43 protein-coding genes (2 of these 43 only partly in view) are annotated in these 57,671 nt (G+C 67.6%); 25 read left to right on the top strand and 18 right to left on the bottom strand.

Annotated features, from left to right (window positions below; all coding sequences use genetic code 11):
* From QP457_RS02970 to QP457_RS02980, 3 genes are all read right to left on the bottom strand, one after another.
* Positions 1 to 375, bottom strand: the 5' portion of a protein-coding gene (locus QP457_RS02970) for a mannose-1-phosphate guanylyltransferase/mannose-6-phosphate isomerase (protein ID WP_180166696.1). The gene continues 1,029 nt to the left of window position 1, outside the view; the window shows 375 of its 1,404 coding nt (coding positions 1-375); the start codon lies at positions 373 to 375; its stop codon lies beyond the left edge, outside the window.
* Between the two features lie 14 nt (positions 376 to 389).
* Entirely contained in the window at positions 390 to 1,736 is a 1,347-nt protein-coding gene (locus tag QP457_RS02975; protein ID WP_180166697.1) for a phosphomannomutase, read from the bottom strand.
* Positions 1,737 to 1,833: 97 nt separating this feature from the next.
* Positions 1,834 to 4,458: a DEAD/DEAH box helicase gene (locus QP457_RS02980; RefSeq protein WP_205405335.1), complete on the bottom strand. Its 2,625-nt coding sequence runs from the start codon at positions 4,456 to 4,458 to the stop codon at positions 1,834 to 1,836.
* Between the two features lie 173 nt (positions 4,459 to 4,631).
* Between QP457_RS02980 and QP457_RS02985 the strand changes: the two genes are divergently transcribed.
* Both QP457_RS02985 and QP457_RS02990 read left to right on the top strand, forming a co-directional pair.
* Positions 4,632 to 5,363, top strand: a complete 732-nt coding sequence (locus tag QP457_RS02985) for a CoA transferase subunit A (protein ID WP_100551502.1) — start codon at positions 4,632 to 4,634, stop codon at positions 5,361 to 5,363.
* A gap of 1 nt (position 5,364) precedes the next feature.
* Entirely contained in the window at positions 5,365 to 5,997 is a 633-nt protein-coding gene (locus QP457_RS02990) for a CoA transferase subunit B (RefSeq protein WP_205405334.1), read from the top strand.
* Between the two features lie 38 nt (positions 5,998 to 6,035).
* Here QP457_RS02990 and QP457_RS02995 read toward each other — a convergent pair whose 3' ends face one another.
* Complete coding sequence (locus QP457_RS02995; RefSeq protein WP_205405333.1) at positions 6,036 to 8,090, bottom strand: glycoside hydrolase family 99-like domain-containing protein; 2,055 nt, start codon at positions 8,088 to 8,090, stop codon at positions 6,036 to 6,038.
* 118 nt (positions 8,091 to 8,208) lie between these two features.
* Here QP457_RS02995 and QP457_RS03000 point away from each other — a divergent pair, with 118 nt between their 5' ends.
* Positions 8,209 to 8,799: an alpha-ketoglutarate-dependent dioxygenase AlkB gene (locus QP457_RS03000; protein ID WP_205405332.1), complete on the top strand. Its 591-nt coding sequence runs from the start codon at positions 8,209 to 8,211 to the stop codon at positions 8,797 to 8,799.
* An 84-nt stretch (positions 8,800 to 8,883) separates the two neighbouring features.
* Here QP457_RS03000 and QP457_RS03005 read toward each other — a convergent pair whose 3' ends face one another.
* From QP457_RS03005 to QP457_RS03020, 4 genes are read right to left on the bottom strand one after another with little or no spacing between them, the layout of a single operon-like run.
* Positions 8,884 to 9,525, bottom strand: coding sequence for an ABC-type transport auxiliary lipoprotein family protein (locus tag QP457_RS03005; RefSeq protein ID WP_205405331.1), 642 nt, complete (start codon positions 9,523 to 9,525; stop codon positions 8,884 to 8,886).
* A complete protein-coding gene (locus tag QP457_RS03010; RefSeq protein WP_025878489.1) occupies positions 9,522 to 10,448 on the bottom strand; it encodes an MlaD family protein in 927 nt (308 codons plus the stop codon). The genes QP457_RS03005 and QP457_RS03010 overlap by 4 nt, the downstream gene beginning before the upstream one ends.
* A 3-nt stretch (positions 10,449 to 10,451) precedes the next feature.
* A complete protein-coding gene (locus tag QP457_RS03015; RefSeq protein ID WP_180166702.1) occupies positions 10,452 to 11,279 on the bottom strand; it encodes an ABC transporter ATP-binding protein in 828 nt (275 codons plus the stop codon).
* A 1-nt stretch (position 11,280) separates the two neighbouring features.
* Complete coding sequence (locus tag QP457_RS03020; protein ID WP_205405330.1) at positions 11,281 to 12,402, bottom strand: ABC transporter permease; 1,122 nt, start codon at positions 12,400 to 12,402, stop codon at positions 11,281 to 11,283.
* A gap of 92 nt (positions 12,403 to 12,494) precedes the next feature.
* Here QP457_RS03020 and QP457_RS03025 point away from each other — a divergent pair, with 92 nt between their 5' ends.
* On the top strand, positions 12,495 to 13,754 hold the full coding sequence (locus QP457_RS03025) for a threonine/serine exporter family protein (protein WP_025878492.1): 1,260 nt from the start codon (positions 12,495 to 12,497) through the stop codon (positions 13,752 to 13,754).
* A 133-nt stretch (positions 13,755 to 13,887) separates the two neighbouring features.
* Here QP457_RS03025 and QP457_RS03030 read toward each other — a convergent pair whose 3' ends face one another.
* From QP457_RS03030 to QP457_RS03040, 3 genes are all read right to left on the bottom strand, one after another.
* A complete protein-coding gene (locus QP457_RS03030; protein WP_089238647.1) occupies positions 13,888 to 14,271 on the bottom strand; it encodes an H-NS histone family protein in 384 nt (127 codons plus the stop codon).
* A 221-nt stretch (positions 14,272 to 14,492) separates the two neighbouring features.
* Positions 14,493 to 16,196 carry a proline--tRNA ligase gene (locus QP457_RS03035; RefSeq protein WP_180166705.1) on the bottom strand — a complete coding sequence of 568 codons (1,704 nt, stop codon included), beginning with the start codon at positions 16,194 to 16,196 and terminating at the stop codon, positions 14,493 to 14,495.
* 599 nt (positions 16,197 to 16,795) lie between these two features.
* Positions 16,796 to 17,173 carry a DUF4124 domain-containing protein gene (locus QP457_RS03040; RefSeq protein ID WP_205405329.1) on the bottom strand — a complete coding sequence of 126 codons (378 nt, stop codon included), beginning with the start codon at positions 17,171 to 17,173 and terminating at the stop codon, positions 16,796 to 16,798.
* Between the two features lie 80 nt (positions 17,174 to 17,253).
* On the opposite strand from QP457_RS03040, the gene pssA reads away from it, so the two are divergent.
* The 3 genes from pssA to rimI are packed head-to-tail and all read left to right on the top strand — an operon-like array spanning position 17,254 to position 19,045.
* Positions 17,254 to 18,033, top strand: coding sequence for a CDP-diacylglycerol--serine O-phosphatidyltransferase (pssA, locus tag QP457_RS03045; RefSeq protein ID WP_099820368.1), 780 nt, complete (start codon positions 17,254 to 17,256; stop codon positions 18,031 to 18,033).
* Entirely contained in the window at positions 18,030 to 18,551 is a 522-nt protein-coding gene (locus QP457_RS03050; protein ID WP_205405328.1) for a hypothetical protein, read from the top strand. Before pssA ends, QP457_RS03050 begins: the two co-directional genes overlap by 4 nt.
* Complete coding sequence (gene rimI / locus QP457_RS03055) at positions 18,548 to 19,045, top strand: ribosomal protein S18-alanine N-acetyltransferase (protein ID WP_180166708.1); 498 nt, start codon at positions 18,548 to 18,550, stop codon at positions 19,043 to 19,045. Before QP457_RS03050 ends, rimI begins: the two co-directional genes overlap by 4 nt.
* 58 nt (positions 19,046 to 19,103) lie before the next feature.
* On the opposite strand, the gene QP457_RS03060 is transcribed toward rimI, so the two are convergent.
* From QP457_RS03060 to QP457_RS03080, 5 genes are all read right to left on the bottom strand, one after another.
* Positions 19,104 to 19,925, bottom strand: a complete 822-nt coding sequence (locus tag QP457_RS03060; RefSeq protein WP_205405327.1) for an EamA family transporter — start codon at positions 19,923 to 19,925, stop codon at positions 19,104 to 19,106.
* 129 nt (positions 19,926 to 20,054) lie between these two features.
* Complete coding sequence (locus QP457_RS03065; RefSeq protein ID WP_180166710.1) at positions 20,055 to 22,898, bottom strand: valine--tRNA ligase; 2,844 nt, start codon at positions 22,896 to 22,898, stop codon at positions 20,055 to 20,057.
* Positions 22,899 to 22,932: 34 nt separating this feature from the next.
* Complete coding sequence (locus tag QP457_RS03070) at positions 22,933 to 23,124, bottom strand: YqaE/Pmp3 family membrane protein (RefSeq protein ID WP_205405326.1); 192 nt, start codon at positions 23,122 to 23,124, stop codon at positions 22,933 to 22,935.
* A gap of 19 nt (positions 23,125 to 23,143) precedes the next feature.
* Positions 23,144 to 23,569 carry a DNA polymerase III subunit chi gene (locus QP457_RS03075; protein WP_025879359.1) on the bottom strand — a complete coding sequence of 142 codons (426 nt, stop codon included), beginning with the start codon at positions 23,567 to 23,569 and terminating at the stop codon, positions 23,144 to 23,146.
* Between the two features lie 97 nt (positions 23,570 to 23,666).
* Positions 23,667 to 25,145 (bottom strand): leucyl aminopeptidase, encoded by a 1,479-nt coding sequence (locus tag QP457_RS03080; RefSeq protein ID WP_205405325.1) that lies wholly within the window; start codon positions 25,143 to 25,145, stop codon positions 23,667 to 23,669.
* A gap of 104 nt (positions 25,146 to 25,249) precedes the next feature.
* Here QP457_RS03080 and lptF point away from each other — a divergent pair, with 104 nt between their 5' ends.
* Together lptF and lptG are read left to right on the top strand one after the other, a co-directional pair.
* Positions 25,250 to 26,332 (top strand): LPS export ABC transporter permease LptF, encoded by a 1,083-nt coding sequence (gene lptF, locus QP457_RS03085; RefSeq protein WP_100551516.1) that lies wholly within the window; start codon positions 25,250 to 25,252, stop codon positions 26,330 to 26,332.
* Entirely contained in the window at positions 26,329 to 27,435 is a 1,107-nt protein-coding gene (gene lptG, locus QP457_RS03090; protein WP_205405324.1) for an LPS export ABC transporter permease LptG, read from the top strand. Before lptF ends, lptG begins: the two co-directional genes overlap by 4 nt.
* Positions 27,436 to 27,517: 82 nt before the next feature.
* Here lptG and QP457_RS03095 read toward each other — a convergent pair whose 3' ends face one another.
* Complete coding sequence (locus tag QP457_RS03095) at positions 27,518 to 28,006, bottom strand: RDD family protein (RefSeq protein ID WP_205405323.1); 489 nt, start codon at positions 28,004 to 28,006, stop codon at positions 27,518 to 27,520.
* 56 nt (positions 28,007 to 28,062) lie between these two features.
* Between QP457_RS03095 and xerD the strand changes: the two genes are divergently transcribed.
* Positions 28,063 to 29,040, top strand: a complete 978-nt coding sequence (gene xerD, locus QP457_RS03100) for a site-specific tyrosine recombinase XerD (RefSeq protein WP_205405322.1) — start codon at positions 28,063 to 28,065, stop codon at positions 29,038 to 29,040.
* Positions 29,041 to 29,139: 99 nt separating this feature from the next.
* Positions 29,140 to 29,931, top strand: coding sequence for a DsbC family protein (locus QP457_RS03105; RefSeq protein ID WP_180166714.1), 792 nt, complete (start codon positions 29,140 to 29,142; stop codon positions 29,929 to 29,931).
* Positions 29,932 to 30,052: 121 nt separating this feature from the next.
* On the opposite strand, the gene QP457_RS03110 is transcribed toward QP457_RS03105, so the two are convergent.
* Positions 30,053 to 32,164, bottom strand: coding sequence for a glycosyl hydrolase family 18 protein (locus QP457_RS03110; RefSeq protein WP_205405321.1), 2,112 nt, complete (start codon positions 32,162 to 32,164; stop codon positions 30,053 to 30,055).
* A gap of 821 nt (positions 32,165 to 32,985) precedes the next feature.
* Between QP457_RS03110 and purL the strand changes: the two genes are divergently transcribed.
* From purL to gspD, 14 genes are all read left to right on the top strand, one after another.
* Positions 32,986 to 36,870: a phosphoribosylformylglycinamidine synthase gene (purL, locus tag QP457_RS03115; RefSeq protein WP_205405320.1), complete on the top strand. Its 3,885-nt coding sequence runs from the start codon at positions 32,986 to 32,988 to the stop codon at positions 36,868 to 36,870.
* A gap of 439 nt (positions 36,871 to 37,309) precedes the next feature.
* Positions 37,310 to 45,427 carry an ESPR-type extended signal peptide-containing protein gene (locus tag QP457_RS03120; protein WP_205405319.1) on the top strand — a complete coding sequence of 2,706 codons (8,118 nt, stop codon included), beginning with the start codon at positions 37,310 to 37,312 and terminating at the stop codon, positions 45,425 to 45,427.
* A 162-nt stretch (positions 45,428 to 45,589) separates the two neighbouring features.
* A complete protein-coding gene (locus QP457_RS03125) occupies positions 45,590 to 47,476 on the top strand; it encodes a S8 family peptidase (RefSeq protein WP_180166718.1) in 1,887 nt (628 codons plus the stop codon).
* Between the two features lie 135 nt (positions 47,477 to 47,611).
* The gene (gene gspE, locus QP457_RS03130) at positions 47,612 to 49,333 is read left to right on the top strand and encodes a type II secretion system ATPase GspE (protein WP_100462854.1); all 1,722 of its coding nucleotides are present in this window, start codon (positions 47,612 to 47,614) and stop codon (positions 49,331 to 49,333) included.
* Positions 49,334 to 49,357: 24 nt separating this feature from the next.
* Positions 49,358 to 50,578 carry a type II secretion system F family protein gene (locus QP457_RS03135; RefSeq protein WP_100551522.1) on the top strand — a complete coding sequence of 407 codons (1,221 nt, stop codon included), beginning with the start codon at positions 49,358 to 49,360 and terminating at the stop codon, positions 50,576 to 50,578.
* A 49-nt stretch (positions 50,579 to 50,627) separates the two neighbouring features.
* Entirely contained in the window at positions 50,628 to 51,071 is a 444-nt protein-coding gene (gspG, locus tag QP457_RS03140; protein ID WP_032951922.1) for a type II secretion system major pseudopilin GspG, read from the top strand.
* A gap of 6 nt (positions 51,072 to 51,077) precedes the next feature.
* The gene (locus QP457_RS03145) at positions 51,078 to 51,572 is read left to right on the top strand and encodes a GspH/FimT family pseudopilin (protein WP_180166719.1); all 495 of its coding nucleotides are present in this window, start codon (positions 51,078 to 51,080) and stop codon (positions 51,570 to 51,572) included.
* Positions 51,569 to 51,988, top strand: a complete 420-nt coding sequence (locus tag QP457_RS03150) for a prepilin-type N-terminal cleavage/methylation domain-containing protein (RefSeq protein ID WP_025876704.1) — start codon at positions 51,569 to 51,571, stop codon at positions 51,986 to 51,988. Before QP457_RS03145 ends, QP457_RS03150 begins: the two co-directional genes overlap by 4 nt.
* On the top strand, positions 51,985 to 52,617 hold the full coding sequence (locus QP457_RS03155) for a type II secretion system protein J (RefSeq protein ID WP_180166721.1): 633 nt from the start codon (positions 51,985 to 51,987) through the stop codon (positions 52,615 to 52,617). Before QP457_RS03150 ends, QP457_RS03155 begins: the two co-directional genes overlap by 4 nt.
* Positions 52,614 to 53,477 carry a type II secretion system protein GspK gene (locus QP457_RS03160; RefSeq protein ID WP_205405318.1) on the top strand — a complete coding sequence of 288 codons (864 nt, stop codon included), beginning with the start codon at positions 52,614 to 52,616 and terminating at the stop codon, positions 53,475 to 53,477. Before QP457_RS03155 ends, QP457_RS03160 begins: the two co-directional genes overlap by 4 nt.
* Positions 53,474 to 54,643 (top strand): PilN domain-containing protein, encoded by a 1,170-nt coding sequence (locus QP457_RS03165; protein WP_180166723.1) that lies wholly within the window; start codon positions 53,474 to 53,476, stop codon positions 54,641 to 54,643. The genes QP457_RS03160 and QP457_RS03165 overlap by 4 nt, the downstream gene beginning before the upstream one ends.
* Positions 54,618 to 55,325, top strand: coding sequence for a type II secretion system protein GspM (gspM, locus tag QP457_RS03170; protein WP_180166724.1), 708 nt, complete (start codon positions 54,618 to 54,620; stop codon positions 55,323 to 55,325). The genes QP457_RS03165 and gspM overlap by 26 nt, the downstream gene beginning before the upstream one ends.
* On the top strand, positions 55,315 to 56,103 hold the full coding sequence (locus tag QP457_RS03175; protein WP_205405317.1) for a general secretion pathway protein GspN: 789 nt from the start codon (positions 55,315 to 55,317) through the stop codon (positions 56,101 to 56,103). Before gspM ends, QP457_RS03175 begins: the two co-directional genes overlap by 11 nt.
* A 9-nt stretch (positions 56,104 to 56,112) precedes the next feature.
* Positions 56,113 to 57,671, top strand: the 5' portion of a protein-coding gene (gene gspD, locus QP457_RS03180; protein ID WP_180166726.1) for a type II secretion system secretin GspD. Its footprint extends 655 nt past the window's final position; only the first 1,559 of its 2,214 coding nucleotides appear in the window; the start codon lies at positions 56,113 to 56,115; its stop codon lies off the right edge, out of view.

Below are 57,671 nucleotides of genomic sequence, written 5' to 3' on the forward strand. Positions count from 1 at the left end.
GCGGAAGGCGGCTTCATCGGTGATCACGTGATCGGAGGGCAGCACCAGCAACAGTGTGTCGGCACCATCGCGGGTCGCTTCCAGTGAGGCCACGGCAATCGCCGGGGCAGTGTTGCGGCCGACCGGCTCGAGGATGATCGCGGCCGGTTCGGCACCGACCTGCTGCAGTTGTTCGGCAGCAACAAAACGGTGCTCTTCGTTGGCAATGACCAACGGGCCATGGCTGGCAATGGGAGCCACACGCTGCCAGGTCGCCTGCAGCATCGTCAGCTCACCGGCCAGTGGCAGGAACTGCTTGGGGTACGCCTCGCGCGACAGAGGCCACAGACGGGTACCGGAACCACCGGAGAGGATGACGGGCTGGATGGTGTTCATCGGGACGTCTCTGCTCAGGCTTTCAACAGCGCGGCGATTTCATCGGTACGCGCCTGCATCAGCGCTGCATCTCCGCGGGATTCCACGTTCAGGCGCAGCAATGGCTCGGTGTTGGAGCTGCGCAGGTTGAAACGCCAGTTGCCGAAGTCGGCACTGATTCCATCAGTATGGTCCAGCGCCGGCGACTGCGCGGCGAAGTGGTTCATCACGCGGGCCACGGACGCCTTCGCATCGCTGACCTTGAAGTTGATCTCGCCACTGCACGGGTACGCCGCCATGCGGTCCTCCACCCAGTCGGCCAGCGAGCGGCCGCTTTCGGAAATCAGCTGCGCGATCAGCAGCCAGGGGATCATTCCCGAGTCGGCATAGGCGAATTCGCGGAAGTAGTGATGGGCGCTCATTTCGCCGCCGTATACCGCATCCTCTGCGCGCATCTTCTCCTTGATGAAAGCGTGGCCGCTCTTGCACAGCACCGGCACGCCGCCTGCCTGCTCGACCATTTCCACGGTGTTCCAGACCAGGCGTGGGTCATGCACGATCTTTCCGCCCGGGTTGCGGTCCAGCGCCGCCTTGGCCAGCAGGCCGACAAGGTAGTAGCCCTCGATGAAGCGTCCGCTGTGATCGAAGAAGAAGCAACGGTCGAAGTCGCCGTCCCAGGCAATACCGAAGTCGGCGCCGTGCTCGCGAACCGCCTCAGCGGTCGCGGCGCGGTTCTCCTGCAGCAGCGGATTGGGGATGCCGTTGGGGAAGTTGCCATCGGGTTCGTGGCAGATGCGGATGAACTCGAACGGCAGGTGCGGTGCCAGCAGGTCGACAATGGCGCCGGCGCCGCCGTTGCCGGCGTTCACTACCAGCTTCAGCGGCTTCAGTTTGCTGACATCGACATAGGACAGCAGATGCTGGATGTAGGCGCTCTTGTCGTGCTCGGCGGTCTGCCCAGCCTTGGCCGGGGCGGCGGGCGCGGTATCGGCGGCAACCGCATCGGAGATCGCGAACAGGCCGGTGTCCGAGCTGATCGGGCGCGCGTTCTCCTTGACCAGCTTCATGCCGTTGTAGTCCATCGGGTTGTGGCTTGCGGTCACCATCACACCGCCAGCTGCACCCAGGTGATCGGTCTGGAAATACACCTCTTCGGTACCGCACAGGCCGATGTCGATCACTTCGCGGCCGGTGCCGCGCAGGCCCGATGCCAGCGCATCCTGCAGCGCCAGGCTGGTCAGGCGCACATCATGGCCAAGGACCACCGGGCCGGGCGCGAGCTGCGCGGCCAGGGCCACGCCTATGCGGCGGGCCAGATCTTCGTTCAGTTCTTCCGGCACGCGGCCACGGATGTCATAGGCCTTGAAGGCGGGCAGGGGCATCGATCAGATCCTTTGGTGAGCTCAGCTTCTAATTGTAGCGCTCGGGCTGTATGGGAATCGTTTCCACCAGGCAACGCCACATGACTGACGTTCCATATCAGGCCTGCGCCGGCCGCCTGCCGGCCCTGCCAGGGCGTTTGGCCGGCGCGCCCGGCAGCGGCGCCAGCAGCGCCTCCAGATCTGCTGCGTCGAAGCGAGGACCTGCACCACCAGCACCCTCCAGGATTGCATCGGCCAGCTCGGCCTTGCGTTGTTGCAGCTCGGCGATGCGTTCTTCGACGCTGCCCGCGGCGATCAGCTTGTAGACGAACACGGGCTGATCCTGGCCGATGCGATGGGCACGGTCGGTGGCCTGGTTCTCGGCGGCCGGATTCCACCATGGATCGAAGTGGATGACGGTGTCGGCGGCGGTCAGATTCAAGCCCACGCCGCCGGCCTTCAGGCTGATCAGGAACACGGGAACCTCGCCGTCCATGAAGCGCTGCACCGGTGTGACCCGGTTCTGGGTGTCGCCGGTCAGGGTCACGTAGGCAAGGCCCAGTGCATCCAATGCCTGCGCAATCAGGGCCAGCATGCCGGTGAACTGCGAGAACAGCAGGATGCGACGTCCTTCTTCGACCATGGACGGCAGCATCTCGCGCAGCAGGTCCAGCTTGGCCGAGCCGGCAGTGCGCGCGGGTGCATGGCCCGGCAGCAGACGCGGATCGCAGCAGACCTGGCGCAGCTTCAGCAACGCGTCCAGCACCACGATGTGATTGCGCGCCAACCCACTGCCGTTGATCGCTTCGCGGACCTGTTTTTCCATTGCCGCGCGCACGGTTTCGTACAGTTCGCGCTGGCCGCCTTCCATCGCCACGGTGCGGGTGATGACCGTTTTCGGCGGAAGTTCGGAGGCGACCTGGTCCTTGCGTCGGCGCAGGATGAAAGGGCGCATGCGCTGGGCCAGCAGCTGTGCGCGCCGGCGGTCGCTGCCGCGCTCGATGGGGTGGCGCCAGTGCTGGTTGAACTGCTTTTCGCTGCCGAGCAGCCCGGGCAGCAGGAAGTCGAACTGCGTCCACAGCTCGCCCAGATGGTTCTCCAGCGGAGTGCCGGTCAGGCACAATCGATGACGGGCCTGCAGCGTGCGCAGCGTGGCCGCTGCACGCGATCTGGGGTTCTTCACCTGCTGTGCCTCGTCCAGGATCAGCAGGTGATAGGAATGCGCCTGCAGCGCCTGTTCGTCGCGCCAGAGCAGGGGATAGGTGGTCAGTATCAGATCATGTGCGGCAATGGCATCGAACTGCGTGTCACGCGCGGGTCCGTGCAGGGCCAGTACGCGCAGATCCGGGGTGAAGCGCGCAGCTTCACTCTGCCAGTTGTGCAGCAGTGACGTCGGCATGACCACCAGCGCCGGTTTGTCCAGGCGGCCGCTCTGCTTTTCAACCAGGAGATGGGCCAGGGTCTGCAGTGTCTTGCCCAGGCCCATGTCGTCGGCCAGCACGCCGCCCAAGCCCTGCTGGCGCAGGTACTGCAGCCAGGACAGGCCCTCAAGCTGGTAGCTGCGCAGCGTCGCGCGCAAGCCCTGCGGCGCCGGGACAGCGGTCATCGCCGGCGCGTCCAGCAGGCGCTGCACGCGTGCGCGGGTATCGTTGCTGCTGTGCAGTCGCAGCTGCGCGGCGTCCTGCAGTGCCTGCAGGCGCCCGCGGTCGTGCACCTGCAGGCGCAGCGGTTGCCCGTGGTCGCCGAACAGATCCGCCAGCAGCGCGATCACCGGTTTCAGACGCCCCGCGCGCAGTGCCAGGCGTTCATTGCCCGCCGTCGTCAGCAGTACGTTCTCGTCATCGCCGATCGCGTCCAGCTGACCGCGCAGCCAGCGCGGATCAGACTGCAGTACGCCCTGCAACAGCGGAACCAGTGCAACGCTGCGGCCATCGACGTCGATGGTCAGGGCCAGGTCGAACGCAGCGCTGTCGGTGGACATCGACCGCACATCCAGGTCGATCTCCTCCACCCGGGTGATGCGATGGCGGAAGGCATCGTCAGTCTCGATCTTCCAGCCCAGCGCTTCCAACCGCAGCACATCCTCCAGCAGGAAGCGGGTCCAGTCGAAACTGCGCAGCTCGAACAATGGACCGCCGCCGTCCAGCACGATGCGCGGTTGCCGCTCGCGGTGCAGGTGGACGCTGTGCAATTCCGCTTCACGCCGTGCCTCCCCGGCCAGGTCACGCGGCAGCAGGTAGAGCTGGCCCTCGGCGCCATGCACGAACAGCGACGGGTCGTCGAGAAAACGCACGTGTTCGCCGTACTCGAAAGCGACGGTGGCAACGTCGAGCCACTGCGAGGCATCGCGTTCGGTGAGCCAGGTGGGACGGTATTCCATGCTGTGCAGATGGAGGATCGGCGTCATCGCCTGGGTCTGCAGGGTGGGCAGCGTTGGCTTGGCGGCCGGGCGCAGCAGGCCCGGCGTACCCTCCAGGGAGGTTGCCAGCGCGGCCAGCAGTACGGCGGCGACATGCTCGCAGTGCCCGCCAACCGGACAGGTGCAGCGACTTTGCAGGGGGCTGTGCGGTGTGCGGGCGCTGGCATCCAGGTCGATCGACACCTGCCAGCCCTCGAGCTGGGCGGTCAGCAGCGGTGACTGGTAGCGCAGTTCACGCACTGCCGAAACGAGGTGGTTGCCCTTTCCCAGTGTCCCGGCATCCAGCCAGCGGGACAGTTCCCCTCCGGTGAATACTACGGCCATGCGTCGTCCTGTCCTCTCCATCTGCAGCACGCGTTGCCGAGGGCACCGCAAGCGGGGAAGCGGACATTCTACGGATTGAGGGCCCGGCATGCTGGTTCATGCTGCGGCGCATCCCAGCCGGCAACGGGTGTACCGCTAGAATGGCGGCATTCTCACCGGGTAGGGCAGTAGAGATGCAGCAATCGACTTCCAGCGGCACGCGCAGCAAGCGTTTCGCCTCTGCGGCGGATGCCCTGCAGGGCGTGGTCGCTGATGGCCAGGTTCTGGCCGTGGGTGGCTTCGGCCTGTGCGGTATTCCTGAAGCACTGATCGCCGCACTGCGCGACAGTGGCGCCAAGGGCCTGACCGTGATCTCCAACAACGCCGGCGTGGATGGCTTCGGCCTGGGCCAGCTGCTGGAAACCCGGCAGATCAGGAAGATGATTTCGTCCTACGTGGGCGAGAACAAGGAGTTCGAACGGCAGTTCCTGGCCGGCGAGCTGGAGCTGGAATTCAATCCGCAGGGCACCCTGGCCGAACGCCTGCGTGCCGGTGGTGCGGGTATCCCGGCGTTCTTCACCGCTACCGGCTATGGCACGGTGGTGGCCGAAGGCAAGGAAACCCGTGAGTTCGACGGCAAGCACTACGTGATGGAAACCGCGCTGCGCGCCGACGTGGCACTGGTCAAGGCCTGGAAGGCCGACGAGGCCGGCAACCTGGTGTTCCGCAAGACCGCGCGCAATTTCAACCCGGCCTGTGCGATGGCTGGCAAGGTCTGCATCGTGGAAGTGGAGGAGGTGGTGCCGGTCGGCAGCATCGACCCGGACCAGGTGCATCTGCCGGGTATCTACGTGCACCGCATCGTGCACAACCCCACTCCCGAAAAACGTATCGAACAGCGCACCATCCGTGCGGAGGGCAACTGAGATGGCATGGACCCGCGACGAGATGGCGGCGCGCGCTGCGCGTGAACTGACCGATGGCGCCTACGTGAACCTGGGCATCGGCCTGCCGACGCTGGTGGCCAATCACATTCCCGACGGCGTGGATGTGTGGCTGCAATCGGAAAACGGCCTGCTGGGCATCGGCCCGTTCCCGACCGAGGATGAGGTCGATGCAGACCTGATCAATGCCGGCAAGCAGACCGTCACCGCACGTGCGGGGGCCAGCTATTTCGGCAGCCATGACAGCTTCGCGATGATCCGCGGTGGTCACGTCAACCTGGCCATCCTTGGCGCGATGCAGGTCACCGACAAGGGTGACCTGGCCAACTGGATGGTGCCCGGCAAGATGGTCAAGGGCATGGGCGGTGCGATGGACCTGGTGGCCGGCGTACAACGGGTGGTGGTGCTGATGGAGCACACCGCCAAGAACGGCGAACACAAGATCCTGGCCGAATGCACGCTGCCGCTGACCGGTGTGGGCGTGGTCGATCGCATCATCACCGACCTGGCGGTATTCGATGTGACCGATGACGGTCTGGTGCTGGTGGAAGCCGCGCCCGGAGTTGGCGATGGCGAGTTGAAGGAAAAGACGGGCGTGGCCTTCAAGCGCGCCTGATTGATCCGCGACAGGAGGTGTGCAGTCCCTCCTGTCGGTCAGCTGCGTCGGGCGTAGGCGTATTCGCTGCCGTGGGCGTCGGGCTCGCCGACGCATGCGGCCGCTGTCGCTACACGTAGTCCGGCGTGTTCACAGCATGTACCGAACACGCGTTCGATGGCATGGGCGAGCGTTCCATCTATCTGGCCGTGCTCAGCCTCGAAGTTGCTTCGGTAGAGGTGTGCGTCCAGCAGCGGGCGCAGGGCCCGCAGCCGCCACCAGCCCATGCTGCCGGCACCGAACTGGCTGCCGTCTGCTGCAGCGTGCAGGCCGATCCGCGCCTGGAGCCGTTGCAGTGCCGGACCATTGCCACCAACGTACTCGGCAACCGGCAGCAGGTGACCCTCGGCGACGACCATGCCCAAGCTGGGATCGGCCTGGAACGCAGCGTGGATGCGTGCGGCTCGCCCGCCCTGTACCAGGCGCTGCAGCAGTTCCTGCCGCCACTGATCGCCATCGGACCGATGGCTGGAACGTTTCGTATGCAGCTTCAGGATCACATCGTGCTGGTCCTGCAGCAGTTCAGCCACTTCAAGGAACGGCAGGATGTCCCGGCCATGGTTTTCCACAGCCATGACCTCGCCCTGCAGGCCATGTGCGGCAAGCGCCTGATGCACTGCGTCCACGTGCTGCGCCGGAGTGGTCACCACGATCCGCCAGGGCAGCGCTGCATCGTGTAGTGCAGACAGGACTTCCGGCAGCGTCTCCAGGTACCAGGCATGGAGATGCACCGCCGGCTGCTGGACTGGTGCAGCGGTCGGTGACAGCGCATCACGGGTGGCCTGCAGCCACGCATGACCCAGCCTCGCATCCGGTTCCAGCACTGCACCTTCGGCCCATTCGTTCCAGGCGTTGATGAATACCATGCGCTTGTTCGTGGGCGCGGCAGCAAGGCGTTTCTCGATCGTGCTGCGCAGCCAATCACGATAGCCTCTGGGCGATGCATGCAGGTACACCCGGCCGCGCCCCGAACGGCGAGCCTCGTTGTCCCAGCCCGGATTCACGCCGGGGTAGAGCGGATAGTCCGGCAGCGGACGTGCGCTGATCTCGGCAGCCAGTTCACGCCAGTCGCGCACGTCGCCATTGAAATCGGGATTGAGCAGCCACTGCCGCGCCGACAGCGAGGAAGGGTTGCTCATGTTTGGAGGGAATTCGACCGCAGCGTCGAATCCGATGTCACGAGGGTCGGGGCGCTCGAAGCCTTGAACGTAGGCCAGATGGATCTCGCCCACGCCATTGTCGCGACACCAGCGACGCCAGCGTTCGGCAGTCGCCCGGGCATCGGGCAGCAGGTGGGGTCGGTAGACCAGCAACATCGGCAGGCCATCGACTTTCAATGCACGGCGGTCGCGCAGATAGGGTGCGATGTGGGCGATGAAGGCCAGATCGTCTTCGGCGCTGTGCCGCTGGCCGATCAGGATGTCATCGTCGCGCCCGTCCCAGCGCCGTGCCCAGTTCTCGTTGGCCCAGCACAGGCAGAACGGCAGGTCGATGCTGTCGTCGTCCAGCCATTGGCGCAGCGGGTCTTCCATCAGCGTGCGACCGCTGAACCAGTAGTAGTAGAAGCAGAACGCGCCGATGCCATACTCCGCAGCCAAACGCGCCTGGTCACGCATCACCTGCGGATTGCGCAGGTCGTAGAAGCCCAGGTCGGCAGGCAGGCGTGGCTGCACATGGCCTTCGAACTGCGGCAGGGCGCGGGTGACATTGCGCCATTCCGTAAAGCCCTTGCCCCACCAGGCATCGTTCTGCGGGAACGTGTGGAACTGCGGCAGGTAGAACGCCACCAGGGTGGCGGGCAGTGGCGAGGGCAGGATGCCTTCGCGCCAGGGGACGTGGCCGATCGCTGGTTCGTCGGCGCGCCACCGCAATTGGGCATTGGCGCGCGGTCCGCCGGCGTCCTGCTGTCCTTTCGGCGGTGGCGGCACCCAGTCGCCATGGCTGGCCAGAAAGCGGGTGCGCAGGCGATCACGCTGCCCCTGTGACAGCGGCAGCGCCCGAAAGGCCGCGCGCAGCAGCGGGAACAGTACCCGGCGCAGGTTGATGCCGGTCATCTCACGTGCTCGTTCAGGAGGGCGCGTGAGCAGGGTTTGGTAACGTAGATGTCGGTCATTTCTCCATTTTCAGCGTTGGCGGCCGTCGGGGCAAACGTCACCGTGCTAGCGTTGGCCAATGCTGTTCCCCCATGACCTGCCAGACGCCGACGTCCGCCACCTGACCGGGTGGCTGCCCGCCGCTGAAGCCGACGCTCTGCAGCAGGCATTGGCACAGGAAATTCCTTGGGAAACCCACCGCATCCGCATGTTCGGCAACTGGGTGGACTCACCCCGGTTGAGCTGCTGGATCGGCGATCTGCAGGCGCGCTACCGCTATTCCGGCGCCGAGTTCGTGCCCCATCCGTGGCCGCTTGTGCTGGGGGCATTGCGCGACCGGCTGCAAGCGCAGGGCGTGGGTCGATTCAACAGCGTGCTGCTCAACCGCTATCGCGGCGGCACCGACTACATGGGCTGGCACAGCGATGACGAGCCGGAGCTGGGGCCGGCGCCGCTGATTGCTTCGTTGAGCCTCGGAGCGGCGCGACGGTTCCTGCTGCGCCGACGTGACGATCCTGCGCGCAAGGCCGAGTACCTGCTCGGCCACGGCGATCTGCTGTTGATGGCCGGGCAGACCCAGCGCCACTACCAGCACGCGCTGCCGAAGATGGCGCGGGTGCAGGGTGAACGCATCAACCTGACGTTCCGCTGGATCACGCCGCGGACCTGACGCAGGTCCCGGAGCATTCATCCACGCATGGCGTGGATCTACCCGCATCGCGGGACCAGGCCCGGCGTAATCAGCGGAAACCGATCAGCGCTTCAGCGTCTGCTTGTCGTTCTGCCCGCTGGTCAGCGTCCAGCCCACCACGTCCTGCGCTACCTGCTGCAGTCCACGCTCGAAGGCGGCGGCCACCGCCGACACATCAGTGCTGCCTACCGGCTGCAGCTGACGGAAGGTGCGGTCGGCGACCACGCGCTGGTTGGTCACATCGATCAGCTTGGCGTTGATCTCGATGACGACCGTTGGCGTTGCCTGGCCCTGGTAGTCCGATTCGAAGCGACGGATGTCGGTCGACAGCTTGTAGTCGGCGCGGATGCCGGCGGCGACGCGGGCCACGCCGTGGATGCGGCCGGAATCCTCGAAACCACGCAGCAGGGTGTCTTCGATCATGTCGGTGGCCGGCTGCGCCCAGCTGGCACCCTTGTAGATCTCCAGCTCCGACGGCGTCGGCCGCACGTTGATGCGCGGGCTGTCGACCATGCGCGCAGCGCTGGGCTTGGCCAGCACCAGTTGCCAGTCGGCCTGCGGCCAGCTGGGGTCGACCTTCACCTGCACGGCGGGGGAATACAGGGTGACGGGATTCTTGTCGCCGCTGCCGAGGATCGAGCAGCCACCCAGCAGGGTGGCCAGCGACGCGGCCAGCAACAGGCGCGGAAGGGTGGTCGGGCTCATTTGGGTTCGAACTCCTTCGGGGCGTCGCGGCCGAGCAGGTAGCGCGCGGGGTTGTTCTCAAGACGGTCGCTGACCCGGCGCAGGTCCCGGATCAGGCCACGCAGTTCACCCAGCGTCGGGCCGAGCTGGCCCAGACCATCATTGGCGAAGCTGTTGATGGCCGCGCGGTTCTCGCCAAGGATCGAATCGGCATTGCCGGCGGCCGAATCCAGCTTGGCCAGGGTGGCGTCGAGCTTGTCGATGATGCCCGGCAGCTGCTGCACCAGGTTCTTGTCCAGGCGCTCGATGGTGCCGTTGGTGGTCTTCAGGGTGGCGTCCAGGCTGCGCGCGGCATCGCGCGCGCTGAGCAGCAGCGACTGCGTGCCCTGGTCGCGGTCGGCCAGGCCGCCACTGATCGTTTCCAGATTGGCCAACGTGGCGTTGATCGAGGCGACGTTGCGGTCGCTGAGGATCTGGTCCATGCGCTCGACGATGCGGTTGGCCACGTCGGTGATGTTCTGCAGCGCTGACGGCGTGGTCGGGATGATCGGCGCCGGATCCTTGTTGACCGTGGTCAGCGCCGGCGACTGCGGCGTGCCGCCGCTGAGCTGGATGATCGACGGGCCGGTCAGGCTGGTGATCGCCAGCTTGGCGCGGGTATCGGTCTTGACCGGCGTGGTCGAGTTCAGGCGGATGCGTGCGACCACCTGGCGCGGATCGTCCGGCACCAGGTTCAGTTCGGTGATCGAGCCCACCGCGATGCCGTTGTACTGCACCGGGCTGCCGACCGACAGGCCGGTCACCGCTTCGCGGAACACCACCCGGTATTCCTGCCAGGTACGGTCGGAGGAGTACTTGGCGGCCCACAGGCCGAAGGCCAGCAGGGCCAGGCCGGTGATCAGGGTGAACGCGCCGATCAGCACGTAGTTGGCTTTTGTTTCCATGGCTCAGGCACTCTCGATCTGTTCGCCACGCGCGGCGCGCGCGCGGGGTCCGTGGAAGTATTCCTGGATCCACGGATGATCCAGTTTCTCGATTTCCGGTAGCGGCGCATTGGCCACCACCTTGCGGTCGGCGATGACTGCCACCCGGTCGCAGATGGCATACAGCGTGTCCAGGTCGTGGGTGATCAGGAACACGGTCAGCCCCAGCGCTTCCTGCAGGGTCTTGATCAGGCGGTCGAACGCGGCCGCACCGATCGGGTCCAGCCCGGCGGTGGGTTCGTCCAGGAACAGCAGCGGCGGATCCAGCGCCAGTGCACGTGCCAGGCCGGCGCGCTTGCGCATGCCGCCGGACAGCTGCGAGGGCAGCTTGTTGATCGCATCGGCGGGCAGACCGGCCAGTTTCACCTTCAGCAGGGCCAGCTCGTAGTGCCAGCGCTCGGGCAGTTCGCGGTGGTGTTCCTTCAGCGGCACCTGCACGTTTTCGCCCACGGTCAGCGACGAGAACAGGGCGCCGTCCTGGAACAGCACGCCGGTATTGCGTTCGATGTGCAGGCGGCTCTCGGCGTCGTCGGCACGCGCGTCGCGGCCGAGCACTTCGATCTGCCCTTCATCCGGCACGCGCAGGCCCAGGATCGAGCGCATCAGCACCGATTTGCCGGTGCCCGAACCACCCACCACGCCAAGGATCTCGCCACGGCGCACGTCCAGGTCCAGCCCTTCGTGCACGGTCTGGCTGCCAAAGCGGTTGACCAGCCCGCGCACGCGGATGGCCAGGTCGTGGCCTTCGTCGTCCTGCATGGGCACTTCTTCGGGGATCGGATGCGTGCTCATGTCACCAGTCCATGTGCATGAACCACAACGCCGCGAAGGCGTCGATGATGATCACCAGCGAGATCGTCTGCACCACGCTGGAGGTGGTGCGCTCGCCGACCGACTGTGCGGTGCCTTCGACCTTCAGGCCTTCCAGACAGCCGATCAGGCCGATCACCAGCGCAAATACCGGTGCCTTGGACAGGCCCACCAGCATGTGCCGCACTTCCATCGTGTCGTGCATGCGCGCGATGTACATCTGCGGCGGAATATCCAGGTCGAACGCGCCGACCGTGATGCCGCCGGCCAGGCCGGCGATCATCGCGATGAAGGTCAGCAGCGGCAGCGTCACCAGCAGCGCGACCAGGCGCGGCAGCACCAGCAGGTCGATGGGGTCGAGCCCCAGGGTGCGCATCGCATCGATCTCCTCGCGTGCCTTCATCGCACCGATCTGCGCGGTGAACGCACTGGCGGTGCGGCCAGCCAGCACGATCGCGGTCAGCAGCACGGCGAATTCGCGCAGGAAGGCGATGTTGACCAGTTCGACGACGAAGATCTCCGCGCCGAAATCGCGCAGGATGGTCGAGCCGAGGAAGGCGATCACTGCGCCGACCAGGTAGGACAGCAGCGCGACCAGCGGCACGGCGTCCAGCCCGACCTGCTCCATCTGGTGCACGGTCGCGGTCAGGCGGAAACGTCGGGGTTCCTTGACCAGGCGTGCGGCCTTGACCAGGTTCTCACCGAGGAAGCTGCACAGCGCCTTGATGTTGTGGCCCGTGGCATGGACGCTGACGCCCAGCCGCTCCAGTGCCGCCAGCACGCCGAAGTCACGCTTCGGCTTCGGGCGGTCGTCGGCCACTTCCTCGATGGTGCACACCAGCGCCTGGTGGTCCGGGCGGAACCGCAGTGCGTCTTCGCTCAGGTCAGCGCGATGGGCGACGCGCAGCACCTGCAGTACGCCGGCGGAGTCGAGCAGCTCGATGCCGGTGGCGTCGATGCCGGTCAGCGTGTCCGGAACGCCACGCAGCACTTCGGCCGCGGCCAGCGCGGTCTTCAGGGTCCAGTGGCCGGACAGCCGGATCAGTCCCGGATCCTGAGCGTCCTGTTCGAGCTGGGGGGCGTGGGTCGGGGTCATGGGGGCCATTCGGGTCGCAGCATAACCGTTCTGAATTGCACGTCGCGTCGAACCAGGATGAATTTCTCCAGCAGAGCCTGACGTAGGTAATACTACGGCGCATGTCTGCAGACGCTCACACGATCCCCACGCCCCAGGCCACCTACGCGCAGCGCGTGGCCTTCGTTTCCGAGATCGCCGGCCGCCTGCACAGCTACGGCACCACGGCCCAGCGCCTGGAAGCGGCGGTGGTTGCATTGGCCCGGCAGCTCGATCTGGATTGTGAACCGTGGTCGAACCCCACCGGCATCATCCTCAGTTTCAGCGATCCGGCGCAGGCCATCGGCTCCAGTGACATCACCCGGGTGATCCGGCTGGCGCCCGGCGAGAACGACCTGCACAAGCTCAGCGTGGCTGACGGAATCGCCGAAGAAGTGGCCAACGGCCGCATGAGCATCGCCCAGGGTCACACCGCGCTGCGCCAGCTGGACAAGGATCCGGGCCGGCGCGGCAAGCTGCGCACCATCCTGTCCTTCACCCTCGGTGCGGCCGGCGTGGCAGGCATGTGGAAGCTGCCGTGGCTGGACATCGCCACCGCCGGTGTCATCGGCCTGCTGATCGGCCTGCTCGGCATGGTCACCGACAAGCGCCCGGCCAGCCGTGAAGCGGCCGAAGCACTGGCGGCGCTGCTGGCCGGCCTGGTCGCCACCGTGGTTGCCACCTTCGTGGGCGCGCTGAATCTCAACACGGTGATCATCGCTTCGCTGGTGGTGCTGCTGCCGGGCATGTCGCTGACCAATGCGGTCAATGAACTGGCCAGCCAGCACTGGGTGTCCGGCACCGCGCGCTTTGCCGGCGCGTTGACCACGATCATGAAGCTCAGTGTCGGCGCGATGATCGCGGTGACCCTGGCCGATGTGCTGGGGCTGGACCCGATGATCCGTGCCTCGCGGCCACAGGGGCCGTGGGTCGAGTGGGGCTCGCTGCTGACGGCGGCGTTCGCCTTCGCCATGTTGTTCAAGGCCAATCGTCGCGACTATCCGTGGGTGATCGCCGCCTCGGTGGCCGGTTACGCGATCTCCAAATTTGGTGGTCATGCCTGGGGTACGCCGGCCGGCATCTTCCTGTCGGCGATGCTGCTGACCGCCGGCGGCAATCTGTTCGGGCGCGTGGTCGGCCGTCCCGGCGCGATCATCCGCCTGCCGGGCATCATCATGATGGTGCCTGGCAGCACCAGCCTGCGCGGCGTGCTGACCCTGGTCCAGCAACAGGACGTGGGCGCCGGCCAGAGCGTGTTCCTGACCGTGTTGAACGTGGTGATGGCGCTGGTCGCCGGCCTGCTGTTCGGCAACCTGCTGATGCCGGCGCGCAAGACGCTGTGATCGGGGGCGGTAGCGCCGGGCCATGCCCGGCGGATCGGGAAACCAACCGCTGCGCTCGCCGGGCATGGCCCGGCGCTACCCCAAAAAAAACGCCGGCTTTCGCCGGCGTTTTTCATTGCGACCCGATCTGGCCTCAGGCCTTCTTGATCAGGAAATCTTCCGGCTTCTTGCTGCCCTTGGCGGTCAGCTCGGCCATCCAGCGCGGCTGCTTGCCACGACCGGTCCAGGTTTCCTTCGGGTTGGCCGGGTTGCGGTACTTCGGTGCAACCTTGCCCAGCTTGCGGCCGGCGGTCTTGGACGGGGCCTTGGTGGCCTTGGCGACCTTGCGCGCGCGCGGTGCGGGTTCACCACCGAACAGTTCCTCGATGGTGTAACCCTCGGTCTTGGCCAGCTTGCTCAGCTGGGCACGCACCTTGGTGATCGGGCGACGCTTGGCGACGATGGTCTGCTGCTTCTTGGCTGTGCGGATCAATGCGCCCAGCTCACGTGCCGACAGGCCGGTCAGGTCGATGCTCATCAACGATTACTCCAGAAACTAATTTAGGGACAGGGACGAGCCGGTCCGTGGCGTCGCGGGACAGAGTAATGAGGAATTAATCCCAGCACAAACAGTTGCGGTCACCGTCTGTCGGCTGGCTGGCCCGGTTGCGACCATTTTGACCGGATTATGTCCGCTGCGATTTTCCGGGGGCGGCCATCCGGCAAAAAAAGACCGGGGTATACCCCGGTCTTTTCCGATCAATCCTGCAGGCGCTGCAGCAGGGTGGCCTTGTCCAGGCTCTCCGCTTCGGCGGCGCGGCGCGAGCGGTACTCGAAGGTGCCTGCGGCCAGGCCGCGCTCGCTGACCACCACCCGGTGCGGGATGCCGATCAGTTCCATGTCGGCAAACATCGCGCCCGGGCGCAGACCGCGGTCGTCCAGTGCGGCATCCAGACCGGCGTCGCGCAGCTCCTGCAGCAGGCCTGCGGCCGCATCGGCCACGGCAGCGTCGCCCTTCGGATTGATCACGCAGACCACCACCTGCCACGGCGCCATCGCGTCGGGCCAGATGATGCCGGCGTCATCGTGGTTCTGCTCGATGGCTGCGGCAACCACACGCGAAATACCGATGCCGTAGCAGCCCATCGTCATCACCGCGGCCTTGCCGTTCTCGTCCAGCACGGTGGCATCGAGCGCCTTCGCATAGGTGCGGCCCAGCTGGAACACGTGGCCAACTTCGATGCCGCGGGCGATTTTCAGTTCGCCGCCATCCAGCGCACGATCACCGGCACGCACGTTGCGGATGTCCGCCACTTCCGGTTCCGCCAGGTCGCGGCCCCAGTTGACGCCGGCCAGGTGGAAACCGGCCTCGTTGGCACCCACGACGAAGTCGGACATCGCCGCCACTTCGCGATCGGCGACCACGCGGATCGGCTTGGCCGGCGCGACCGGACCGAGGAAGCCCGGCACGCTGCCGAGGTAGTCGGCGATCTCTGCTTCGCTGGCAAAACGCTGCTCGTCCAGGCCGGCAACCTTGCCCAGCTTGATCTCATTGACCTCGTGGTCGCCACGCACCAGCACCAGCACGAACTGCTGTTCCTTGCCTTCACCGGCGATCAGCGCCACCGACTTCACGGTGCGCTGCAGGTCGATGCCGAGCAGGGCGGCAACGTCTTCGCAGGTTTTCTGGATCGGGGTCTCGACCTTGCGCAGCGCTTCGCTGGCCGCAGCGCGCGCAGCCGGATCGGCGGCAATGGCCGCTTCCATGTTGGCGGCGTAGTCAGAACCGGTGGAGAACACCAGCGCGTCTTCACCGGAATCGGCGATCACGTGGAATTCCTGCGAGGCGTCACCGCCGATCGCGCCGGAATCGGCCTGCACCATGCGGAAGTCCAGACCCAGGCGGGTGAAGATGCGGCTGTAGGCCACCTTCATGTTTTCGTACTCACGCACGAGGTCTTCGTCGTGCAGGTGGAACGAATAGGCGTCCTTCATCAGGAACTCGCGCGCACGCATCACACCGAAGCGCGGACGGATCTCGTCGCGGAACTTGGTCTGGATCTGGTAGAAGTTCACCGGCAGCTGCTTGTAGCTGGACAGTTCGCTGCGCGCGAAATCGCAGGCCGCTTCTTCGGCGGTGGGGCTGTAGCAGAAGGTCTGTTCCTTGCGGTCCTTGATCTTCAGCAGCTGCGGGCCGAACTTCTGCCAGCGGCCGGTCTGCTCCCACAGTTCCTTCGGCTGGATGGTCGGAATCTGGAATTCGACGGCACCGGCACGGTCCATTTCCTCGCGGACGATGCGTTCGACCTTGCGCAGCACGCGCAGGCCCAGCGGCGACCAGGTGTACAGGCCGGATGCGAGCTTGCGGATCATGCCCGCGCGCAGCATCAGCCGGTGGCTGGTCAGCTCGGCGTCGCTGGGGGTTTCCTTGGTGGTGTGCAGGTGGAACTGGGAGAGGCGCATCGTCGGCTTCGGATTACGGCAGAGACACCTATTCTGCCAGCCCGGCCGGGGGAGGGGTATCGGCCGGGCGGCGCCCGGCACCCGCCGAATCAACGGCAACGTCAAAAGCGGGTATTCCGTGGGATGGCGGGGTGGGTCCGGTTGCGGGGGACGCTGCAAGTACGTCCCTGTAAGCTCGGTCGCCGCATCCATGCGGCTCACGCCCCCGCAACCGGACCCACCCCGCCTTCGACAGATCTCCGCAATCTGTCTGGATGGCATGGCCTGCTCTTGGTAGGTGTCGACCTTGGTCGACAGTAGATCCACGCCACGCGTGGATGCTCTTCGATCATTCGATCAATTGTCGAAATATTCGATTTCGATGGAGATTCATCCACGCATGGCGTGGATCTACTGGCCACCGGGAAACTGTCGAAGGCGGGGCGGTGTGGGTGTGCAGGACCGTTGGCGCCATGGATGGCGCCATCGAGCCCCCATGGATGGGTTTACGGCGTGTCCTGCACACCCACGCCTCCCCGCCATCCCCCAGGAAGCCGCCGTTGCAGTTGCTTCGGCCGTTGCCTCGGCGGGTGCCGGGCGCCGCCCGGCCGATCCCCCCTTCAACCCGCCGGTGGGCAGTACGCCTTGATTGCCGCCTCGGCCAGGCCCTTCTGCGCGCTGCGCTGTTCCGGGGTAAGCGCGGTATCGGCCTTGCCGTCGCCATCGGTGTCCTGCATCACCGGGCCGCTGCCCTCCAGCAGCGCCACGTTCGCGCGGGCGGTACTGCATTGTTCCGGTACCGGCGCGGCGGAAGGCTCCGGGGCCGCGTCCGTCGCCGGTGTCCTGGCCTGGGCTCGGGTCTCGTATTTGGCCCCGGCCGGCGGCGTTTCCGAATACTGGGTCACGCCCCTGGCGTCCTTCCACTTGTAGACGGGGCCTGCCAGCGCAGTGGTACTGGCCAACAGCAGCAGGTATCCCAGGCAGGACAGGGCACGCATGGCAAACTCCGCAGAATGGGCGTAGAACGCCGATTGCAGCATTGGCGCCGACCGCTGGCAAGTCGATTAAACTGGATTCCATGGACCCGATCACACCGCCGCCGCGCTCGCGCACGATTTACCTGCTGCCCAACCTGTTCACCACGGCTGGGCTGTTCTCTGGCTTCTACGCCATCATCGCCGCGGCCAACGGGGATTTCGTCAATGCCAGCATCGCCGTGTTCGTGGCGGCGGTGATGGATGGCCTCGATGGCCGTGTCGCGCGCCTGACCGGCACCAGCAGCGAGTTCGGCGTGCAGTACGACTCGCTGGCCGATCTGGTCAGCTTCGGCATGGCGCCGGCCCTGGTGATGTACCACTGGTCCCTGTCGGAACTGAAATACGACGGTGAGCTGGTCGGTCGCCTGGGCTGGGCGGTGGCGTTCCTGTACGCCGCCTGCGCGGCGCTGCGCCTGGCGCGCTTCAACACCCAGGTGGCCGTGGTCGACAAGCGCTGGTTCGTCGGCCTGGCCAGCCCGGCTGCCGCCGGCCTGATGATGTCCTTCGTCTGGGCCTTCGCCGATGGCACCCTGGGCTGGAACGGCAACGAGCTGCGCTTCGTGGCGCTGGCGGTGACCCTGGTCGCCGCACTGCTGATGGTCAGCCGCATCCGCTTCTGGAGCTTCAAGGGCGGCGCGGCCAAGGAGGGCGCACGTTCGGACCGCGTCCCGTTCCTGGTGCTGGCACTGGTGCCGATCGCCATCGCCATCGCGGTGATCGACCTGCCCCGCGTGTTGTTCGTCGTCGGCATCCTGTACGCGCTGTCAGGCCCGGTGATGTGGGGCGTGCAGCGCCTGCGCAAGAAGCCCGAGGCGGCGTGAGCCAGGACCTGCCCGTGTTGTGGTCCCCGGCCCAGCAGGCCTGGCTGCAGGCCATGGGCTACACCGTCTATCACGATGGCAAGTTGGCTGCCGAGATGGAGGCGGCGTTGCAGCTGAGCGTGGCCGAGGCGGCAGCATCGGCACCCGCGCCGGTCGCGCCGGTCGCGCCGACGCGCACGGCGCCACCATCGATGCAGCACGCACCCAGCCAGCGCGACGCGGCGCCGGAACCTCGGCCCGAGCGCGCGCCACCACGCACTGCCGTGCCGGTGGCGGCGCCGGATACCGTACCGGCGGCGGCCCGTCCGCTGCCCACCGGTAACGCGCGCCAGCCGCTGGTGCGCCTGCCTGATCGCCTGCAGATCGCGCTGTTGCGTGCCTCGGGCTGCAATCCCAACGACCCGGCCACACAGACGCTGATGGAAAGCTGGCCGCTGGAACAACTGCGTCGCGACCCCGCAGCCAAGCGCGCCTTGTGGCCGCAGCTGCGCGCACTGCGCAAGGGCGGAACCGCATGAGTGCGGTCAGCCAGCCCGGGCCGGTAGCGATGCGTGCACTGCGCGAGAGCGATCTCAACGCGGTGATGGCCATCGAAGTGCGTGGCTATCCCTATCCGTGGACCCGCGGCATTTTCCTGGATTGCCTGCGTGCCGGATATCCCGGCCTGGCGATGGAGCGCGATGGCCTGTTGATCGGCTATGGCGTGCTCAGCCTCGCTGCCGATGAAGCGCATGTGCTGAACATCTGCATCGATCCGCTGGTGCAGTCGCGTGGGCTCGGCCGTGAGCTGCTGCGTGCGCTGGTCCGCCTGGCCGCTGATCGAGGCGCGCAGCGAGTGTTCCTGGAAGTGCGTCCGTCCAATACGCCAGCCCTGGCGCTGTATCACAGCGAAGGCTTCAACGAGATCGGCCGGCGCCCTCGCTATTACCCTGCTGCGCAGGGGCGCGAAGATGCACTGGTGATGGCGATCGAACTGGTGGACGGCGAGCTGGAGACGATGCCGCCGCTGTAATCGGCGTCGCATGGCCGCTGCGCTCGCCGGGCATGGCCCGGCGCTACCGATGCGTTGTTTACGCCAGCCGCAGGGCCAACACGCCGGCCACGATCAACGCCGCCGCCAGCCAACGCGCGCGCGTCACCCGCTCGCGCAGCAGGAACACCGAGATCAGCAGCGCGAACAGGATCGACGATTCGCGCAGCGCCGACACCATGGCCACGGGCACCTGGGTCATCGCCCACAGCGCCATCGCATACGAGGCGGTGGTGCCGATGCCGCCGGCAACACCCAGCGGCCAGTGCTGGCGCGCATACGCCAGCAACTTGCCGCGCTGCCGATGCAGCGCCCACAGCGGCAACGGAATGCCCGACAGCAGGAACAGCCACAACGTGTAGCTCAGCGCATTGCCGGACAGCCGTGCGCCCTGCGCATCGACCAGCGTGTAGGTGGCGATCATCGCCGCCGTCAGCAACGGCAGCCGCAGCTGGCCACTGCGTGCGCCGCGGGCCATGCACAGGATGCCGCCACTCACCAGGATGACGCCGAGCCAGGCCGACGGCGGCAGGCGTTCGCCGAGCACGGCGCCGGCCAGCGCAACCAGGATCGGCGCGCAGCCGCGCATCATCGGATACGCCAGGCTCATGTCGACCTGCTGGTAGCAGCGTGCGACCAACGCGTAGTACGTCACCTGCAGCAGCACCGACGCGCCCAGCCACGGCCAGCTTTCCGCGGCAGGGAAGTGCAGCCACGGCAAGACGAGCGCAGACAACAGCGCGGCGCTGCCGGTGACCAGTACGGTGCCGAGGAATTTGTCCGGTCCGCGTTTGACGATCGCGTTCCAGCTGGCATGTAGTGCCGCGGCAGCGAGGACCAGCAGGAAGATGGAAAGTGGCATCGGGTGATGATGCCAAAACGCAGGGGTGGGTGCCGACCTTGGTCGGCACATCGTTCTGCAGGGCAGGTGCCAACCTTGGTTGGCACTTCACAGCGGTGCGGACCACGGTCCACACCCACCGGCGAGGCGTTACAGCTTCGCGCGCTGCTCGCGCAGGCCAGCCAGCTGGTTGTTCCAGTCGACCAGGCGCACGCGCTCCTGCTCGATCACCGCCGGCGGCACCTTGTCGGAGAACTTGGCCAGCTTGGTCTCGCTCTTTTCCTGCTCGCCTTCCACGCGCTTGATCTCTTTGTCCAGGCGCGCGCGCTCGGCATCGAGATCAACCAGGCCTTCCAGCGGTACCAGCAGCTTCAGCTCACCGACGATCGCGGCGGCTGCCGGCGGCGCACTCTGCGCGTCGGCCAGCCACTGGATGCTGTCCAGCTTCAGCAGGAACGACAGCGAGGCACTGAAGCGCTCGATGCGCACGCGGTCCTGGTTCTGTCCGGCATGTTCCTGGCCGGCCAGCAGGCGCAGCGGCACCAGCTTGGACGGGGCGACGTTCAGTTCGCTGCGCACGCGGCGCACGGCACTGATCACCGCCTTCAACCACTCAACGTCGGCCTCGGCCTGCGCATGATCGCCCTCGAACTCGGCGGCGGTCGGATACGGACGCAGCGACAGCGTGGTTTCGGCCAGGCCCAGGCGCGGGGCCAGCTGCTGCCACAGCTGTTCGGTGATGAACGGGGTCAGCGGGTGCAGCAGGCGCAGCAGCGCTTCCAGCACATACAACAGTGTGTGGCGGGTGCTGTCAGCGTCGGCGGCATCGGCGCCATTCAACGCCGGCTTGCTCAGCTCCAGGAACCAGTCGCAGAACGCGTTCCAGGCGAATTCGTACAGGCACTGCGCCAGCAGGTCGAAGCGATAGGCGGCGAAATGGCCCTGCGCTTCGGCGGTGGTAGCGGCCAGGCGCGAGAGGATCCAGCGCTCGGCATCGGTACGCGGCGTCGGCACGCCGGTGAACGCCGCACCTTCGGTGTTCATCAGGGTGAAGCGGCTGGCGTTCCACAGCTTGTTGCAGAAGTTCTTGTAGCCCTCGGCGCGGTTCATGTCGAACTTGATGTCGCGGCCATGGGTGGCCAGCGCGGCGATGGTGAAGCGCAGCGCATCGGCACCATGGGCGGCAATGCCGTCCGGGAATTCCTTGCGCGTGGCCTTTTCAATCTTCTCCACCATGCGCGGCTGCATCAGCCCACCGGTGCGCTTGGCCACCAGGTCATCGATGGTGATGCCGTCGATGATGTCCAGCGGATCGAGCACGTTGCCCTTGCTCTTGGACATCTTCTGGCCCTGGCCATCGCGGATCAGGCCGGTGAAGTAGACGTCCTTGAACGGCACCTTGCCGGTCAGGTTGTCGGTGGCCATGATCATGCGCGCCACCCAGAAGAAGATGATGTCGAAGCCGGTGATCAGCACCGACGACGGCAGGTAGCGGTCGAAACCGCGCTCGGCCATCGCCTGCTCGTTCGGCCAGCCCAGGGTGGAGAACGGCCACAGCTGCGAGGAGAACCAGGTCTCCAGCACGTCGCTTTCCTGGCTCAGCACCACGTCGCTGCCGAGATTGTTCTTCGCCCGCACTTCCTCTTCGCTGCGGCCGACGTAGCAGCTGCCGGTGGCGGCATCGAACCACGCCGGAATGCGGTGGCCCCACCACAGCTGGCGGCTGATGCACCAATCCTGGATGTTGGTCATCCAGTGGCGGTAGGTGTTGATCCAGTTCGGCGGCACGAAGGCGATAGAACCGTCTTCGACCAGCTCGAGGCCACGACGCGCCAGTTCGTCCATCTTCACGAACCACTGGTCGGTCAGGTACGGCTCGATCACCTGGCCGGTACGGTCGCCACGCGGCACCTGCAGCTTGTGCGCCTTGGTCTCGACCAGGATGCCCAGGTCTTCCAGTTCACCCAGCACGGCCTTGCGCGCGTCGTAACGGTCCAGCCCCTGGAAACGTTCCGGCGCGTTGTCGTTGATCGCCGCCACCGGGGTGAACAGGTTGATCATCGGCAGGCTGTGGCGCACACCCACCTGGTAATCGTTGAAGTCATGCGCCGGGGTGACCTTGACCACGCCGGTGCCGAACGCACGGTCGACGTAATCGTCGGCGATCACCGGCACGCGGCGGCCGGTCAGCGGCAGCACCACGTTCTTGCCGATCAGGTGCAGGTAACGCTCGTCTTCGGGGTGCACCATCACCGCGGTGTCGCCCAGCAGGGTTTCCGGGCGGGTGGTGGCGACCACCAGGTAATCGCGGGTTTCGCGCAGGGTTTCGACGCCGTCGGCATCACGCTCGACGTGCTCGTAGCTCAGGCCTTCATCCAGCTGGTAGGCGATCGACCACAGGAAACCGTCTTCCTCGGCGCTCTCCACTTCCAGGTCCGAAATCGCGGTCTTCAGCACCGGATCCCAGTTGACCAGGCGCTGGCCGCGGTAGATCAGGCCCTGTTCGTGCCAGCGCACGAAGGCTTCGATCACCGCTTCGGACGGCTGCGGGTCCATGGTGAAGGTGCTGCGCGACCAGTCGGCCGAGGTACCGAGGCGGCGCATCTGCCGTTCGATGATGTCGCCGGACTGCTGCTTCCACTCCCACACCTTGCCGATGAAGCCCTCGCGGCCCAGCGAATCGCGGGTCTCACCGTTGCCTTCCAGCGCCAGGTTGCGGCTGACCACCATCTCGGTGGCGATGCCGGCGTGGTCGGTACCGACCTGCCACAGCGTGTCGTAGCCGCGCATGCGGTGGTAGCGCACCAGCGCATCCATCAGGGTCTGCTGGAAGGCGTGGCCCATGTGCAGGGTGCCGGTCACGTTCGGCGGCGGCAGCAGGATGGTGTACGGCTCGCCCTTGCCGGACGGCTTGAAATGGCCGGCCTTCTCCCAGGCCTCGTAGAGGTCGGTCTCGAAGGACTTCGGGTCGTAGCTGGAGGCGAGTTGGGTCATGCGGGGGAACCAGTCATCAAGGCGGGAAGGGAGATCAGCGCGACCCGAGGGTGCGCCGGATCTTCTGGTCGGTGTGGTACTGGCTGACCGAATAGGCAGCCCAGATCGCGGCGGGCAGCCAGCCGATCAGGGTGATCTGCAGGATCAGGCAGACGATGCCGGCAAAGGGCCGGCTGATGGTGAAAAAGGACAGCCAGGGAAGAATCAGGGCGATCAGCAGGCGCATCAAGGGGTCCTCGCAGGGCTTACATGTCGTGCTTGTTCAGGTCGTAACCGGCGGTCTTGTACTGGCGCCAGCGCTCACGCAGCGGTTCGCGCGCTTCCGGATCGGCCGGCACCACTTCCAGCACGCGCTCGCACTGGCCAAGCCAGGGTTCGTCGCGCAGGTTGATCACCAGCGGCCGCACGGGCGCCTCGCCACCGGGCGGGGCGATCAGCACCAGCGCCTCTTCCTCGTCCACGTCCTCACCCACGATCTGGTGCGGAATGTAGGCATCGTCGTCGAACGACCAGAGAAGTTCGTCCAGTTCTTCGGCCTGGGCCTGGTCGCGGGCCAGCACCAGGGTGAACAACCCGGCGTCGTTGGCCTTGCGCGCCAGTTCGCAGACCAGGCGCAACGGCTCGGTCAGGAATCGGGGCTTGGCGATCAGGTAGAAGTCGGCGCGGGGCATGGCGGCATCCAAGTGAGGCAGGTGCCGATCCATGCCGGCTGACGGCTGGAGCGGCGAGGCCCCGGCCGGCGGTTGCCGGCCAGGGTCAGGTACAGCGTCAGGCGCGGGCGACCTGGTCCAGCAGCCACTGGCTCAGCAGGCCGACCGGACGGCCGGTGGCCATGCCGCGCTTGCCTTCATCGCTGGCCACGCCGGCGATGTCCAGGTGGGCCCAGCGCTGGCCTTCGGCGAAGCGCGACAGGAAGCAGCCGGCGGTGATGGCACCGGCCCAGCGGCCGCCGATGTTGTAGACGTCGGCGAAGCTGGAATCCAGCATCGGCTGGTACTCGTCCCACAGCGGCAGGCGCCAGGCGCGGTCGAAGACCTGCTCGCCGGCGGCCAGCAGCTCGTTGGCCAGGTCGTCGTGCTTGCTCATCAGGCCGGCGGTCTGGTGGCCGAGGGCGACCATGCAGGCACCGGTCAGGGTGGCCACGTCGACCAGCGCCTGCGGCTCGAAGCGCTGCGCGTAGGTCAGGGCGTCGCACAGGATCAGGCGGCCCTCGGCGTCGGTGTTGCCGACTTCGATGGTCTTGCCCGACATCGAGGTGATGACGTCGGACGGGCGGTAGGCATTGCCGTCGATGGCGTTTTCCACCGCCGGCACCACCACCACCAGGTTCAACGGCAGCTTGGCCTTGACCGCAGCGACGAAGGTGCCGATGACGTTGGCGCCACCGCACATGTCGTACTTCATCTCTTCGATGCCGCCCTGGGTCTTCAGGTTGACGCCGCCGGTATCGAAGGTGATGCCCTTGCCGACCAGCACGTAGGGCTTGGCGTCGCCGCCATTGCTCCACTTCAGCACCACCAGGCGCGGGCGGTTGGCCGAGCCACGGGCCACGGCCAGCAGCGAGCCCATGCCCAGCGCTTCCATCTGGGTCTCGTCGAGGATCTCGGCTTCGGCACCGTCATGCTCGCCGGCGAATTTCACGCCCACTTCAGCCAGATAGGCCGGGGTGCAGTAGTTCGGCGGCAGGTTGCCCAGCTCGCGGGCAAACTCGACACCGGCAGCGATGGCCTGGCCCTGGGCCAGGGCCTGCGCATCCTCACCGGCGATGGCCAGCTGGGCCAGGCCGGCATCGTCGGCCTTCTTCTTGCCCAGGGTGGCGGTGTAGCGGTAGGCCGCGTGGTCGGCAGCGATCACCGCCTGGCGGATCGCCCAGGCCGCGTCGCGGTCCTTCACCGTCACTTCGGACAGGGTGAACAGTGCGCTGCGCGCAGCGCCGGCCTTCAGCGCGCGCACAGCATCGCCGACTGCCTTCAGGTACTGCGGCACGCCGAAGCGGGCGGCATCGCCGAGGCCGACCACCAGCACGCGCGGGGCGGTCACGCCCGGCAGGTCGTGCAGCAGGGTGGTAGCGCCGGTCTTGCCGGACAGGTCGCCGCGCTGGGCCAGGGCGGCCAGGCGGCCACCGCTTGCAGCATCCAGTGCCTGCGCGGACGCAGTCAGGGTATGGTCGGCATAGGCGCCGACGACGAGGCAGTCAACGGCGGCCGAAGCCGCAGCGAGGTGGTTCAGGGTGAATTCGAGAGCCATTGAGCAGATTCCATTGGCAAGTCCGTACAATCGCGGACCGTTTACGCCCAGACGCTAGACTGGGCGGCACCGCGAACGAACCTGAGAGTTTAAACCACCGCCCCATGTTGAAGCTCGACCGCTATCTATTGGGCGATTTCGTCCAGAGTTTCCTGGCTACCCTGATCGTCCTGCTGGTGGTCAGCGTGGGCGGCGTGCTGGTGGACATCCTCGGCAACATCGCCGACGGGCGGCTGCCGGCCAAGCTGCTGTTCTCGCAGCTGGGCCTGCAGTTCATCGTCTACATGCCGCTGATCCTGCCGCTGGCACTGATGCTGGGCCTGCTGCTGGCCATCGCCCGCCTCTACCGCGACTCGGAAATGGCGGTCATCACCGCCATCGGTGTCGGCCCCAAACGCCTGCTCAAGCCCCTGCTGCTGCTGGTGCTGCCGGTGATCGCGGTGGTCGGCGCCTGTTCGTTGTGGCTGGGGCCCTGGGCCCAGCGCACCGCAGAACAGATGATCCAGGACGCCAACCGCAGCGTGCTGATGGCCGGCCTGGAGCCTGGCCGGTTCACCCCGCTGCCCAATGGCGGCGTGGTCTACGTCGCCTCGATCTCCCCCGATGGCAGCCAGCTGGGCCGGGTGTTCCTGCAGCGGCAGAAGGAGGATCGCCTTGAAGTGGTGTCCGCCGCCAGCGGTCGCATGTACTTCGAAGGCGCCCGCCAGCGCTTCCTGGAACTGGATGATGGCCACCAGCTGGAAGGGCCGGCGGCCGGCGCACTGGATTACCGTCTGGCGACCTTCGCCCGCAACGACGTGGCCCTGCCCGACGGCAGTGAGGCCCGCAAGAGTGATGATCCCGAACTGATGCCGACCACCGCGCTGTTCGGCGACAAGCGTCCCGAGGCGCAGGCACAGCTGCACCGCCGCCTGGCCCCGCCGCTGATCGCGCTGGCCTTCGCCCTGCTGACCGTGCCGCTGGGCCGCAGTTCGCCGCGCCAGCAGCGTTACGGCCGGATGATGCTGGCCCTGCTGGCCTACATGGTCGGCACCAACATGATGTTCATCGGCAGCGGCTGGATTGCCAACGGCCAGATTCCGTCGGCGCTTGGCCTGTGGTGGCTGACCCTGCCGCTGCTGGCACTGGCGATCTGGATGTACGCGCGTGACGGCCGCATGGCCCGCCCGAAGGGAGCCCGCGCATGATGCTGCGACCGATGCGTTTCGATCTGTACCTGGGCCGCGCGGTGCTGGGTACCGTGCTGCTGACCTGGGCGGTGCTGGTCGGCCTGGACGTGCTGATGGCCTTCTCCGGCGAGTTCAAGGACATCGGCAAGAACGGCTATTCGCTGGGCCATGCGGCAGCCTGGGTGCTGTACACCGTGCCGCGCCGGGCCTACACGATGTTCCCGACCGCAGCGGTGATCGGCGCGCTGATGGGCCTGGGTCAGCTGGCCGCGACCTCGGAGCTGACCGCGCTGCGCGCGCTGGGCCTGTCGCGCAAGCGCCTGAGCGTGTCGGTGGCGATCGCCCTGTCGTTGCTGACCGGGCTGATGGTGATCAGCGCCGAGACCCTGGGGCCGTGGGGCCAGAACCGCGCCGATTCGCTGAAGATGAGTGCCAAGTGGGGCACCGACATTGCGGTAGCGCGTTACTCCGGGCTGTGGGCGCGCGAGGGTGACACCTTCCTCAACGCACAGACGGGCGAAGAACAGCTGGTCGGCGACAAGGGCACCCGGCTGATTCTGCGTGACGTGCGCCTCTACAGGATCAACGAGGACGGGCGGGTGGGCACGCTGACCCATGCCGCCACCGCCGAGCATGACAAGGACGGCTGGGTGCTGACCGGCGTGCGCCGCGACACCTTCGGCGAGCGTTCGGCAACGCGCCAGGAAGTGGCCCGTGAGCCGTGGAATTCCAAGTTGGATGCCGGGGCGCTGGCCACCGGCATCGCCAAGCCGCGCAACCTCAGCGTGTCCGAACTGAGCACCAGCATCGCCTACCGCGAGCGCAACGGGCTGGATGCACGCGACTATGAGGATGTGTACTGGAGCCGCTGGTTCTATCCGTTGAATGTGCTGGCGCTGTGCCTGGCGGCGGTGCCGTTCGCGTTCGGTTCGCTGCGCAGTGGCGGCATGGGCAAGCGCCTGTTCCTGGGCATCCTGTTCGCGCTGGCGTTCTGGCTGCTGCAGCTGTTCTTCGGTCGCATGGCCGGCGCGCTGAAGTTCGACTACCGCATTGCCTACGCGCTGCCGCCGATCGTGATGCTGGCGGTGTCCGGATTGTTGTTCCGGCGCAAATCGGGCTGATTCCGGTGGCGCCGGGCCCTGCCCGGCGAAGGTGTGCGATATCCCACGTCCGCCGGGCCCTGCCCGGCGCTGCCAGCACAGGTCAGCGCTTCGGCATCCGCAGCAGCCGCGTGGCGCTCGCGCGGTCGTGCCAGGTCAGCCGCTGGCGATCCACCAGCGCCCACCAGAAGCCCACTCCGCCCAGCAGCAACGACAGCGTGGCCACCGCGAACCGCAGCCACAGCTGGCCGCGTCGCAACGGCGTGCCGTCGCGTGATTCCAGCTTCAAGCGCCACGGGCGCATGCCCAAGGTCTGCCCGCCGCGTCGCCAGCTGGCGGTCGCGTACCACCCGGTCATTGCCCAGCACACTGCCCACAGCAGCCATTGCCAGGCGCTGAAAGGCGCGATGTTGTCGCGCTGCGCATGGCCGCTGAAGGTATAGGCCAGGGTGAACACGGTGCCGGCCAGCATCCACAAGGCCAGCACCGGCAACGCGTCATAGATCATCGCCAGCAGGCGCCACAGCAGCAGCGCGCGCGGGCGGGGCGTATCAGCGGCGACGTGGGCCGCATCGGTGGCGGGGCTCGACATGTGCCGAGCATACGCAATGCTGGCCGTGCCCGCAGTCGGCCTCGTATCCTGCGTGCATGGCCGTCACTTCCACTCCCGCCGAACGTCGTCAGCTGGTCCAGCAACTGCCCGAGCTGCGCAGCGAGGACGGCCAGCGCATCCAGCGTTTCCTCGACGCGATCTGGGCCGAGCACGGCCTGGCCCGCGCCACCCTGGACAGCTACCGCCGCGACCTCGAAGGCCTGGCGCGCTGGTGTGATGGGCGCGACGGCGGTCTGGCCGGTGTTGAACGCGCCGGGCTGTTCGATTACCTGGCCTGGCGCACCCGCCACAACTGGTCGCCGCGCAGCAATGCGCGGCTGCTGTCGGCGCTGCGTGCGTTCTTCGCCGACGCCGTGCGCCGTGGCGAACGCAGTGAAGATCCCAGCGCACTGCTCGATCCGCCGAAGCTGCCACGGCTGCTGCCCAAGGCGCTGGCCGAAAGCCAGATCGATGCGCTGCTGGCGGCGCCGGATATCGACAGTCCGCTCGGCCTGCGCGACCGCGCCATGCTGGAACTGATGTATGCCGCCGGGCTGCGCGTGAGCGAGCTGGTGCTGTTGCCCGCCACGGCAGTGAATCTGCGCCAGGGCGTCCTGCGGGTGACCGGCAAGGGCAGCAAGGAGCGCCTGGTGCCGCTGGGCGAGGAGTCGCAGTACTGGCTGGAACGCTATCTGCAGCAGTCGCGACCGCAACTGGTGGGCAAGGGCAAGGTGCAGGCGCTGGCCGACGGGCAGACGCCCTTGTTCATCGAACCGGCGCTGCATGGCTTGACCCGCCAGGCGTTCTGGCACCTGGTCAAGCGTTATGCGGCGGTGGCCGGTATCGATCCGGCGCGGATCAGTCCGCATGGCCTGCGGCACAGTTTCGCCACCCACCTGCTGAACCGTGGCGCCGATCTGCGCGCGCTGCAGATGCTGTTGGGCCACAGCTCGCTGTCCACCACCCAGATCTACACGCTGGTCGCACGCGAACACCTGCAGAAACTGCACGCCCGCCATCATCCACGCGGCTGAGCCCACGGCTGAACCCTGCCGGGCCTGTGCGCGGCATCGCGGACCGCTCAGGATGGCTGTGTCAGAATCCGAAGTCTTCTTTCTGCTGCGGACTGCTCCATGCTCCGATTCGCCATCGCCGCCGTGTTCGGCGCGCTCAGCCTGAGTGCCTGCGCCCAGCCCGCCCCGCCCGCCGCAAAGGCGCCCGCCGCAGCGGCAGCCAAGGCCGGTCCTGCCGCCGCGGCCAATGGCCCGGCCGAGCAGGCCGTGCGCAAGGCACTGACCGAGCTCAACCCCGGCTTCCAGGTGGATTACATCGGCGCCGCGCCCTTCCCGGGCTTCCGTGAAGTGGTGGTCTCCGGCCAGCTGCTGTACGTCTCCGACGACGGCCGTTACCTGTTCCAGTCGCAGCCCTACGACACCCGCGCCAAGAGCCCGGCCAACAGCGAAGGCCTGCTGGGCTACCGTCGCGACCTGCTGGCCAAGGCCAATCATGGCGACCGCATCGTGTTTGCCGCGCCGAACGCGAAATACACCATCAGCGTGTTCACCGACATCGAGTGCGGCTACTGCCGCAAGCTGCACCAGGACATCGCCGAGCTCAACCGCAACGGCATCACCGTTGAATATCTGGCGTTCCCGCGCATGGGCCTGGGCAGCAAGGATTACACCGACATGATCTCGGTCTGGTGCGCGGCCGATCGTCGCCAGGCGCTGACCAATGCCAAGCGCGGTGGCACGGTGGCCGCGAAGAACTGCACCAACCCGGTGGCCATGCAGTACGCCTTGGGCCAGCAGCTGGGGGTGAACGGTACGCCGGCCATCTTCGCGCCGGATGGCACCCAGCTCGGCGGCTACCTGCCGCCGGCGCAGCTGCGTGCCGCGCTGGAGAAGCTGTCGGCCAAGCGCTGACCGCCGCTGACCTTTTTCTGTAGAGCCGAGCCCATGCTCGGCTGCGGACACATCAGCCGAGCATGGGCTCGGCTCCACAGGTTGGAAACCGGGGATGCCAGTCGCATCCCCGGTTGTCTGCTTATTTCAAGCCATCACTGACCGCCTTGGTCAGCGTGCCCTGCGCATCGTCGCCGCTGAACTCCCAGACAAACGCACCGCCCAGTCCCTGGGTCTTCACGTAGCCCATCTTGCGGGTGATGTTGGCCGGGGTATCGAAGCTCCACAGTGTGCTGCCGTTGTAGATCCAGGTGGCACCGGCGGTGTTGTCGGTGTAGCCCTGCCACGCCAGGTTCTTCAGCACCTTCCAGTCTTCAATGCCGGCTTCATACGTGCCGGGTGCCGCACCGGTGGCGCTCTGGTACAGGCCGTTGTTGACGTTGGTCACGCCGGTCCAGCCACGCCCGTAATAACCGATGCCCAGGTTGAGCTTGGCGGCGGGGACACCGCGGCTGATGAAGGCCTCGATGGCATCATTGCTGTTGTACAGCTTCTGGTCGCCGGTGGACGGATCACTCGGCGAATCGAACAGCGCCGATTGGTGATTGGTCTTCGCATCCCACGCACCGTGGAAGTCGTAGGTCATCACGTTGATGTAGTCCAGGTACGGGTGGTACGCGGCCGGATCGGTGACGCGGATCTTGTCGATGCCGGCGCCGACCGCCACCGTCAGCAACAGGCCCGGACGCACCGCATCGAGCTGGCGGCGGAACTCGGCCATCAGCGCGGTGAAGTTGGCATTGTCCTCGGGCGTGCCGCAGGCAATACCGCAGGCCACCGGGTATTCCCAGTCGATGTCGATGCCGTCGAACACGCCCAGCGCTGCGCCAGGGCCACCGGCGCCGTCGGTCACCGGCAGGTTGCCCTTGATGTAGGCGTCGATGCACGAGGCGACGAAGGCCTGGCGATTGGCCGGCTGCGCCGCGCTGGAGAAGCCGCGCGACCAGGTCCAGCCACCCAGCGAGATCAGCACCTTCATGCCCGGATACTTGGCCTTGAGCTGCTTGAGCTGGTTCCAGTTGCCACGCAGCGGCTGGTCCCACGTGTCGGCGCTGCCGCTCACGCTTTCGCCGGCACCGAAGGCCTTGGTGTAGTCGGCGAAGGCATCGCCACCGGCACCGCTGTTCGGATCCGACGCCTGGGTGATGCCCACTTCGCAGCGGTTGTTGCGCACGTTGCCGAAGGCGTAGTTGATGTGGGTCAGGCGCGCGGCCGAACCGCTGCTGTCGATGTTCTTGACCCGATAGTTGCGGCCATAGATGCCCCACTGGGTGAAGTAGCCGATGACCCGCTTGCCGGTGGTGCCACCGTCGCCGGCCAGGGTGCTGGCGGTCACCGCCGTGCCCTGCGCGGAGGCATTGCCGGCGTTGTCGCGGGCGCGCACGCGGTAGCTGTAGCTGGTGGAGGCGGTCAGCCCGCCATCGACATAGCTGGCGCTGGACGGTGAACCGACCAGGCTGCCGTTGCGGTACACGTCGTAGCCGGCCAGGCCGCTGCCACCGGTGTTGTCGGTGGACGGGCTCCAGCTCAGGGCGATGCTGTTGGCGGTGCGGGTGCCCACGGCCAGGCCGCCGGGCACGCTGGGTGCGGTGGTATCGCCGCTGGCCGCGTTGACGGTGATGGTGATGGTCGCGGTGCTGGCGGTGGCGTTGTTGTTGTCGGTGGCGACCGCGCGCAGGGTATGGCTGCCGGCGCTGGCGTTGGCCCAGCTGGCGCTGTACGGCGCGCTGGTGTCGACGCCCAGCGAACTGCCATCGCGGAAGAACTCGACCTTGCTGACGCTGCCGTCCGCATCGCTGGCATTGGCGGTCACGTTGACCGTGCTGCCGGCGCTGAAGGTGGCGCCGTTGGCCGGCGAGGTCAGACTGACCACCGGCGGCTGGTTGGCGCCGCTGCCGTCGCAGGCGCCGAGGTTGGTGTAGTAGGGCGCTCCGGCCGGATGGTCCGGCGGCGCGTTCCAGATGTCCTGGTTCGCCCGGTAGAGGACGCCTCCTTTCTGCAGGGTATCGCCACTCCGGTAGATCTTGGCCTGGTCCCATTCGGCCACGCCGGCACAGCTGGCGGCCTGGGCCAGGCCGGGCAGGGCAACGGCCCCGGCGAGGGCCAGCAGCCAGGCCAGACGGTGCGGGCGACAGCGATGAAGGGAAGGGCGGGCACTGCGTACATCGGCACTCTGCACAAGCGGGTCGTACATGGTGTGTCTCCGATCGATGGTTGGCGCACGGGCCACGACGGCGCCGCACGTAACGCAGGGTCCGGACATCGCCCGGGAAGGCGACGGAGGGGGCGGACGGAGGTACCTGGTGGGCCGGGGAGAGAGTCCGGCGCCAGGTGGGGACAACGTTGTCATCAATTGCGTGGTCAATCCGTGAGCGAGCGCATGGTTCGGGGATTTGGGCGAGCGCGGCGCTGGCGCGCGGTCGGCAGCCATCGGCAGAGCCCCTTCGTGGTTGGCATCTAGAGCAGGTTCCGGGGTTGGGCCGGGCGGGTGGGGTCATGCGGGGACGCCGTGAACCCATCCCTGGGGGCTTGGCCGCGGCATCCATGCCGCGGACACCCCGCCTGACCCCACCCACCCGGCCCCCGACAGGTTCATGCGGGCGCCAGCCACGAAAGACGAACAAAAAATCAAAATCAAACGCCGATCGCTTCGCTCTCAGGCGTTTGATTCCAGACATTCCTGTGGTTGCCGGCCAGCGGTCGGTAACCAAGGAGCATCCACGCATGGCGTGGATCTACCAACAGATCGCGGAGGTCTGTCGAAGGCAGGGTGGGTCCGGTGGCGGGGGTGTCCGCGGCATGGATGCCGCGGCCAAGCCCCCAGGGACGGGTTTACGGCGTCCCCCGCCACCGGACCCGCCCCGCCATCCCACGGAATGCCCGCTGTCGCTTTGGCTGTTGCCGTTGCTTCGGCTCTGGCTCTGGCCTCTGCGGGTGCCGGGCGCCGCCCGGCCGAAGCCTACTCCCGCTTCCGGTACAATGTCGGGCCCGTTTCCCAACTACGGTTCCCCGGACATGATGGTCCTCGAGGGCGCGCCCGCCCTGTCGCCGTTCCGCCGCGAACGTCTTGAATCCCGCCTGCAGTCCATCGCTCCCTCCCTGCGCATCAGCGGTGCCTGGCACGTCTACTTCGTGCAGGCCGAGGGCACTGCCGCCCCCGACGTCGACACCCTGTGCCGCATCCTGGAAGCCCGCCCGCAGTCCGAGGCGGTCGCGGACGGTGCGGTCAGCCGCATCGTGGTGCCGCGCCTGGGCACGCTGTCGCCGTGGTCGAGCAAGGCCAGCGAACTGGTCCGCGGTGCCGGCCAGCCGGTGAGCCGGGTCGAGCGTGGCCTGCGCATCGACGTACTGGGATGGCCGGCCGATGCCGCCGCCCAGCAGGCACTGATCAAGGTGCTGCACGACCCGATGACGCAGTCGGTGCTGGAGACCGTCGATCAGGGCCAGTCCCTGTTCTCGAGCCCGGCCCGTGGCGAACTGGAGCGCGTGCCGGTGGACCAGCTGGAGGCCGCCAACCAGCGCCTCGGTCTGGCCATGGCGCAGGACGAGATCGACTACCTGCGCGAGCGTTTCACCGCGCTGGGCCGGTCGCCGTCGGACGTGGAGCTGATGATGTTCGCGCAGGCCAATTCCGAGCACTGCCGGCACAAGATCTTCAATGCCAGCTGGACCATCGACGGCCAGGAGCAGGACCGCTCGCTGTTCCGGATGATCAAGAACACCCACCAGCAGACGCCGCAGCACACGCTCAGCGCGTACAGCGACAATGCGGCGGTGATCGAAGGCCACCCGGCCTCGCGCTATCGCCCGGACCCGGCCAGCGGCGAGTACCGCCGCGAACCACAGGTGCCGAGCGCGTTCCAGATCAAGGTGGAAACGCACAACCACCCGACCGCGATCGCGCCGTTCCCGGGCGCGTCGACCGGCGCCGGTGGCGAAATCCGCGACGAAGGTGCAACCGGTCGTGGCGGCAAGCCGAAGGCTGGCCTGAGTGGTTTCTCGGTCTCGCACCTGCGCATTCCCGAGCTGCCGCAGCCGTGGGAGGCGCCGCGTGCGCTGAACCCGCGCATGGCGCCGGCGCTGGAGATCATGACCGACGGCCCGCTCGGCGGCGCTGCGTTCAACAACGAGTTCGGCCGCCCGGCCCTGCTCGGCTACTTCCGCAGCTTCGAACTGCCGGAAGGCGCCGACCTGGTACGCGCCTACGACAAGCCGATCATGCTGGCCGGTGGCCTTGGCGCCATCGATCGCGTGCAGGTCGACAAGATCCTGCTGCAGGACGGCGATGCCGTGATCGTGCTCGGCGGCCCGGCGATGCTGATCGGCCTCGGCGGCGGTGCCGCCAGTTCGGTCGCCTCCGGTGAAAGCGCCGAGGATCTGGACTTCGCCAGCGTGCAGCGCGACAACCCGGAAATGGAGCGTCGCTGCCAGGAGGTCATCGACCGCTGCGTGGCGATGGGTGCCAACAACCCGATCAAGTTCTTCCATGACGTCGGTGCAGGTGGCCTGTCCAACGCCATTCCCGAACTGCTGCACGATTCCGGCGTGGGCGGCATCATCGACCTGGGCAAGGTGCCCACCGACGATCCGTCGCTGTCGCCGATGCAGCTGTGGTGCAACGAGTCGCAGGAGCGCTACGTGCTCGGTGTGGCGCAGGAGCGCCTGGCCGAATTCGCGGCGCTGTGCGCACGTGAGCGCTGCCCGTTCGCTGCGGTCGGTGTCGCCACCGCAGCCGAACACCTGGTGGTGGCCTATGGCGCCGTGCCGGGTAACATCCCGGCCGACGCGCCGATCGACCTGCCGATGGACGTGCTGTTCGGCAAGCCGCCGAAGATGCACCGCGATACCGCGCACCCGCCGGCACCGCGCTGGCCGGCGCTGAAGACCGGTGGACTGGACCTGCAGGAAGCCGGTCTGCGCGTGCTCGCGCACCCGACGGTGGCCTCCAAGAACTTCCTGGTCACCATCGGCGACCGCAGCGTCGGCGGCCTGACCGCGCGCGAGCAGATGGTTGGCCCGTGGCAGCTGCCGGTGGCCGACGTGGCGATCACCCTGGCCGATTTCGACGGCGTGGCCGGCGAGGCGATGGCGCTGGGCGAACGCACGCCGCTGGCGCTGCTGGACGCGGCTGCTTCGGCCCGCATGGCCGTGGGCGAAGCGCTGACCAACCTGTGCGCGGCCCCGGTCGATGCGCTTGATGAAATCAAGCTGTCGGCGAACTGGATGGCCGCGGCCGGCCACCCGGGCGAAGACGCGCTGCTGTACGACGCGGTGAAGGCGGTGGGCATGGAACTGTGCCCGCAGCTGGACATCAGCATCCCGGTGGGCAAGGACTCGCTGTCGATGCAGGCGCAGTGGCACGACCAGGGCGAGGTGCACAAGAGCGTGTCGCCGGTGTCGCTGGTGATCACCGCGTTCGCGCCGGTGGCCGATGCACGCCAGCAGCTGACCCCGCTGCTGGACCGCGATATCGACAGCGAGCTGTGGTTGATCGGCCTCGGTGCCGGCAAGCAGCGCCTGGGCGGTTCGATCCTGGCCCAGGTGCACGCCGACCATGGCGACCTGCCGGCATTCGCCGGCGCCGCCCCGGACCTGGACGACCCGCAGCGCCTGCGTGGCTTCTTCGAGCTGATCCGCGATGCACGCCAGGCCGGCCTGCTGCGCGCGTACCACGACCGCAGCGACGGTGGTGCGTTCGCCGCGCTGTGCGAAATGGCCTTCACCTCGCGCCTGGGCCTGGACATCACCCTCGACGCCTGGGGCGATGATCCGTTCCGCAGCCTGTTCAATGAAGAGCTGGGCGCCGTTGTGCAGATCGCACGCGAAGACCGCGCCGCGTTCGCCGACCTGGTCGAGCGCCACGCGCTGACCGAGTGCGCGCAGCGCATCGCCAAGCCGACCACCGCGCCGGTGGTGCGGGTGTCGCTGGGCGGTGACTCGCTGGCCGAATGGCGCTGGGAAGCATTGTTCGATGCCTGGTGGTCGGTCACCCACGCGATGCAGAAGCGCCGCGACAATCCGGCCAACGCCGATGCCGAGCGCGAGATCGCCCGCGCCTTCACTGCGCCGGGCCTGAAGCCGAAGTTGAGCTTCGATCCCAATGAGGATGTCGCCGCACCGTTCGTGCAGACCGGGGCGCGTCCGCGCGTTGCGATCCTGCGCGAACAGGGCGTCAACGGCCAGATTGAAATGGCGAACGCCTTCGAACGTGCCGGCTTCCGCGCATTCGACGTGCACATGAGCGACCTCATCGAAGGCCGCGTGGCGCTGCAGGACTTCACCGGCCTGGTCGCCTGCGGCGGCTTCAGCTACGGCGACGTGCTGGGTGCCGGCCGGGGCTGGGCGACCTCGATCCTCGAGCGCACTGCGCTGCGCGATGCCTTCGCCGCGTTCTTCGCGCGCGAGGACAGCTTCGCCCTGGGCGTGTGCAACGGCTGCCAGATGATGAGCCAGCTGAAGGACATCATCCCCGGTGCCGAGCACTGGCCGCAGTTCCGCCGCAACGCCAGTGAGCAGTTCGAAGCCCGCACCGCGCTGCTGGAAGTGGTGGAGTCGCCGTCGATCCTGCTGCGTGGCATGGCCGGTTCGCGGCTGCCGGTGGCGGTGGCGCATGGCGAAGGCCAGGCGGTGTTCGACAACGCCGTCGACCAGGCCACAGCCCGCGTCGCGCTGCGCTACATCGATGGCAACGGCAACGTCGCCAGCCAGTACCCGCTGAATCCGAACGGCTCGCCCGACGGCATCACCGGCCTGACCAGCACCGACGGCCGGGTGACCATCATGATGCCGCACCCGGAGCGCACCCCGCGCGCGCTCAACCTGAGCTGGGCCCCGGCCGAGTGGCAGGGCGATTCACCGTGGATGCGCATGTTCCGCAACGCACGGGTGTGGTGCGGCTGATCGCACACGCGTTGCGCAGCTGACGATGCCATCGCGTATGGAAACCCGCCGGGAAACCGGCGGGTTTTTCTTTTTGAATACGGAAACTCCTGTGCTGGCCATCAGTTACATACGTTTTCATATGTGAGGATTTCCTCACGTACGCCTAACAAAATACGTACATAAACAAGTGAAACAGTGAACTGCTTCACGGCAATGGCTTTTGCTGCGTCAAACTCTTGACGATTCGCAAAGATGCCGTTAACACTTGACCCCCGTTTCAAATCTGTTCATCCCGCAGTAACCGCACGGCGCATGCGCTCGGTTTTCTGTCCCTGCGCGCCGTTCGGCAATACCCCGCAGTAAATCACGCGAATAACGCCCCCAGGGGACGTTGAACCACGAAGGTTCGGCGGTGGCGTTGCTTTGCCCAAAACCAGTCCAATCAGGAGCCGTACCGATGAATCGGATTTATCGCAAGGTCTGGAACAAAGCATTGGGTCAGTTGGTGGTGGCCTCGGAACTGGCCTCTTCCAGCTCATCAGGCGGGGTCGTCGACCAGCGCCGCAGTGCGACGGATGCCGCGCCGGCACGACTGGCCGCAGCGTTGGCCTTGGCAATGGGACTGGGAATGACCGGTATCGTTTCGGCGCAGTCGGTCGAGATTGGTGGCAGCGCGAACTGCGTGGTGCTCAACAGCAAAGTGGTGGACAAGTGCGCGGTCGATGGCACTGCCAGCGCCAAGGGCAGCAACGCGGTGGCGATCGGTGCGGGTACCAGCGCCACCGGCGCCAACAGCGTGGCGCTGGGCGCCGGTTCCAAGGCAGCACGCGCCAACACCGTCTCTGTCGGTGATGCCGGCAAGGAACGGCAGGTGACCAACGTCGCCGCCGGTACCGCCGCCACCGATGCGGTGAACAAGGCGCAGCTGGATGCACAGGCACGCGCCACGCAGGCTGCGCTTGCGCAGGCGGTGGCCGAGGGCAGCCGCTATTTCAAGGCCGATGGCGCGGGTGACAACAGCGACGCGGCGAAGATCGAAGGCGAGGGCGCCATCGCGGTCGGCAGTGGCAGCCAGTCGCTGGCCAACGCCACCACTGCGGTCGGCACCCAGGCGATTGCTGCGGGCGTCGGTGCCAGTGCCTTCGGCCAGAACGCGCTTGCCTTCGGCGATGCCAGCGTGGTGGTCGGGCAGAGCGCGGCCGCATTCGGCTTGGGCGATACCGCCGTCGGTGCCCATGCCGTGGCCGCCAGCGAGAACGGCGCAGCCACCGCACTGGGTGCACTGTCCGAAGCCAGCGCCGATGGCGCAACTGCGGTCGGTGCAGGCGCGGTGGCCATGGGCCCGGGCAGCACCTCGCTGGGCCGCGGTGCAACGGCCGCCAACGAAGCCTCCATTGCCGTCGGTGCGTTCAGCACCGCAGTGGGCGAGTACAGCACCGCGCTCGGCTCCAATTCGGCCGCCGTGGCCACCGGCAGCGTGGCGCTCGGCGCCGGCTCGCTGGCCGATCGCGTGGATACCGTGTCGGTAGGCGCGGTCGACTACGGCCTGACCCGGCAGATCACCAGTGTCGCCGCAGGTACCGAAGACACCGATGCGGTCAACGTCGGTCAGTTGAAGGGCGTGGCGGCAGTAGCCGATACCACCGCCAAGCGCTTCCAGGCCACCGGCAGCAGCAACAGCGATGCCGGCGCATTGGCCGAGGGAGATGACGCGCTCGCCGCTGGCGAAGCCGCCAATGCAATCGGCAACGGCACGACCGCCGTCGGTGCAGGTGCGACCGCCGTCGCGCAGAACGCCACTGCGGTCGGCAACAACGCGCTGGCCTCGGGCCAGAACAGTGCGGCCTTCGGCAACAACGCGCAGGCAGTCGGTCCGGGCAGCGTCGCCGTCGGCGGTGCTGCGGTGGATGCTGATGGCAATCCGCTGATCACCAGTGGTGGCGTGCCGGTAGAGACCGGCGCCACCAGTGCCGGGGTCGGTGGTACCGCTGTCGGCGCCAGCGCCGATGCCGGCGGTTTCGCCGCCTCGGCGTACGGCGTGGGTGCTTACGCGGCAGGTGTGCAGTCGTCGGCGTTCGGCGCGGTCTCCAATGCCATCGGCGACTACTCCACGGCCGTCGGTACGCAGAGCAACGCTACCGGCACCAGCAGCGTGGCCATTGGTGGCCCGGCCGATCTGATCCCGGGCCTGGGCTTCTTCGTGCAGACCCAGGCCAGTGGCGAAGCGGCCACGGCCGTCGGTGCCGGCGCGATTGCCAGCGGTGACCATGCCGTGGCCAACGGCAGCCTGACCGAGGCCTCCGGCACCGATTCGGTCGCAGTGGGTTACTTCGCCTATGCACCGGGCGAGAACGCCAGTGCATTGGGTGCGCAGACCTGGGCCAGTGGCGCGCAGAGCACCGCCGTCGGTTACTACGCCACTGCGCGTGGTGCCAACAGCGTTGCACTGGGTGCGAATTCCGAAGCGGTGCGCGCCAACAGCGTGGCTGTGGGCAGTGCCGGCAACGAGCGGCAGATCACCAGCGTGGCGGCCGGCAGCGAAGCCACCGATGCAGTGAACAAGGCACAGCTGGACGCCGTGGCCAGCACCGCCGACACCACCGCGCGCTTCTTCCAGGCGCAGCCGGAGAGCGGCAGCGATGCCGGTGCCTATGCAGAAGGCGAGGGTGCGGTAGCGGCGGGTTCGGCCAGCAACGCCATCGGTGCCGGCGCGCTGGCACAGGGCGCAGGCGCTGCGGCCATCGGCGCCGACAGCGTGGCACTGGGTCGCAATACCTTCGCCGACGGTGACGGTGCAGTGGCCGTGGGTGGCCTCGGCCAGGCGTACGACGAATACAACCAGCCCCTGCTGGATGACCAGGGCAATCCGGTGCAGATCGGCACCACCGCGTCGGCCGGTTCCACCGCCGTCGGCAATGCCGCGCAGGCGACCGGTGCCAGCAGCAGCGCCTTCGGCAATGCAGCACAGGCCACCGGCGACAACAGTTTCGCGGCAGGCGGCAAGTCGCGCGCTACCGGCAGCTATGCCGTCGCCATCGGTGACAGCGCCTTCGCCAAGTCCGACGACAGCACCGCGGTGGGTGGTTACAGCACCGCCAGCGAAGAGGGTGCCACCGCCTTCGGTGCCGGTGCCTGGGCCACCGGCCGCAATGCCTCGGCGTTTGGTCCGGCGGCATGGGCCAGTGCCAACGGCGCGACCTCCATCGGCTACAACAGCTGGGCCAACGGCATCAGTTCCACCGCCGTCGGCCGCGGCGCCTTCAGCTACGGCGACAACAGTGTTGCGCTGGGCTTCCAGGCGCTGGGCAACAGCATCAACAGCATCGCCATCGGCACCAACACGGTGGCCGGCGGTGAAAGTGCGATCGCCTTGGGCGCGGGTAGTACGGCCAGTGGCAACAACGCGGTTGCGCTGGGTGCCGGTTCGGTGGCCAGCCGTGACCGCAGCGTGTCGGTGGGCAGCGCCGGCAACGAGCGGCAGATCACCAGTGTGGCGGCCGGTACGCAGGCTACCGATGCGGTGAACAAGTCGCAGCTCGATGCGGTTGCAGCCAGTGCGGCGACCACCAGCAAGTACTTCCAGGCCAGTGGCAGCGCCGACAGCGATGCCGGCGCCTACGTGGAAGGTGACAACGCGCTGGCCGCCGGTGAATCGGCCAACGCCATCGGCAACGGTGCAACCGCGCTGGGCAGTGGCGCCAATGCGCTGGCCAGCAATGCACAGGCCATCGGCTTCAATGCCCTGGCCACTGCAGCCAATGCCAGCGCCATCGGTGCCAACGCGCAGGCGACCGGCGAATACGCCACCGCACAAGGTGCCGAGAGCGAAGCCAGTGGCGAGCAGAGTGCGGCCTTCGGTGCGGCCTCGGTGGCCAGCGGCGCCGGCAGCACCGCCACCGGCGTGTTGTCCGAGGCGAGTGGCGAGGAAGCCGTAGCGGTAGGTTACTTCAGCAATGCCAGCGGTGAGGCGGCCACGGCGGTCGGCAGTGAAAGCGTGGCCAGCGGCACCGCTTCGGCCGCGTTCGGCATCGGCGCCGAAGCGACCGGCGGCTACAGCACGGCCATCGGTGGTTACGCCAACGCATCGGCATTCAACGCCACCGCCTTTGGCAACTTCGCCAACGCCTCCGGCTCCAACAGCGTGGCGCTCGGCGGCGATTCCGAAGCGTCTGGTGCCTACAGCACCGCCACCGGCCAGGGCAGCCTGGCTACCGGCACCAATGCCGTGGCCGTCGGTGGTTCGTTGTTCGGCCTGCTGGCGACCGAAGCATCCGGCGACTATTCCACCGCGGTCGGTGGCGGCGCCTATGCGCCGGGCATCAACAGCACCGCGCTGGGCAATGCGGCGGAATCGCGTGGTGCCAACAGCGTGGCGCTGGGTGCCGATTCGATTGCCGACCGCGACAACACCGTGTCGGTGGGGGGCGGCGGCAACACCCGTCAGATCACCAACGTGGCAGCGGGTACCCAGGGTACCGATGCAGTGAACAAGGACCAGCTGGACGCAGTGGCCGCCGAAGGGGCCAAGACCAGCAAGTACTTCCAGGCCAGTGGCAGCGCCGACAGCGATGCTGGTGCCTACGTGGAAGGCGACAGCGCGCTGGCTGCGGGTGAGGCCGCCAATGCGATCGGCACCGGCGCCACCGCGCTCGGCAGTGGCGCAACGGCGGTAGCCGCGAACGCCACGGCGGTGGGCTTCAACAGCCTGGCCAGCGGCGGCAACGCGGCCGCAGTAGGCAACAACGCGCAGGCGACCGGTGAAGACAGCGCGGCGCTCGGCAGCGGCGCGGTAGCCAGTGGCATCAGCGCTACCGCCACCGGCACCGCTGCAGAGGCCAGCGGCGTCTACAGCACCGCCAACGGTGCGGAGGCTGTCGCCAGCGGTGCGCAGTCGCTGGCCAGTGGTTTCCGCAGTGCGGCCTCGGCCGATGGCACCACCGCCATCGGTGGTTACAGCGAAGCCAGCGGCCGCCTCGGCACCGCGCTGGGCTACGGCTCGGCGGCGACCGGTGCCAACACCACGGCTGTCGGCTTCGGTGCGGCAGCAGCAGGCAGCGGCGCAGTCGCCGTCGGTCAATCCAGCGAAGCCAGCGGCGATGAGAGCGTGGCCATCGGTGGCAGCACCTTCTTCGGCCTGGTGCCGTCGCGTGCCAGTGGTTACGGCGCAGCGGCGTTCGGCGCCGGTGCCTGGGCCACCGACGATTACGCCACCGCCATCGGCTGGAACTCGTGGGCCGATGGCGCCGAGTCGACTGCGCTGGGTGCCAGCGCTACCGCCAACGGCGCCAACAGCGTGGCTCTGGGCGCAGGTTCGAAGGCCGACCGTGACAACACCGTGGCCGTCGGCAGTGCCGGCAGCGAACGCCAGGTGACCCACGTCGCCGCGGGCACCGAAGGCACCGATGCGGTCAACAAGAACCAGCTCGATGCCGTCGCTGCCACGGCGGACAAGACCAGCAAGTACTTCCAGGCCAGTGGCAGCGCCGACAGCGATGCCGGTGCCTACGTGGAAGGCGACAGCGCACTGGCTGCCGGTGAAGCGGCCAATGCGATCGGAAATGGCGCCACCGCGCTCGGCAGCGGTGCCACGGCCGTGGCCGCCAACGCGACCGCCGTCGGCTTCAACACGCTGGCGACCGGCAGCAATGCGGCCGCGGTCGGCAGCAACGCACAGGCCACCGGCGCAGACAGTGCCGCACTAGGCAATGGCGCGGTGGCCAGTGGAATCAGCGCTACCGCCACCGGCACCGCTGCACAGGCCAGCGGCGTCTACAGCACGGCCAATGGTGCAGAGGCTGTCGCCAGCGGTGCGCAATCGCTGGCCAGTGGTTTCCGTAGTGCGGCTTCGGCCGATGGCACCACCGCCATCGGTGGCTACAGCGAAGCCAGCGGCCGCCTTGGTACCGCACTGGGCTATGGTTCGGCGGCGACCGGTGCCAACACCACAGCTGTTGGCTTTGGAGCAGCGGCAGCAGGTAGCGGTGCGGTCGCCGTCGGTCAATCCAGCGAAGCCAGTGGCGCAGAGAGTGTCGCCATCGGTGGCAGCACCTTCTTCGGCCTGATCCCGTCGCGTGCCAGCGGTACCGGTGCGGCGGCGTTCGGTGCCGGTGCATGGGCCACCGACGACTACGCCACCGCGATCGGTTGGAATGCGTGGGCCGATGCGGCTGACAGCACCGCGCTGGGTGCCAGCGCTACGGCCAGCGCTGCCAACAGCGTTGCTCTCGGTGCGGGTTCAAAGGCGGACCGTGCCAACACGGTGGCCGTCGGCAGCGCAGGCAACGAACGCCAGGTCACCCATGTTGCCGCCGGCACCGAGACCACCGATGCGGTGAACAAGGGTCAGCTGGATGCAGTAGCCAGTGTCGCCGACAAGACCAGCAAGCACTTCCAGGCCAGTGGCAGTGCCGACAGCGATGCCGGGGCGTACGTCGAAGGCGACAACGCGCTGGCCGCGGGTGAAGCGGCCAATGCGATCGGCAACGGCGCCAGTGCGCTCGGCAGCGGTGCCACCGCAGTTGCGGCCAACGCTACTGCGGTCGGTTTCAATGCGCTGGCCAGCGGCGCCAATGGCGCTGCGCTGGGCAACGCGGCACAGGCCACCGGCGTGGACAGCGTAGCCCTGGGCAGTGGTGCTGCCGCCAGCGAACTCGGCTCCAGTGCCACCGGCGCCGGTGCACAGGCCAAGGGTGCCTACAGCACCGCCAGCGGCGCGCAGTCCACCGCCAGCGGCACGCAGTCGCAGGCCAGTGGCTTCCGTGCCACCGCAACGGCGGACGGCGCTTCGGCGCTGGGCAGCTACGCCGAGGCCAGCGGTCGCCTCGGCACCGCTGTCGGCTACAGCGCCAAGGCCACCGCCGCCGGTTCCACGGCGGTTGGTTTCGGTGCCACCGCAAGTGCCGCCAACAGCACGGCGCTGGGCGCGTCGGCAGTAGCCGATCGGGCCAACACGGTATCGGTGGGCAGTGCAGGCGCAGAGCGGCAGATTACCCGCGTTGCCGCCGGTACCCAGGCCACCGATGCAGTCAACCGCGCGCAGCTGGATGCGGTCGCTTCCACCGCCGACACCACCAGCCGCCACTTCCGCGCCAGCGGCAGTGGCACCGCAACCGCCAGCGGCACCGACGCGGTGGCCATCGGCTCGGCTGCCAACGCCGGCGGTGCGCGCAGCAACGCATTGGGTGCCAATGCCTCGGCCATTGGTGGCGGCGCGCTTGCGCTGGGTGCCAACAGCGGCGTCACCGGGACCAACTCGGTCGCCCTCGGCACCGGTGCACGTGCCCTGGAAGCCAACGTGGTGTCGGTCGGTGGCGGCAACGGCACCGCCGGCCCTGCCACGCGCCGCATCGTCAACGTTGCAGATGGCCGCATCACCGCCGGCAGCAGCGATGCCGTGACCGGTTCACAGCTCAACGTCACCAACCAGCGCGTGGGCGCGGTGGAAACCCGGGTCGGAGATTTCGACTCGCGCATCGCCACCGTTGAAACCAGCGCGGCCAGTTCGGTCGGCTACGACGATGCCAGCCGCGACCGCCTGACCCTGGCCGGTATCCAGGGCACCACCATCGACAACGTCGGCGCCGGCAGCATTGCGTCCGGCAGCCGCCAGGCGATCAACGGTGGGCAGTTGTTCCAGTCGCTCAGCGATGCCGCCAGCTTCCTCGGCGGCGGTGCCAGCGTCGGCATGCAGGGGGTGTTCGTTGCGCCGAACTATGTGATCCAGGGTTCCACCTACAGCAACGTCGGCGACGCGCTGGGCGCACTGGACCGCAAGGTCAGCGAGATCGATCGTCGTACCGCCAGCGGCACGCGTTCCGGCGCGGCCAGCCTGCGTTCGATGGCCGCTCCGCTGGACGCCGACGCGGCCAGCGCGGCCACGGCTTCGGCCAGCGCCGATGCGAGCCTGGCGGATAGCGGATCGGCAACGGCCACTGCCCGTGTGCAGGGCACCCCGACCGCAGCCAGCGCAGGCAGTGCGCAGCCAGCACTGGTCGCAGGCGGTGGCATCAACGCCGTCGCGATGGGGGATGGCGCTGTCGCAAGTGGTGCATCGTCCACCGCGGTCGGCCAGGGTGCGAGTGCAACGGCGGCCAATGCGGTGGCGCTGGGCCAGGGCTCGGTTGCCGATCGCGCCAACACCGTCTCGGTCGGCAGCGAGGGCAACGAACGCCAGGTCACCAACGTGGCGGCCGGTACCACCGCAACCGATGCGGTCAACAAGGGCCAGCTGGACCGTGGCATCACCACCGCCAACAGCTACACCGACAGCCGCGTGCAGGCGGTCACCGACAGCTTCGATGTGTTCAAGGGCGAAGTTGATGGACGCCTGCGCCACATGGATCGCCGCATCGACCGTCAGGGCGCGATGAGCTCGGCGATGCTCAACATGGCCACCAGTGCCGCCGGCATCCGTACCCAGAACCGGGTCGGCGTCGGCATCGGTTTCCAGGGCGGCGAGTCGGCCATGTCGCTGGGCTACCAGCGTGCGATCAGCGATCGCGCCACGGTCACCATCGGTGGTGCCTTCAGCAGTGATGACAGCTCGGTCGGCGTTGGTGCCGGCTTCGGCTGGTAAGTGCGCAACAACGTGCCGGTGGGGAGCCCCATCGGCACGTCGAGCAGTGAGCGCCAAAGGGGCGTGGCACGGCAACCCTGGTGGGCCAGCCAGGGCAGTCGCAGGGAGTGATGGCCGTAGTGAGCTCCGTCCGTGCAACGGGCGGAGAAGGAAAGCTCAACCATGACCTTGAAGAGGATTTCGAACGTGACCAAGAAGCAGACCCTTCGCATCAATGTGCTGGCTGCCGCCGTGCTGTCGTTGACTGTCGGCGTCGGTGCGGCGCATGCGGCCAAGCCGGGCGTGGCCAAGGAACCGGCACGCGTGGCCAGCACTGCCCAGCAGAGCGTGGACGGCATCATCGTGAAGTACCGCAACGGCACTGCTGCCGCCAGCGATCGTTCGACCAAGCTCTCGGTCGTGCAGTCGGCGTTGTCGCGTGCCATCGTCAGCAGCGGCACCACCAGCCGCGCCGCGGCACTGTCTCCGCTGGTGGAGCGCAAGCTCGGTGCCGGTGGCGACCTGATCCGCCTGAAGTCCAAGCTGGGCTCGGCCGACATGCAGAAGGTGCTGGCTGAGCTGAATGCCGATCCGTCGGTGCAGTACGCGGTGGCCAACGTGCGCCTGCAGCGTTCGGACCTGCGTGCCACCAACGCGCAGCCGGCACTGGTGCCCAACGACCCCAACTACGCGCAGTACCAGTGGAACTTCTTCAATGCCACCGGTGGCGTGAACGCCCCGGCCGCATGGGATCTCTCGCAGGGCGAGGGCATCGTGGTCGCCGTGCTCGATACCGGCATCCTGCCGGGCGTGCCGGACTTCGGCAGCAACCTGCTGGAAGGCTACGATTTCATCAGTGACAAGGAATCCTCGCGCCGCCCGAACGACGGCCGCGCGCCCGGCGCCACCGACTACGGTGACTGGGTGGAAACGGCCAACGAGTGCTACACCGGCTCTGAACCGGAAGGCAGTTCCTGGCACGGCACGCACGTTGCCGGCACCATTGCCGAAGTGACCAACAATGGCAGCGCCCTGGCGGGCCTGGCCTACAAGGCCAAGGTGCTGCCGGTGCGCGTGCTGGGCAAGTGCGGTGGCACCCTGGCCGACATCAGTGACGCCATCACCTGGGCCTCCGGTGGCACCGTGCCGGGCATTCCGGCCAACACCAACCCGGCCGAGATCATCAACATGAGTCTGGGCGGTGGCGGCGCATGCGATGCCGCCTACCAGGACGCGATCAACGGCGCGGTGTCGCGCGGCACCCTGGTGGTGGTCGCGGCCGGCAACGAAACCGACAACGCATCCAAGTACCGTCCGGCCAGCTGCAACAACGTGGTGGCGGTGGGTGCGACCCGTGTCACCGGTGGCATCACCTATTACTCCAACTACGGCACCGCGGTCGACCTGTCGGCCCCGGGCGGTGGCGGCAGCGTCGACGGCAACCCGAACGGCTACATCTGGCAGGTCGGCTCCAGTTCGGAAACCACCCCGGACGCCGGTGAGTGGGTGCTGATGGGCAAGGGCGGCACGTCGATGTCCTCGCCGCACGTTGCCGCCGTGGCTGCCATGGTGCAGAGCGCGCTGATCGCCAAGGGCAAGGAACCGCTGGCCCCGGCCGCGCTGGAAACGCTGCTGAAGCAGAGCGCGCGCAAGTTCCCGGTGACCATCCCGGCGGCGACCCCGATCGGCACCGGCATCCTCGATGCCAAGGCCGCGCTGGATGCCGCGCTGAAGGAGCCGTGCACCGAGAACTGCGAGCCGGAAGGCATTCCGCTGACCAACAAGGTGACCGTGGGTGGCTTGGCCGGTGCGGCCGCCAGCGAAACCGTCTACACCTTCGAAGCGGCGGCCGGCAAGACGCTGAGCGTGCTGACCTACGGCGGCAGCGGCAACGTGTCGGTGTATCTGGCGCAGGGCCGCGTGCCCACCGCGACCGACAACGATGCCAAGTCGACCCGCCCGGGCAATACCGAAACCGTGCGCGTAGCCAAGCCGGTGGCCGGTACCTACTACATCAAGGTGGTGGGTGAGGCCGCTTACAGCGGGGTGAGCATTCTGGCGACCCAGTAATAACCGACTGTCGTAAATGAATAAGCGAGGCCCGTCACCTGTGTGACGGGCTTCGTCTTTTTACGAAAGAAGAATCGGAGAGGGTGGAAACCACGGCTTAACTGCTAAAGTCGGGACGATCGACAGGAGAGTCACGTGAACGCGCTCGCTGCCACCGCCATCGACGACACTGAAGGCCGCATCCTCGATGCGCTGCTGGCACGTGGTCGGCTCAAGGAAGGAGATCTGGCGCGTGCGCGGCCACTGCATGCCGAGGCCGGTGGCAGCCTGCTCGGCCTGCTGGTCCGGCTTGGGCTGGTGTCCGAACGTGACCAGGCGCAGGCCAGCGCTGATGTGCTGGGCCTGCCGCTGCTGGAAGGACGGCAGCTGCCTGAATCGCCGCCGCAGGCACTGGCCGAAGGCCTGCCGCTGTCGCTGCGCTTCCTCAAGCAGTTCCACGTATGCCCGCTGGCGCTGGATGAACACGGCGTGCAGTTGTGGCTGGCCGACGCCCACGATCCGTACCCGCAGCAGGCCGTGCAGCTGGCATTGGGCGTGCCGGTAACGCCGCTGCTGGGCATGCGCGCCGAGATCGATGACCTGGTCGAGCGCTGGTTCGGCCAGGGCCGCAGCGCGATGGGGGCGATCGTGGAAACCGCCGATGGCGAAGGCGGTGCAGTGGACGATATCGAGCACCTGCGCGATCTCGCCTCGGAAGCGCCGGTGATCCGCCTGGTCAACCTGGTGATCCAGCGCGCGGTCGAACTGCGCGCATCGGACATCCACGTCGAGCCTTTCGAGAACCGGCTGAAAGTGCGCTACCGCGTCGATGGCGTGCTGGTCGAAGGCGAGAGTCCGCCGGCCAACCTGACCGCCGCGGTGATCAGCCGCATCAAGATCATGGCCCGGCTCAACATCGCCGAGCGCCGCCTGCCGCAGGACGGCCGCATCATGCTGCGCGTGCAGGGCAAGGAACTGGACCTGCGTGTCAGCACGGTGCCCACCGCGCACGGCGAAAGCGTGGTGATGCGCCTGCTCGATCGCGAGACGGTGGTGTTCGACTTCCACCGGCTGGGCTTCACCGATGCCTTCCTGCCGCAGTTCCGCAAGGTGCTTGAACAGCCGCACGGCATCCTGCTGGTGACCGGCCCCACCGGTTCGGGCAAGACCACCACGCTGTACACCGCGCTGAGCCAGCTCAACACCGCCGACGTCAAGATCATCACCGTTGAAGATCCGGTCGAGTACCAGATCGAGGGCATCAACCAGATCCAGGCCAAGCCGCAGATCGGGCTGGATTTCGCCAATGCGCTGCGCAGCATCGTGCGCCAGGATCCGGACATCATCATGATCGGCGAAATGCGCGACCTGGAAACCGCGCGCATCGCGATCCAGTCGGCGTTGACCGGCCACCTGGTGCTGTCCACGCTGCATACCAACAATGCCGCGGGCGGCATCACCCGCCTGCTCGACATGGGCGTGGAAGACTATCTGCTCACCTCCACCATCAACGGCATCCTGGCCCAGCGCCTGGTGCGCCGGCTGGAACCGACCCACGCCGAGCGTTATGAAGCCTCGCCGGAAGAGATCGAGCGCTTCGACCTGCGTCGCCTGCAGCCGCAGGGAACGATCCACCTGTATCGGCCGAAGCCGTCGGCACTGGCGCCGACCGGCTACCTGGGGCGCACCACCATCATGGAATTCCTGGTGATGAACGACGCGCTGCGGCGTGCGGTCATGCGTCGCGATGGCATGGGCGAGATCGAACGCATCGCCCGTGAAGCCGGCATGCGCACCATGTACGAGGATGGCCTGAGCAAGGCCCTGAGCGGGCAGACGACCCTTGAGGAAGTCCTGCGCGTGACCGAGGAAGGCTGATGCGCGGGCAGGGACGACGCTGACATGCCGAACTACCGTTACAAGGCTCTGAATACACACGGTGAAGTGTTCGACGGGCAGATGGAAGCGGCCAGCGAGGCCGAGCTGGTCGCTCGCCTGCAGGACCAGGGCCATCTGCCGATGGAAACGCAGCTGGCCGACGGTGGTGCGGTTGGCGGCAGCAGCCTGCGCGGCCTGTTCCGCCAGCGTCCGCTGCAGGGCGCGGCATTGCTGCAGTTCACCCAGCAGCTGGCGACGCTGCTCGGTGCCGGGCAGCCGCTGGACCGCGCGCTGTCGATCCTGCTCAGCCTGCCCGAAGACGAGCGCTCGCGCCGCGCGATCACCGACATCCGCGACGTGGTGCGCGGTGGCGCGCCGTTGTCGACCGCGCTGGAGCGCCAGCACGGCCTGTTCTCGCGCCTGTACGTGAACATGGTGCGCGCCGGTGAAGCCGGTGGCAGCCTGCACGACACGCTGCAGCGCTTGGCCGATTACCTTGAACGCAGCCGTGCGCTGCAGGGCAAGGTGATCAACGCGCTGGTGTACCCGGCGATCCTGCTGGTGGTGGTGGGCGGTGCGCTGCTGTTCCTGCTGGGCTATGTGGTGCCGCAGTTCGCACAGATGTACGAAAGCCTGGACGTGGCGTTGCCGTGGTTCACCAACCTGGTGCTGCAGCTGGGCCTGTTCGTACGCGACTGGTGGGTGCTGCTGCTGGTGGTGCCGGGCGTGCTGCTGTTGTTGTTCGAACGCAAGGCGCGGCAGCCCGCGTTCCGGCTGGCGCTGGATGGCTGGCTGCTGCAGCGCCGCGGCATCGGCCGCCTGCTGGGCGAACTGGAAACCGCGCGACTGGCGCGCACCCTGGGAACACTGCTGCGCAACGGCGTGCCGCTGCTGGCGGCGTTGGGCATCGCCCGCAACGTGCTCGGCAACCGTGCGCTGGCGGCCGATCTGGAAACCGCCGCCGACGAGGTCAAGAACGGCACCGGCCTGTCGCTGGCGCTGTCGCGCGGCAAGCGCTTTCCCCGGCTGGCCCTGCAGATGATCCAGGTCGGCGAGGAGTCCGGCGCGCTCGATACCATGCTGCTGAAAGCTGCTGATACTTTCGAACAGGACAGCGCTCGCCGCATCGACCGCCTGCTGGCGGCGATGGTGCCGGCGATCACCCTGGTGCTGGCCTCGGTGGTCGGTGCGGTGATCGTGGCCGTGCTGGTGCCGTTGTACGACCTCACCAACGCCATCGGCTGACGATGGCCTCCTTCGCAACCCCGACATCCCGTACCTGAAAGGACCGACCATGATTGCTTCCCGTCGACCGATCCGCCTTTCCTTCACTGCCGCACGCCACCAGTCGGGCATGAGCCTGCTGGAGATCATCATCGTCATCGTGCTGATCGGCGCGGTGCTGACCCTGGTCGCCAGCCGCGTGCTCGGCGGCGCCGACCGTGGCAAGGCGAACATCGCCAAGGCGCAGGTGCAGACCGTGGCCTCCAAGGTCGACAACTACCAGATCGACACCGGCAAGCTGCCCGCCTCGCTCAACGACCTGGTGACCGCACCGGCCGGCGTCGGTGGCTGGCTGGGCCCGTATGCCAAGCCCGCCGACCTAAACGACCCGTGGGGCCACGCGCTGGAGTACCGCGCACCGGGCGAAGGCCAGGCGTATGAGCTGATCAGCCTGGGCAAGGATGGCAAGGCCGGCGGCAGCAGCGTCGACGCTGACATCCGTTACCAGCCGTAAGCGCGCATGCTGCTTTTCCTGCCGCGCCGGTTGTCACGCCCGCGCCTGCACGGCAGGCGCGCAGCGGGCCTGTCGCTGCTGGAAATGCTGCTGGTGATCGCGTTGATCGCGGCCATCGGCCTGATCACCGCCGCTGGCATGTCGCGCGGCTTTGCCGGCATGCAGCTGCGCAGTGCCGGCAAGGACATCGCCAACCAGCTGCGCATGGTGCGCGCGCAGGCGATTGCCCGCGGCGAGCCGCAGCGCTTCGTGATCGAACCGGCGCAGCATCGCTGGCAGGGCGCCAGCCAGCGCCACGGTGAAGTGCCGGCCAAGCTGAAGGTGCAGTTCGAAGGTGCCGCGCAGCTGGCCACCGCACCCGGTCAGGGCGTGATCGAATTCCATCCCGACGGTGGCTCCAGCGGCGGCCGTATCCGCTTGCAGCTGGAGAGTGCCGAGTGGCGCATCGATGTGGGCTGGTTGACCGGTGAAGTCCGTTCCGGACCATGGCGGGCGCAATGAGGTCGCGCGCCCGTGGCTTCACCCTGCTTGAAGTGATCGTTGCCTTCGCACTGCTTGGGTTGGCACTGACGCTGTTGCTCGGCAGCCTGTCCGGTGGCGCGCGCCAGGTGCGTGATGCCGAGCTGCGCACGCGCGCGGTGCTGCACGCGCAGTCGTTGCTGGCTGCCGCTGGGGTGGAAGCGCCACTGCAGGCCGGCAGCCAACAGGGCGAGTGGGAGCAGGGGCGATATCACTGGCAGCTGCAGGTGCAGCCCTGGGCCGAGCCGCGCAGTGGTGCGCTGCCCGCTGCGCAGTCGCCGGGCGCACCGTGGCTGGCGGAACTGCAGCTGCAGGTGCGGTGGGGCGACAGCGAGCGCGAGCAGTTGCGCTGGCGCAGCCTGCGTCTGTTGCCCCCTGCGCTGGAGAATGCGCGATGAGGCGCCGCGCGCGGGGCTTCACCCTGATCGAAGTCATGCTGGCCACCGTGCTTCTGGCTGGCGGCCTGGCGTTGGCGTTCGCCAGCGTGCGCTCGGCGATGGCGATCAGCCAGCGCGGTGAGCAGATTGCCGCGCAGAGCGAACGCATGCGCGCAGTGCAGGCCCTGCTGCGGCGCCAGCTCGCCAGCGCCCTGCGCAGCCCGCTGGAAGTGCCCGATCCCACCCGTGAACCGGTGTTCTTCCAGGGCGACGATCAGGGCATGAAATTCGTTGCCGATCTGCCGGGTTATCTCGGTCGCGGCGGCCCGTACCTGCATGCGCTGCAGGTGGATGGCGCAGCTGGCCACCGCCGCTTGCTGCTGGAGCTGGTACTGCTGCAGGAAGGCGAGCGCATCGAAGAGAACCCGCCGCGCCCGCCCGAAGTGCTGGCGGAGGACTTGAAGGACGTACGGCTGCGCTATCGCGGTGTCGACGCCAGCAACGGGCAGATGACCGAATGGTTGCCCCGTTGGGATGACACCCGGCGCCTGCCGCTGCTGGTGGAAGTGCAGATCGTGCCAAGCAGGGGCACGCCGTGGCCGCCGCTGGTGGTGGCACTGCGCGCCGGCGGCAGCGGAGGCGCGCGATGAAGCGTCCACGCGGTGCCGCGCTGGTACTGGTGCTGTGGCTGATCGCGCTGATGACCGCGCTGGTCGGCGCTTTTGCGCTCAGCGCACGGGTCGAGCACCTGCAGCAGCGGGTGCTCGGTGATGATGCACGCGGCCAGGAGCGCGCGCGCGCGGGCCTGGAATACGCGCTGCTGCGGCTGCAGCCAGACCCGCAGCGTCCGCCGTGGCAGGCCGACGGCCGCGCCTATCGCTGGCAGTTCGACGAGGCCCGCATCGAGATCCGGGTGCTGGACGAGAACGGCAAGATCAACCTCAACCTGGCAGATGCGGCCCTGCTGTCCGCATTCATGCAGGCACTGGGCGAGCCGGCTGAAACCGCCAGGCAGTTGGCCGGCGCGATCATCGACTGGCGCGACGAAGACAGCCTGCTGCAGCCGGGTGGCGGTGCCGAAGCACCCGAGTACGCCGCCGCGGGCCTGCCCTATGGCCCGCGCAACAAGCGCTTTGAAACCCTGGGCGAACTGCAGCGGGTGCTGGGAATGCGCGGGTCGCTGTACGCCGTGATGCTGCCGCACCTGACGCTCTACAGCCGGCAGGCGCGTCCGGATCCACGCTTCGCCAGTGGCCCGGTGTTGACGGCAATGGGCCTGGATGCGGAACAACTGCTGGCGCAACGCGCCCAGCAGGAGCGTGACGGAGATAACGCTGCGGGTGCATCGGCGCTTGCCAGCAGCAGTGGCACCTATAGTATCGAGTCCCGCGCCACTGACGGCAGCGGACGTCTGTCGGTGCTGCAGGCGGTGGTGCGCAACGGATCGGGCGGGGTGCCCGGCCGGACCTACACAGTGCTTCGCTGGGAGCAGGGAATGGCAGCAAGATGACGGCTTGGCAGGACAGTCTGCGGCAGGTGCAGGGCCAGATCGGCCCCGGTGCCGGCCGTTTCCTGCGCTGGTGGCGGCAGTCGTTGCTGGCCTGGGTGCCGATGCGCTGGCAATGGGCGCTGGGCTGGTCGCAGACCCGCCTGCTGCTGCAGTGCGAAGACGGGCAGCTGCAGGTCTGGCGCGAAACCGGTGACGGCCTCGAGCCCGTGGCCCGTCTTCCGTGGCCGCTGCAACCGGCGGACCTGGACCGCGTGCTGGAGCCGCGCCTGCGCAGCCTGCCACGGGTGTGGCTGCTGCCCGCCGGGCAGGTTCTGCGGCGCACGCTGCGCCTGCCCGCCGCGGCCGGTGACCGTCTGCGCGCGGTGGTCGGCTACGAGATCGACCGGCAGACACCGTTCGAAGCCAGCCAGGTCAGCTATGACATCCGTGAACTGGGCAGTGCCGGCGAAGGCCTGCTGCAGGTGGAACTGGTGGCGTGGCCGCTGCGTCAGGTCGATGACTGGCGTGCGCAGATCGGCGACTGGGCTGACGCGCTGGCCGGTGTTGATGCGATCGATGCACAGGGCCGCACGTTGCAGGTCAACCTGCTGCCGCCCGCGCAGCGTCAGCAGCGGCCGGACCCGATGCGGCGCTGGAACCTGCTGCTTGCCGCAGCGGCGCTGGTGATGCTGGTGCTGGCGGCGATGCAGCTGCTGGACAACCGCCGCGCTGCTGTCGATGCGCTGCGCGAAGACGTCGAGCGCAGCGCCCGCAGCGCGCGTGGTGTTGCCAGCGAACGCAGCCAGCTGCAGGCGCTGCTGGATGGCGCGACGTTCCTGGAAACACAACGCAACCAGCGCGCCAGTACCGTCGAAGTGTGGAACGAGCTGACCCGGCGCCTGCCCGATGGCACCTACCTGGAAAAACTGGCGATCGAGAACAACAGCCTGCAGCTGATCGGCCTCAGCAGCGAAGCATCGCAGCTGGTTCCGCTGCTGCAGGACGCGCCGCAATGGCGCAAGGTCAACCTCACCGGCGTGCTGCAGGCCGATGGTGCCGCCAGTGGCCGCGACCGCTTCACCCTGACCGCCGAGCTGCAGCCATTGCCTTCGGCCGCACCTGCGCCCGCAGCCGCCGCGACTGAAACCACGGAGGCGGCCCATGCCGATGCCAAGCGCACGCCGTGACCGCTGGTTGGCACTGGCACTGCTGTTGGCAGTGCTGGGCCTGGCCTACCTGCTGCTGGTGCACCCGTGGTTCACCCAGCCATTGCTCGCGATCGACGCCGATGCCGCTGCCCTGCGCGAACGCCAGCAGCGCGTACAGGCGCAGCTGCAGCAGCAGCCGCAGATCGAACAGCGGCTGCGCGCGACCCGCGACGCCCTGCAGCAGCGCCCGGGATTCCTGCAGGAAGCCACCGCCGAGGCCGCTGCGGCCGCGCTCGGCGCACGCCTGCAGGATGCGGTGGCGATGGCCAGCCCGGGCAACCGCAGCTGCACCATCAGCAACCGCACGCCATTGAGCGACAACCGTCGCGATGCTGCGTTCGTCCGTGTGGCCATGCAGGTGCGCCTGCGCTGTGGCGTGGCCGAACTGGCCACCGTCCTGCACAGCTTGGAGACCGGCAGCCCGCGCCTGTTCGTGGACAACCTCAACCTGATCGCACAGCGCTTCCAGCAATCGCCGAACGAATCCGGCCTCGGTCTCGATGTGTCCTTCGAGCTGGCCGGCTACCTGTTGCCAGGTGCGGCTGCCGATCCCGCCACAGCGCCCGTGGCCACGCCACCTGCGGCGGCGCCGGTGGTGTCGCCGCCGGCACCGGCGGAGCAGCCTGCTGCCGATGCGCAGGAGGTGGCCGATGAAGCTTGAACAGATCAACCTGCGCACCGGGCTGTTGCTGGCGGTGGCCGGATGGGCCGCTGCGACCTGGCTGGCCACCGGCTTCGGCCTTGGCAGCCACCTGCCCACGGTCAGCACGGAGGGCGATGCCCAGGCCGCGCTGCCGGCGTTGCCCGTGCTGGCGCCCGAACGCATGGCCGGCGCAGACAGCTACAGCGTGATCAGCGAGCGGCCCCTGTTCGCAGAGGACCGCAAGCCGCGCCCGTATCTGCTGGGGGGCAGCGAAGCCGCCGCCAGTCCCGCGCTGCGCCTGACCGGCGTGCTGCTCACCCGTGATTTCAGCATGGCCACCTTCACCACCGAGCAGGGCCGCTCGCTGCGCCTGCGCCTCAATGGCGATGCCGTCGATGGCTGGCAACTGGTCGCCTTGGAACCACGCCAGGCCACGGTGATCGGCTCCAGTGGCAGTCAGGTGCTGGAGCTGGCCGTGTTCAATGGCCAGGGCGGTGAAGCGCCGACGGTCCTGCGCGGGGCCAATGGCGCACCGCCTGTGCCCGGCGCGGTGGTTCCGCCGCCGCCGCCACAGCCGGCGCCCAGCCAGACCCAGCCCAACCAACGTGCCACCGATGGCAACGTGGCTCCCGCGTCGCCTGCACCGGCCGCGGCCGCCGCGCCACCTGCCAACACCAACGGTCCCAGCGAAGCGCAGATGCAGGCCATCCGCGAACGCATCCAGGCCCGCCGCCGTCAGCTGCAGCAACAGCAGCAACAACCGTCGCCGCCCCCGGGCGATGGCACCAACCGATAGAGTGAATGCATGAATCTGCGTTTTCTTCCCTGGTCCCTTGCCCTGACACTGCTGGTCGGCTGCAGCACCGTGTCCGCCCCGCATGTGCAACGCAACGGCAACCTGCAGCCATCGGCCAGCGCCGGTCAGGCCGCCACCGATGCGCAGACCGAAGCGGCCGATCAAGCCCAGGGGACGCCGCAGGCGGTGATCCGCCGTGGCACCGGCACCATGATCAACCGCGAGGCCGCGCGCAAGCCGTCGCCTGCGTTGCATGCGGCCAGCTCCGGCGAAGCCACCTTCAACTTCGAAGGCGAGTCGGTACACGCGGTGGTCAAGGCCATCCTCGGTGACATGCTCGGCCAGAACTACGTGATTGCCCCGGGGGTGCAGGGCACAGTGACTCTTGCCACGCCCAAGCCGGTATCGCCGGCACAGGCACTGAACCTGCTGGAGATGGTGCTGGGCTGGAACAACGCCCGCATGGTCTACAGCGGTGGCCGCTACAACATCGTTGCCGCCGACCAGGCACTGGCCGGCACCGTGGCGCCGAGCACCGCGCCCGCCTCCAGCGCACGCGGCTTTGAAGTACGCGTGGTGCCGCTGCAGTTCATCTCCGCCACCGAGATGAAGAAGGTGCTGGAGCCCTATGCGCGGCCCAATGCCATCGTCAACGTCGACAGCGGCCGCAACGTGATCACCCTGGGCGGCACCCGTGCCGAACTCGAGAACTACCTGCATACCGTCGAAATCTTCGACGTCGACTGGCTCTCGGGCATGTCGGTGGGCGTGTTCCCGATCCAGTCCGGCAAGGCCGAGCAGGTCGCGGCCGATCTGGAAAAGGTATTCGGCGAGGAGAGCAAGACGCCCAGCGCCGGCATGTTCCGTTTCCTGCCGCTGGAAAACGCCAACGCCGTGCTGGTGATCACCCCGCAGGTGCGCTATCTGGACCAGATCCAGCAGTGGCTGGACCGCATCGATACCGCCGGTGGCAGCGCGCGCCTGTTCTCGCATGAACTGCGTTACATCAAGGCCCGCGACCTGGCAGAACGCCTCAGCGAAGCCTTCGCCAGCAGCGGCAACCGTAGCGGCGCCGGCCCGGCATCGCTGGCGCCGGGCGCCATTCCGTCGCAGCTGGGCAGCGATGGCGACCGCGGCATGGACGCCAACAACGGCAGCAGCTTCAACAACACGGTGGGTGGCAGCAGCGGCAGCAGTGGCGGCGGCAGCTCCGGTTCCCTGAACCTGCCGCAGCGCCAGTCGGGCAACGTCAGCATCAGCCTGGAAGTGGAAGGCGATCGTGTCGGCGTGTCGGCGGTGGAAGAGACGAACACGTTGCTGGTGCGTTCGACGCCGCAGGCCTGGCGCTCGATCCGCGAGGTGATCGAAAAGCTGGACGTAATGCCGTTGCAGGTGCATATCGAGGCGCAGGTGGCCGAGGTCGGGCTGACCGGCGACCTGAAGTACGGCGTGAACTGGTACTTCGACAACGCCGTAGCAGGGCGCGCGCTGACCGGTGCGCTGTCCGGGTTGTCACTGCCGGCGATGGCCGGCGGTTCCTGGAACACCTTCGCCGGCGCGGTGACCGG

Source organism: Stenotrophomonas sp. As-7 (assembly GCF_030291015.1).
Classification (GTDB): Bacteria; Pseudomonadota; Gammaproteobacteria; order Xanthomonadales; family Xanthomonadaceae; genus Stenotrophomonas; species Stenotrophomonas lactitubi.

Excerpts from the sequence above, each read along its gene's own strand:
- QP457_RS02975 (WP_180166697.1), bottom strand. The coding sequence starts at position 1,736 with ATGCCCCTGCCCGCCTTCAAGGCCTATGACATCCGTGGCCGCGTGCCG.
- QP457_RS02980 (WP_205405335.1), bottom strand. The coding sequence starts at position 4,458 with ATGGCCGTAGTATTCACCGGAGGGGAACTGTCCCGCTGGCTGGATGCC.
- QP457_RS02985 (WP_100551502.1), top strand. The coding sequence starts at position 4,632 with ATGCAGCAATCGACTTCCAGCGGCACGCGCAGCAAGCGTTTCGCCTCT.
- QP457_RS02990 (WP_205405334.1), top strand. The coding sequence starts at position 5,365 with ATGGCATGGACCCGCGACGAGATGGCGGCGCGCGCTGCGCGTGAACTG.
- QP457_RS02995 (WP_205405333.1), bottom strand. The coding sequence starts at position 8,090 with ATGACCGGCATCAACCTGCGCCGGGTACTGTTCCCGCTGCTGCGCGCG.
- QP457_RS03000 (WP_205405332.1), top strand. The coding sequence starts at position 8,209 with ATGCTGTTCCCCCATGACCTGCCAGACGCCGACGTCCGCCACCTGACC.
- QP457_RS03005 (WP_205405331.1), bottom strand. The coding sequence starts at position 9,525 with ATGAGCCCGACCACCCTTCCGCGCCTGTTGCTGGCCGCGTCGCTGGCC.
- QP457_RS03010 (WP_025878489.1), bottom strand. The coding sequence starts at position 10,448 with ATGGAAACAAAAGCCAACTACGTGCTGATCGGCGCGTTCACCCTGATC.
- QP457_RS03015 (WP_180166702.1), bottom strand. The coding sequence starts at position 11,279 with ATGAGCACGCATCCGATCCCCGAAGAAGTGCCCATGCAGGACGACGAA.
- QP457_RS03020 (WP_205405330.1), bottom strand. The coding sequence starts at position 12,402 with ATGGCCCCCATGACCCCGACCCACGCCCCCCAGCTCGAACAGGACGCT.
- QP457_RS03025 (WP_025878492.1), top strand. The coding sequence starts at position 12,495 with ATGTCTGCAGACGCTCACACGATCCCCACGCCCCAGGCCACCTACGCG.
- QP457_RS03030 (WP_089238647.1), bottom strand. The coding sequence starts at position 14,271 with ATGAGCATCGACCTGACCGGCCTGTCGGCACGTGAGCTGGGCGCATTG.
- QP457_RS03035 (WP_180166705.1), bottom strand. The coding sequence starts at position 16,196 with ATGCGCCTCTCCCAGTTCCACCTGCACACCACCAAGGAAACCCCCAGC.
- QP457_RS03040 (WP_205405329.1), bottom strand. The coding sequence starts at position 17,173 with ATGCGTGCCCTGTCCTGCCTGGGATACCTGCTGCTGTTGGCCAGTACC.
- pssA (WP_099820368.1), top strand. The coding sequence starts at position 17,254 with ATGGACCCGATCACACCGCCGCCGCGCTCGCGCACGATTTACCTGCTG.
- rimI (WP_180166708.1), top strand. The coding sequence starts at position 18,548 with ATGAGTGCGGTCAGCCAGCCCGGGCCGGTAGCGATGCGTGCACTGCGC.
- QP457_RS03060 (WP_205405327.1), bottom strand. The coding sequence starts at position 19,925 with ATGCCACTTTCCATCTTCCTGCTGGTCCTCGCTGCCGCGGCACTACAT.
- QP457_RS03065 (WP_180166710.1), bottom strand. The coding sequence starts at position 22,898 with ATGACCCAACTCGCCTCCAGCTACGACCCGAAGTCCTTCGAGACCGAC.
- QP457_RS03070 (WP_205405326.1), bottom strand. The coding sequence starts at position 23,124 with ATGCGCCTGCTGATCGCCCTGATTCTTCCCTGGCTGTCCTTTTTCACC.
- QP457_RS03075 (WP_025879359.1), bottom strand. The coding sequence starts at position 23,569 with ATGCCCCGCGCCGACTTCTACCTGATCGCCAAGCCCCGATTCCTGACC.
- QP457_RS03080 (WP_205405325.1), bottom strand. The coding sequence starts at position 25,145 with ATGGCTCTCGAATTCACCCTGAACCACCTCGCTGCGGCTTCGGCCGCC.
- lptF (WP_100551516.1), top strand. The coding sequence starts at position 25,250 with ATGTTGAAGCTCGACCGCTATCTATTGGGCGATTTCGTCCAGAGTTTC.
- lptG (WP_205405324.1), top strand. The coding sequence starts at position 26,329 with ATGATGCTGCGACCGATGCGTTTCGATCTGTACCTGGGCCGCGCGGTG.
- QP457_RS03095 (WP_205405323.1), bottom strand. The coding sequence starts at position 28,006 with ATGTCGAGCCCCGCCACCGATGCGGCCCACGTCGCCGCTGATACGCCC.
- xerD (WP_205405322.1), top strand. The coding sequence starts at position 28,063 with ATGGCCGTCACTTCCACTCCCGCCGAACGTCGTCAGCTGGTCCAGCAA.
- QP457_RS03105 (WP_180166714.1), top strand. The coding sequence starts at position 29,140 with ATGCTCCGATTCGCCATCGCCGCCGTGTTCGGCGCGCTCAGCCTGAGT.
- QP457_RS03110 (WP_205405321.1), bottom strand. The coding sequence starts at position 32,164 with ATGTACGACCCGCTTGTGCAGAGTGCCGATGTACGCAGTGCCCGCCCT.
- purL (WP_205405320.1), top strand. The coding sequence starts at position 32,986 with ATGATGGTCCTCGAGGGCGCGCCCGCCCTGTCGCCGTTCCGCCGCGAA.
- QP457_RS03120 (WP_205405319.1), top strand. The coding sequence starts at position 37,310 with ATGAATCGGATTTATCGCAAGGTCTGGAACAAAGCATTGGGTCAGTTG.
- QP457_RS03125 (WP_180166718.1), top strand. The coding sequence starts at position 45,590 with ATGACCTTGAAGAGGATTTCGAACGTGACCAAGAAGCAGACCCTTCGC.
- QP457_RS03135 (WP_100551522.1), top strand. The coding sequence starts at position 49,358 with ATGCCGAACTACCGTTACAAGGCTCTGAATACACACGGTGAAGTGTTC.
- gspG (WP_032951922.1), top strand. The coding sequence starts at position 50,628 with ATGATTGCTTCCCGTCGACCGATCCGCCTTTCCTTCACTGCCGCACGC.
- QP457_RS03145 (WP_180166719.1), top strand. The coding sequence starts at position 51,078 with ATGCTGCTTTTCCTGCCGCGCCGGTTGTCACGCCCGCGCCTGCACGGC.
- QP457_RS03150 (WP_025876704.1), top strand. The coding sequence starts at position 51,569 with ATGAGGTCGCGCGCCCGTGGCTTCACCCTGCTTGAAGTGATCGTTGCC.
- QP457_RS03155 (WP_180166721.1), top strand. The coding sequence starts at position 51,985 with ATGAGGCGCCGCGCGCGGGGCTTCACCCTGATCGAAGTCATGCTGGCC.
- QP457_RS03160 (WP_205405318.1), top strand. The coding sequence starts at position 52,614 with ATGAAGCGTCCACGCGGTGCCGCGCTGGTACTGGTGCTGTGGCTGATC.
- QP457_RS03165 (WP_180166723.1), top strand. The coding sequence starts at position 53,474 with ATGACGGCTTGGCAGGACAGTCTGCGGCAGGTGCAGGGCCAGATCGGC.
- gspM (WP_180166724.1), top strand. The coding sequence starts at position 54,618 with ATGCCGATGCCAAGCGCACGCCGTGACCGCTGGTTGGCACTGGCACTG.
- QP457_RS03175 (WP_205405317.1), top strand. The coding sequence starts at position 55,315 with ATGAAGCTTGAACAGATCAACCTGCGCACCGGGCTGTTGCTGGCGGTG.